General features: G+C 71.2%; 43 protein-coding genes and 3 pseudogenes (1 of these 46 cut by a window edge). 21 read left to right on the top strand and 25 right to left on the bottom strand.

Annotated features, from left to right (window positions below):
* The 10 genes from ACFWJX_RS08520 to ACFWJX_RS08565 all read right to left on the bottom strand — a co-directional run.
* A protein-coding gene (locus ACFWJX_RS08520; RefSeq protein ID WP_383238771.1) for a polysaccharide lyase family 1 protein crosses the window boundary here: on the bottom strand, positions 1-425 show its start. Its footprint begins 856 nt before the window's first position; only the first 425 of its 1,281 coding nucleotides appear in the window; it begins with the start codon at positions 423-425; the stop codon falls past the left edge of the window.
* Positions 422-1,324 carry a carbohydrate ABC transporter permease gene (locus ACFWJX_RS08525; protein ID WP_252553565.1) on the bottom strand — a complete coding sequence of 301 codons (903 nt, stop codon included), beginning with the start codon at positions 1,322-1,324 and terminating at the stop codon, positions 422-424. Before ACFWJX_RS08525 ends, ACFWJX_RS08520 begins: the two co-directional genes overlap by 4 nt.
* Entirely contained in the window at positions 1,321-2,256 is a 936-nt protein-coding gene (locus ACFWJX_RS08530; protein WP_383238775.1) for a carbohydrate ABC transporter permease, read from the bottom strand. Before ACFWJX_RS08530 ends, ACFWJX_RS08525 begins: the two co-directional genes overlap by 4 nt.
* A 181-nt stretch (positions 2,257-2,437) precedes the next feature.
* A complete protein-coding gene (gene araD, locus ACFWJX_RS08535) occupies positions 2,438-4,174 on the bottom strand; it encodes an L-arabinonate dehydratase (RefSeq protein WP_383238778.1) in 1,737 nt (578 codons plus the stop codon).
* On the bottom strand, positions 4,171-5,082 hold the full coding sequence (locus tag ACFWJX_RS08540) for a dihydrodipicolinate synthase family protein (RefSeq protein WP_383238780.1): 912 nt from the start codon (positions 5,080-5,082) through the stop codon (positions 4,171-4,173). Before ACFWJX_RS08540 ends, araD begins: the two co-directional genes overlap by 4 nt.
* Positions 5,079-5,735, bottom strand: a complete 657-nt coding sequence (locus tag ACFWJX_RS08545; RefSeq protein WP_383238783.1) for a GntR family transcriptional regulator — start codon at positions 5,733-5,735, stop codon at positions 5,079-5,081. The genes ACFWJX_RS08540 and ACFWJX_RS08545 overlap by 4 nt, the downstream gene beginning before the upstream one ends.
* 145 nt (positions 5,736-5,880) lie before the next feature.
* Entirely contained in the window at positions 5,881-6,630 is a 750-nt protein-coding gene (locus tag ACFWJX_RS08550; RefSeq protein ID WP_383238786.1) for an MBL fold metallo-hydrolase, read from the bottom strand.
* 602 nt (positions 6,631-7,232) lie between these two features.
* Positions 7,233-7,856 carry a TIGR03086 family metal-binding protein gene (locus ACFWJX_RS08555; protein WP_383238788.1) on the bottom strand — a complete coding sequence of 208 codons (624 nt, stop codon included), beginning with the start codon at positions 7,854-7,856 and terminating at the stop codon, positions 7,233-7,235.
* Positions 7,857-7,973: 117 nt separating this feature from the next.
* Positions 7,974-9,137 (bottom strand): hypothetical protein, encoded by a 1,164-nt coding sequence (locus ACFWJX_RS08560; protein WP_383238791.1) that lies wholly within the window; start codon positions 9,135-9,137, stop codon positions 7,974-7,976.
* The gene (locus ACFWJX_RS08565) at positions 9,134-10,075 is read right to left on the bottom strand and encodes a 5-dehydro-4-deoxyglucarate dehydratase (RefSeq protein WP_383238794.1); all 942 of its coding nucleotides are present in this window, start codon (positions 10,073-10,075) and stop codon (positions 9,134-9,136) included. Before ACFWJX_RS08565 ends, ACFWJX_RS08560 begins: the two co-directional genes overlap by 4 nt.
* A 252-nt stretch (positions 10,076-10,327) precedes the next feature.
* On the opposite strand from ACFWJX_RS08565, the gene ACFWJX_RS08570 reads away from it, so the two are divergent.
* On the top strand, positions 10,328-11,137 hold the full coding sequence (locus ACFWJX_RS08570; RefSeq protein WP_383238797.1) for an NAD-dependent epimerase/dehydratase family protein: 810 nt from the start codon (positions 10,328-10,330) through the stop codon (positions 11,135-11,137).
* 103 nt (positions 11,138-11,240) lie between these two features.
* On the opposite strand, the gene ACFWJX_RS08575 is transcribed toward ACFWJX_RS08570, so the two are convergent.
* From ACFWJX_RS08575 to ACFWJX_RS08595, 5 genes are all read right to left on the bottom strand, one after another.
* Positions 11,241-11,549: an SCO5918 family protein gene (locus ACFWJX_RS08575; RefSeq protein ID WP_383238800.1), complete on the bottom strand. Its 309-nt coding sequence runs from the start codon at positions 11,547-11,549 to the stop codon at positions 11,241-11,243.
* A 47-nt stretch (positions 11,550-11,596) separates the two neighbouring features.
* Positions 11,597-12,001, bottom strand: a complete 405-nt coding sequence (locus tag ACFWJX_RS08580; protein ID WP_383238803.1) for a CBS domain-containing protein — start codon at positions 11,999-12,001, stop codon at positions 11,597-11,599.
* A 45-nt stretch (positions 12,002-12,046) separates the two neighbouring features.
* The gene (locus tag ACFWJX_RS08585; RefSeq protein ID WP_383238806.1) at positions 12,047-13,522 is read right to left on the bottom strand and encodes a DEAD/DEAH box helicase; all 1,476 of its coding nucleotides are present in this window, start codon (positions 13,520-13,522) and stop codon (positions 12,047-12,049) included.
* 331 nt (positions 13,523-13,853) lie between these two features.
* Positions 13,854-14,057, bottom strand: coding sequence for a cold-shock protein (locus tag ACFWJX_RS08590; protein WP_045556499.1), 204 nt, complete (start codon positions 14,055-14,057; stop codon positions 13,854-13,856).
* A 384-nt stretch (positions 14,058-14,441) separates the two neighbouring features.
* A complete protein-coding gene (locus tag ACFWJX_RS08595; protein ID WP_383238809.1) occupies positions 14,442-15,707 on the bottom strand; it encodes an MFS transporter in 1,266 nt (421 codons plus the stop codon).
* A 323-nt stretch (positions 15,708-16,030) separates the two neighbouring features.
* Here ACFWJX_RS08595 and ACFWJX_RS08600 point away from each other — a divergent pair, with 323 nt between their 5' ends.
* Positions 16,031-17,143, top strand: a complete 1,113-nt coding sequence (locus tag ACFWJX_RS08600; protein ID WP_383238811.1) for a PP2C family protein-serine/threonine phosphatase — start codon at positions 16,031-16,033, stop codon at positions 17,141-17,143.
* A gap of 88 nt (positions 17,144-17,231) precedes the next feature.
* Positions 17,232-17,879, top strand: coding sequence for a dihydrofolate reductase family protein (locus ACFWJX_RS08605; RefSeq protein ID WP_383238814.1), 648 nt, complete (start codon positions 17,232-17,234; stop codon positions 17,877-17,879).
* Positions 17,880-17,942: 63 nt separating this feature from the next.
* Here ACFWJX_RS08605 and ACFWJX_RS08610 read toward each other — a convergent pair whose 3' ends face one another.
* The 3 genes from ACFWJX_RS08610 to ACFWJX_RS08620 all read right to left on the bottom strand — a co-directional run bounded on the left by ACFWJX_RS08610 (position 17,943) and on the right by ACFWJX_RS08620 (position 20,416).
* Positions 17,943-18,179, bottom strand: a complete 237-nt coding sequence (locus ACFWJX_RS08610) for a hypothetical protein (RefSeq protein ID WP_383238817.1) — start codon at positions 18,177-18,179, stop codon at positions 17,943-17,945.
* Between the two features lie 140 nt (positions 18,180-18,319).
* Positions 18,320-19,195: an endonuclease/exonuclease/phosphatase family protein gene (locus ACFWJX_RS08615; RefSeq protein ID WP_383238820.1), complete on the bottom strand. Its 876-nt coding sequence runs from the start codon at positions 19,193-19,195 to the stop codon at positions 18,320-18,322.
* A 249-nt stretch (positions 19,196-19,444) separates the two neighbouring features.
* Positions 19,445-20,416, bottom strand: a complete 972-nt coding sequence (locus tag ACFWJX_RS08620; protein ID WP_383238823.1) for a hypothetical protein — start codon at positions 20,414-20,416, stop codon at positions 19,445-19,447.
* A gap of 347 nt (positions 20,417-20,763) precedes the next feature.
* Between ACFWJX_RS08620 and ACFWJX_RS08625 the strand changes: the two genes are divergently transcribed.
* From ACFWJX_RS08625 to ACFWJX_RS08635, 3 genes are all read left to right on the top strand, one after another.
* Positions 20,764-21,531 (top strand): IclR family transcriptional regulator, encoded by a 768-nt coding sequence (locus ACFWJX_RS08625; protein ID WP_383238826.1) that lies wholly within the window; start codon positions 20,764-20,766, stop codon positions 21,529-21,531.
* A 104-nt stretch (positions 21,532-21,635) separates the two neighbouring features.
* Positions 21,636-22,571 carry a PDR/VanB family oxidoreductase gene (locus ACFWJX_RS08630; RefSeq protein WP_383238829.1) on the top strand — a complete coding sequence of 312 codons (936 nt, stop codon included), beginning with the start codon at positions 21,636-21,638 and terminating at the stop codon, positions 22,569-22,571.
* Positions 22,572-22,650: 79 nt separating this feature from the next.
* On the top strand, positions 22,651-23,865 hold the full coding sequence (locus ACFWJX_RS08635) for a cytochrome P450 (protein WP_383238832.1): 1,215 nt from the start codon (positions 22,651-22,653) through the stop codon (positions 23,863-23,865).
* A 206-nt stretch (positions 23,866-24,071) separates the two neighbouring features.
* Here ACFWJX_RS08635 and ACFWJX_RS08640 read toward each other — a convergent pair whose 3' ends face one another.
* The gene (locus tag ACFWJX_RS08640) at positions 24,072-26,243 is read right to left on the bottom strand and encodes a TerD family protein (RefSeq protein WP_383238835.1); all 2,172 of its coding nucleotides are present in this window, start codon (positions 26,241-26,243) and stop codon (positions 24,072-24,074) included.
* Between the two features lie 55 nt (positions 26,244-26,298).
* On the opposite strand from ACFWJX_RS08640, the pseudogene ACFWJX_RS08645 reads away from it, so the two are divergent.
* From ACFWJX_RS08645 to ACFWJX_RS08660, 4 genes and pseudogenes are all read left to right on the top strand, one after another.
* Positions 26,299-26,765, top strand: a pseudogene (locus tag ACFWJX_RS08645) (M1 family peptidase); the annotation flags it as partial.
* A gap of 275 nt (positions 26,766-27,040) precedes the next feature.
* On the top strand, positions 27,041-28,678 hold the full coding sequence (locus ACFWJX_RS08650) for a TlrC/CarA/OleB/SrmB family ABC-F type ribosomal protection protein (RefSeq protein WP_383238838.1): 1,638 nt from the start codon (positions 27,041-27,043) through the stop codon (positions 28,676-28,678).
* 32 nt (positions 28,679-28,710) lie between these two features.
* A pseudogene (locus ACFWJX_RS08655) lies at positions 28,711-29,249 on the top strand (MOSC domain-containing protein).
* 29 nt (positions 29,250-29,278) lie between these two features.
* A pseudogene (locus tag ACFWJX_RS08660) lies at positions 29,279-29,807 on the top strand (phospholipid carrier-dependent glycosyltransferase); the annotation flags it as partial.
* Positions 29,808-30,123: 316 nt separating this feature from the next.
* Here ACFWJX_RS08660 and ACFWJX_RS08665 read toward each other — a convergent pair.
* On the bottom strand, positions 30,124-30,462 hold the full coding sequence (locus ACFWJX_RS08665) for a trypco2 family protein (RefSeq protein ID WP_383238841.1): 339 nt from the start codon (positions 30,460-30,462) through the stop codon (positions 30,124-30,126).
* Positions 30,463-30,538: 76 nt separating this feature from the next.
* Between ACFWJX_RS08665 and ACFWJX_RS08670 the strand changes: the two genes are divergently transcribed.
* From ACFWJX_RS08670 to ACFWJX_RS08695, 6 genes are all read left to right on the top strand, one after another.
* Positions 30,539-32,248: a trypsin-like serine peptidase gene (locus ACFWJX_RS08670; protein ID WP_383238844.1), complete on the top strand. Its 1,710-nt coding sequence runs from the start codon at positions 30,539-30,541 to the stop codon at positions 32,246-32,248.
* On the top strand, positions 32,245-34,530 hold the full coding sequence (locus tag ACFWJX_RS08675) for a tetratricopeptide repeat protein (RefSeq protein ID WP_383238847.1): 2,286 nt from the start codon (positions 32,245-32,247) through the stop codon (positions 34,528-34,530). The genes ACFWJX_RS08670 and ACFWJX_RS08675 overlap by 4 nt, the downstream gene beginning before the upstream one ends.
* Positions 34,531-34,612: 82 nt before the next feature.
* Complete coding sequence (locus ACFWJX_RS08680) at positions 34,613-36,121, top strand: VWA domain-containing protein (RefSeq protein ID WP_383238850.1); 1,509 nt, start codon at positions 34,613-34,615, stop codon at positions 36,119-36,121.
* Positions 36,118-37,023 carry a hypothetical protein gene (locus tag ACFWJX_RS08685; RefSeq protein WP_383238852.1) on the top strand — a complete coding sequence of 302 codons (906 nt, stop codon included), beginning with the start codon at positions 36,118-36,120 and terminating at the stop codon, positions 37,021-37,023. Before ACFWJX_RS08680 ends, ACFWJX_RS08685 begins: the two co-directional genes overlap by 4 nt.
* A complete protein-coding gene (locus ACFWJX_RS08690) occupies positions 37,020-38,252 on the top strand; it encodes an ABC transporter substrate-binding protein (RefSeq protein WP_383238855.1) in 1,233 nt (410 codons plus the stop codon). The genes ACFWJX_RS08685 and ACFWJX_RS08690 overlap by 4 nt, the downstream gene beginning before the upstream one ends.
* Positions 38,253-38,343: 91 nt before the next feature.
* A complete protein-coding gene (locus ACFWJX_RS08695) occupies positions 38,344-38,790 on the top strand; it encodes a hypothetical protein (RefSeq protein WP_383238858.1) in 447 nt (148 codons plus the stop codon).
* Between the two features lie 57 nt (positions 38,791-38,847).
* On the opposite strand, the gene ACFWJX_RS08700 is transcribed toward ACFWJX_RS08695, so the two are convergent.
* The gene (locus tag ACFWJX_RS08700) at positions 38,848-39,624 is read right to left on the bottom strand and encodes a thioesterase II family protein (protein ID WP_383238861.1); all 777 of its coding nucleotides are present in this window, start codon (positions 39,622-39,624) and stop codon (positions 38,848-38,850) included.
* Between the two features lie 153 nt (positions 39,625-39,777).
* Here ACFWJX_RS08700 and ACFWJX_RS08705 point away from each other — a divergent pair, with 153 nt between their 5' ends.
* Positions 39,778-40,278 carry a GNAT family N-acetyltransferase gene (locus tag ACFWJX_RS08705; RefSeq protein WP_383238863.1) on the top strand — a complete coding sequence of 167 codons (501 nt, stop codon included), beginning with the start codon at positions 39,778-39,780 and terminating at the stop codon, positions 40,276-40,278.
* Between the two features lie 514 nt (positions 40,279-40,792).
* Here ACFWJX_RS08705 and ACFWJX_RS08710 read toward each other — a convergent pair.
* On the bottom strand, positions 40,793-41,830 hold the full coding sequence (locus ACFWJX_RS08710; protein WP_383238865.1) for an alpha/beta hydrolase family protein: 1,038 nt from the start codon (positions 41,828-41,830) through the stop codon (positions 40,793-40,795).
* A gap of 141 nt (positions 41,831-41,971) precedes the next feature.
* On the opposite strand from ACFWJX_RS08710, the gene ACFWJX_RS08715 reads away from it, so the two are divergent.
* The 3 genes from ACFWJX_RS08715 (at position 41,972) to ACFWJX_RS08725 (ending at position 44,232) form a co-directional block, all read left to right on the top strand.
* Complete coding sequence (locus ACFWJX_RS08715; RefSeq protein ID WP_383238867.1) at positions 41,972-42,613, top strand: GNAT family N-acetyltransferase; 642 nt, start codon at positions 41,972-41,974, stop codon at positions 42,611-42,613.
* A 35-nt stretch (positions 42,614-42,648) separates the two neighbouring features.
* Positions 42,649-43,497, top strand: coding sequence for a PaaX family transcriptional regulator C-terminal domain-containing protein (locus tag ACFWJX_RS08720; protein ID WP_383239683.1), 849 nt, complete (start codon positions 42,649-42,651; stop codon positions 43,495-43,497).
* A 213-nt stretch (positions 43,498-43,710) separates the two neighbouring features.
* Positions 43,711-44,232 (top strand): hypothetical protein, encoded by a 522-nt coding sequence (locus ACFWJX_RS08725; RefSeq protein ID WP_383238870.1) that lies wholly within the window; start codon positions 43,711-43,713, stop codon positions 44,230-44,232.
* Between the two features lie 83 nt (positions 44,233-44,315).
* On the opposite strand, the gene ACFWJX_RS08730 is transcribed toward ACFWJX_RS08725, so the two are convergent.
* From ACFWJX_RS08730 to ACFWJX_RS08740, 3 genes are all read right to left on the bottom strand, one after another.
* Entirely contained in the window at positions 44,316-45,020 is a 705-nt protein-coding gene (locus ACFWJX_RS08730) for a hypothetical protein (RefSeq protein WP_383238873.1), read from the bottom strand.
* Positions 45,017-45,556 carry a SigE family RNA polymerase sigma factor gene (locus ACFWJX_RS08735; RefSeq protein ID WP_383238876.1) on the bottom strand — a complete coding sequence of 180 codons (540 nt, stop codon included), beginning with the start codon at positions 45,554-45,556 and terminating at the stop codon, positions 45,017-45,019. Before ACFWJX_RS08735 ends, ACFWJX_RS08730 begins: the two co-directional genes overlap by 4 nt.
* Positions 45,557-45,662: 106 nt before the next feature.
* The gene (locus ACFWJX_RS08740) at positions 45,663-46,298 is read right to left on the bottom strand and encodes a hypothetical protein (RefSeq protein WP_383238879.1); all 636 of its coding nucleotides are present in this window, start codon (positions 46,296-46,298) and stop codon (positions 45,663-45,665) included.
* 326 nt (positions 46,299-46,624) lie between these two features.
* On the opposite strand from ACFWJX_RS08740, the gene ACFWJX_RS08745 reads away from it, so the two are divergent.
* Entirely contained in the window at positions 46,625-47,422 is a 798-nt protein-coding gene (locus ACFWJX_RS08745; protein ID WP_383238881.1) for a GNAT family N-acetyltransferase, read from the top strand.
* Positions 47,423-47,555: the final 133 nt, after the last annotated feature.

Here is a 47,555-nt window from a genome sequence, read left to right on the forward strand (position 1 = left end):
TCGGCCTGCCGGGCCGCCGACGCCTGGCGGGCCTCCTCCTGCGGGCCGCTCGGCTTGGCGGAACCCCAGGTGCGGGGGTCGTAGGCGGCCAGGTACTTCTTCAGGGAGTAGCCGCCGGTGGCGTAGTCGGCGCAGTCCAGGTGGTCGCCGTCGTCGTCGGTGTTGGCGTCGACGGTCCCGGCGATCCGGATGATCTTCGGGGTGTCGCTGCCGTTGTCCAGTGCCCTGACCAGGCCGGCCCGGTCGGTGACGGTGTGGACGTGGTCGTCGTCGGCGGCCGCGCCTCCGGTGGTGCCGGCGCCGTACGACGCCCAGCCGTCGCCCGCGGACAGGGTGTCCCGGCCGATGTCCCGGGCCTCCGCGTGCGCGGGGACACAGAGCAGACCCGACACCCCTGCCGCTACCGCGATGTGACGGAACCTCATCCCTTCACCGCCCCCGCGCTGAAGCCGGTGATCAGCCACTTCTGGATGAAGGCGAACACGAGCACCACCGGGACGGCGGCGATGATGCCGCCGGCGGCGAGCGCGCCGAGGTCGACGCTGTCCGCGCTCATCAGGGTGTTGAGGCCGACCGGGATCGTCTGCTTGCTCTGGTTGTTGAGGAACATCAGGGCGAACAGGAAGTGGTTCCAGGAGTGCACGAAGGCGAAGGAGCCGACGGCGATCAGGCCGGGCCGCAGCAGCGGCAGCACGACGATACGGAACGCCGTGAGGCGGTTGCAGCCGTCGACCCAGGCCGCCTCCTCCAGGGAGTACGGCACGTTCTTGATGAAGTTGCTGATCAGGATCATCGACAGCGGCAGCTGGAACACCGTCTCCGCGATGATCACACTGGTCAGCGAGTTGATCATCTGGAGTTCGGCGAAGATCTCGAACAGCGGGACCAGGAGCAGCGCGCCCGGCACGAACTGGGAGCAGAGCAGGGCCAGCATGAAGGCGCGCTTGACCTTGAAGTCGAAGCGGGCCAGGGCGTAACCGCCGGCCAGTGCGACGAGGGTCGTCATCAGCAGGGTGGCGACGCCGACGAGCAGGCTGTTCTCGAAGTAGGTGCCGAAGCTGCGGTCCGTCCAGACCTTCTCGAAGTGGTCGAAGGTCATCGGCCAGGGCACGAGCGAGGTGGAACCGGCCGGGCGCAGCGCGAACAGCAGGATCCAGTAGAAGGGGATCAGCGTGAAGACGAGGTAGATCGACAGCGGCAGATAGATCTGCCAGCGCGGGGCCTCGTCCCAGGCGCGGTTCTTCCCGCCGCGCGGGCGGTGCTCTGACGCGGTGGGGACGCTCACGGGGGTGGGCGCCACCTCGGTGGCCTCCTTGGTGATCACTTGGACTCACTTCCGAACTTGCTCAGCCGCAGGTAGACCACCGAGCAGAAGAGCAGGATCACGAACGCGACGGTGGTCAGGGCGGACGCGTAGCCGAAGTTGTGGGCGTCGACGGAGGTGTTGGCTATGTAGAGGGGCAACGTCGTGGTCTCGCCCGCGGGTCCACCGCCGGTCAGCGTGTAGAGCAGGTCGACGTTGTTGAACTCCCACACCGCGCGCAGCAGCGTGGACAGGACGATCGCGTCCTTCAGGTGGGGCAGCGTGATGTGCCAGAACTGCTTGAATTTGCTGGCCCCGTCGACCTCGGCCGCCTCGTAGAGGTCCTTCGAGACGGACTGGAGGTCGGCGAGGATGAGGATCGCGAAGAAGGGCACACCGCGCCACAGGTCGGCGACGATCGCGGCCGGGAACACCGTCGAGGTGTCCGACAGCCAGCTGGTGCCGTAGGTGCCGATGCCCATGTCCGCGAGGTAACGGGTGATGCCGGTCTGGGAGTTGTAGAGCAGCACCCAGATGGCGGAGGTCAGCACACCGGAGACGGCCCACGGCGAGAAGACCAGGGCGCGGCCGAGCGAGCGGCCCACGAAGGTCTGGTTGACGATGAGCGCCAGCGCCAGACCGAACATGAGCTGGAGGCCGACCTCGACGAACACCCACTTGGCGCTGAAGGTCAGCGTGTCCCAGAAGATCGGGTCGTCGGTGAAGGCGTGGACGAAGTTGTCGAAGCCCGCGTAGCCGTTACGCCACGGTTTGGTGGGGTTGTAGTTCTGAAGGCTGTAGTAGAAGACGCTGATGACCGGATAGGCGATGAAGCCCAGCATGAGCAGGGCGGCCGGCGCGATCAGCAGGTACGGCAGTCTGCGCGGGGTGGCGGAGGCACGGCGCCGCCGGGGTGGCGCGGGCGGTTTCGCCACGGCTACGGCTTGGGCCACGACTGTTCTCCGTTTCTGGGTACGTCGTCGTACGTCGTGCTGGCGTGGTGCGGTGCGCGGTGCGCGGTGGGGCTTGCGTGGTACTTGTCAGGTCCTGGGGTGGTACTCGGGTCGTACTCGGGTCGTGCAGGAAGCGCTTTCTCGGTGGGCAGGGGTCTGCGGGGTGGTTCCGCTGTGCGGGTCAGCCCGCGTACGGGTCCTGCACCGTGCCCGGACGGGCCAGGAACTCGAAGTCGCAGCCGGTGTCGGCCTGGGTGATCTGTTCGTTGTAGAGCGCGCCGTAGCCACGCTCGTACCGGGTGGGCGGCGGCGTCCACTCCGACCTGCGCCGCTCCAACTCCTCGTCGTCCACATTGAGCTGGAGGGAGCGGGCCTCGACGTCGAGGGTGATCGAGTCACCCGTCCGGACCAGGGCGAGGGGTCCGCCGACGTACGACTCGGGTGCCACGTGCAGCACGCACGTGCCGTAACTCGTCCCGCTCATCCGGGCGTCGGAGATCCGGACCATGTCCCGCACGCCCTGCCTGAGCAGATGGTCGGGGATGGGCAGCATGCCGTACTCGGGCATGCCCGGACCGCCCTTGGGGCCGGCGTTGCGCAGGACCAGCACGGTGTCGGCGGTGATGCCGAGGTCCGGGTCGTTGATGGTCCGCTGCATGGTCCGGTAGTCGTCGAAGACGACGGCGGGGCCGGTGTGCTTGAGCAGGTGCGGCTCGGCCGAGATGTGCTTGATGACCGCGCCGTCCGGGCACAGGTTGCCGCGCAGGACGGCGACCCCGCCCTCGTCGGCGACCGGGTTGTCGCGCGGCCGGATGACGTCGTCGTTGTGCACCTGCGCCCCGTCGAGCTGCTCGCGCATCGTGTCGTACGACACGGTCGGCCGCTCCAGGTGGAGCAGGTCGGGGATGCGGGAGAGGAACCCGGGCAGACCGCCGGCGAAGTGGAAGTCCTCCATCAGGTACGTCTGTCCGCCGGGCCGTACGTTGGCGAGCACCGGGACCGTACGGGCGATGCGGTCGAAGTCGTCCAGCGTGAGCTTGACTCCCGACCGGCCCGCCATGGCGATCAGGTGGATGACCGCGTTGGTGGAGCCGCCGAGGCCGAGGACGGTCGTCACCGCGTCCTCGAAGGCGTCCCGGGTGAGGATGCTCGAGAGTCTGCGGTCCCGGTGGACGAGGTCGACGATCGTCAGGCCGGCCTTCGCCGCCATCCGGTCGTGCCCCGAGTCCACGGCCGGGATGCTGGAGGCCCCCGGGACGGTGACGCCGAGCACCTCGGCGGCCGCCGTCAGCGTGGACGCCGTACCCATCGTCATGCAGTGGCCGGGCGAACGGGCGAGGCCGTTCTCCAGCTCTGCCATCTCGCAGTCGCCGATCAGGCCGGCCCGCTTGTCGTCCCAGTACTTCCACATGTCGGTGCCGGAGCCGAGGACCTCGTTGCGCCAGTGGCCCGGCAGCATCGGGCCGGCCGGCACGAAGACCGTCGGCAGGTCGACGCTGGCGGCGCCCATGAGGAGGGCGGGGGTCGTCTTGTCGCAGCCGCCCATCAGGACGGCGCCGTCCACCGGGTACGACCGCAGCAGCTCCTCGGTCTCCATCGCGAGCAGGTTGCGGTAGAGCATCGGGGTCGGCTTCTGGAAGGTCTCGCTCAGCGTGGAGACCGGGAACTCCAGCGGGAAACCGCCCGCCTGCCACACGCCCCGCTTGACCGCCTGGGCCCGGTCGCGCAGGTGCACATGACAGGGGTTGATGTCCGACCAGGTGTTGAGGATCGCGACGACCGGCTTGCCGAGGTGCTCCTCGGGCAGATAGCCGAGCTGGCGGGTGCGGGCGCGGTGGCTGAAGGAACGCAGCCCTTCCGTGCCGTACCACTGGTGGCTCCGCAGGTCCTCGGGGCGCTTGCGGACGGGCTCGGTCATATGGACCACCCCGCGGCGATCTCGGCGACCTCGGCCCGGTCCGCCTCGGGCAGCGGCCGGCTCGGCGGGCGGACCTCGCGGCGGCACAGCCCGAGGGAGGCGAGGGCCTCCTTGACGACGGTGACGTTGTTGGCGGAGCCGTTGGCCGCGCGCAGCTCCTCGAAGCGACGGATCTGCTCCCAGACCTTCATCGCCGCCGGGTAGTCGCCGGACCGCAGCGCCTCGATCATGTTCAGCGAGACGGCCGGGGCGACGTTCACCAGCCCCGAGGTGAAGCCGGTGGCGCCCGCGGAGAAGTAGGAGGGGGCGTACGGCTCGGCGAGGCCGGCCACCCAGACGAACCGCTCGAGCCCCGCGTCACGGGCGAACGCGGCGAAGCGGGCGGCGTCCGGGACGGCGTACTTCACGCCGATCACGTTCGGGCAGACGTCGGCGAGTTCGGCGAGGCGGGCACCGGCGAGCTGCGCGTTGCGGATGTACGGGACGACACCCAGCTCGGGCACCGACTCGGCGATGGCCCGGTGGTAGTCGACCCAGCCGCTCTGCGAGACGTAGGGGTGGACGGGCTGGTGGACCATCACCATCCCCGCGCCCAGTTCACGGGCGTGGCGGGCGGAGGCGACCGCGGTGGGCACGTCGTGTCCGACGCCGACCAGGATCACCGCCCGGTCCCCGGTCTCCTCGATGGTCAGTTCGGTGACCAGACGACGCTCCTCGGGGGTGAGGGCGTAGAACTCACCGGTGTTGCCGTTGGGGGTGAGGGTCCTGATCCCGCCGTCGAGCAGACGGCGCAGCAGGGCCCGGTGGGCGTCCCGGTCGACAGAGCCGTCCTCGGCGAACGGGGTCACCGGGATGGCCACGACGTCGGCCAGGGCCGCACGCTGGGTCTCGAACGCCACGCTGCTCATTCCTGACCTTCCTCTGCCTGGGCGTCGGGGAACGCTCTCCGTACGAACGACGCGATGTGGGCGTGCAGGGCGCGGGCCGCGCCGTCGGCGTCGCCGTCCAGGGCGAGCCGCAGGATCTCGCGGTGCTCCCCCGCCTCCCGTTCCCACGAGGGCGAGGCGGCCCAGGCGACGGCCGAGACCAGGGCTGCCTGGTCGCGGACCTCGTCGAGCATCCGGCCGAGCAGCGGATTGCCGCACGGCAGATACAGGGCGCGGTGGAACTCCCGGTTGGCCAGGGAGCGTTCGGCGGTGTCGGTCGCCACGTCGGCCATGGTGAGCGCCGCGCGGGCGGCGTCCAGGGACGCGCCGCGCTTCACGGCCCGCTTCAGCGCCTCGGGTTCGAGGAGCAGTCGCACGTCGTAGACCTCGCGCGCCATGTCCGCGTCCACCATGCGCACCGTGACGCCCTTGTACTGGCTCATGACGACCAGTCCGGTGCCGGCCAGGGTCTTGAGCGCCTCGCGCACCGGGGTCTTGGAAACCCCGAACTGCGCGGCCAACTCGGTCTCGACCAGCGCCTGACCTGGCGTCAGCCGCCCGGTGAGGATGCGGCGTTTGATCTCCTCCAGCACGTACTGCGTGCGGGAGGGGATCGGCGTGGGCACAGAGGTCATGCGCGCCTCTCGGTGTCGCGTATCTGATCTCGCGTATCGCGTCTCATATATGACGTACGAAGTACGACGGCTTGAAGGTAGGAGGGGGCCCGTGTTTCGTCAATGCTTCTGACAAAGGAAGTCGAGGTTGCTTTTTCCTTGCACGTCAGAGCGAGAAGGTGTCGCCCTCGTGCGCGGCGGTGGTCCGTCCGCCGAAGACCGGGGCGGCGCGGCCGGCCGCGGCCTCACGGGTGAGGGTGGGTCCCACGTGGGTGATGAGCAGTTCCCGGGCACCCTTGGCGCAGGCACCCGCGTCCTCCGGCGTGAGGTGCACCCGCTGTTCGCCTTCGCGATGCGTGTCGATGTCGGCCTCGCACAGGAACAGGTCGGCGCCCACCGCGAGTTCGGTGAGCGCGTCGCACGGTCCGCTGTCCCCCGAGTAGGCGAGGACACTGCCCTCGCACTCGGCGCGCAGCCCGTACGCCTCGGTGTCGTGGACCACCGCGCGGGAGGTGAGCCGGAGGTTCCCGTGCCGGACGGTGTGACCGTCGTACAGCGGCCTGAACTGGAGGACCCCGTCCAGGAACCGTATGTCCGGCCGCCCGAGGAAGCCCGCCAGGCGCCGGGCGCAGTCGCGGGGCGCGTAGACCGGGATCGGGACCGGCGGGGTCATGCCGCCGTAGGCGAACGCGTAGACGGCGGCCAGGAGATCGGCGCTGTGATCGGCGTGCAGATGGGAGATCCAGATCGCGGTGAGCCGACGCGGATCCGTGTGTCGCTGCAACTCCGCGAACGTCCCCGGTCCCGCGTCCACCCATACCTCGGCACCCCCGCCCCGCACCAGATAGCCGGAACAGGGCCGGTCGGGGCCGGGATGCGGGGAGGCGGTACCGAGGACGGTGAGACTGAGGGGCATGGAGGGGAGAGTACGAGCCACGCGGGCCGGACCGCGCCCGGATTACGTCCGTCCACGGTTTCCCGCGCGGGGGTCTACGGCGTGCGGGTGGGCGGGGTCAGAGGAGCCGCCTCCGCCGGGGCGGGGCTGTGGGACGGCGGGCTCAGGCGCGGGGAGCCCGCTCGGGGCACGCCGGGTGACGGGGCGGGCCCAGGGCCCGTCGGGTCACCGGTCACCGGGTCCGGCCCCCGACCCCACCGGGTGACGGCGTCCCGGCCTGTCAGCTCCCGCTCACGCCCGCCCGCTCGAATCACACGGCCGCCGTCGTCCAGCCCGGACGGCGCCCGCGCAGGCGGGCCGGTCCGGTCGCGCTCCTTCGCTCACGCGAGCCGGCGGGGGTGGCGGCCGCTCACGGCGGCTCACGCGAGCCGGCGGGGGCGGCGGCCGCTCACGGCGCCTGACGCCGGGCACCTGTGGCTTCGGACGTCCGGCACCCGGCTCCGGTCACGCCCGTCCCGCCTCCAGCCCCACCTGCGCCCGCCTGAGCGCCCGGCCAAGGTCACGCCCTGCCGACCCACCCAGCCCCGGCCGGTCCGAGCCGCCCGCCCGCCCGCCCGCCGAGGTCACGCCCCTCCGCGGGCCCAGCCCGGGTCGCGGCCGCTCAGGCCGATCACGCGGTCCAGGAGAGGGGCGTCCGGCGGGACCGGTACCGCGGGGCCGAAGATGCCTCCACCGCCGGTCGGGTCCTCGGCGACCGCCAGCACGAAGGCGTGGCACGCCTGGAGCGCGGCCGGGTCGGGGACGTACTCCTGGCCGGTGGCACGGGCGAGGTCCCAGCCGTGGACGACCAGTTCGTCGATGGCCACGGCGGCCGCGACCTCGCCAGGCAGGTCGACCCCGCCGGCCCGGGTCATGCCGGTCCAGGCGGCGGGGTCGCGCCAGGCCTCGGCGAGTTCGTCGAGCACGCGGGGCAGTTCCTCGCGCCAGCCGGGGCCGACGTCGGGGACGGCGGTGTCCGGCGGGGTGTCGGTGGTCGGGCCGAGATCCTTGCGGGCGGCATCGCGGAAGGCGACGGCCAGACCCGTGAGGTGGCCCAGCAGGTTGCGGACCGCGTAGTCGGGGCAGGGCGTCCCGTCCGCCAGCTGCTCCTCCCGCACGCCTGCCGCGAGCCGTGCCACGATCCGCGTCTGGGGACCGAGATCGAGGATCGCGGTGTCGGTGTCGGTGTGGGTGTGGGTGTCGGTCATCTGCCGCTCCTCCGGTGGGTGTCCGAAGGAGAGACCGGCGGGGCGGCACGAACTCATCGCGGGACGGACGGCGACTTCGCCGCGGCCCGGAGCCGCTCCGCGGCCGGCCGTGTCGGCTCAGACCGTGCCGAGTCCCTTGCGGACGGCCTCCAGGTCGCCGTCCGACGCCAGCCCGGCGTGATAGAGCCGGATCTCCGTGGCACCCAGCTCACGCGCGCGTGCCGCGTCCGCCGCGAGCGTGCCGGGGCTGCCGCCCATGCCGGAGACGACGGTGAGGTTGGCGGCGATCACGGCGGGCTCGCGGCGCTGTTCGGCGAAGGGTGTCACGAGGGCGGGGCCGCCCGCGCAGGGCACGACCACGCCGTCGGCGACGGACAGGATGTGCGCGGGGTCGACGCCCGGGTTGGCGCCGACGTGGAACGACACCGGGTCGGCGTGCAGCAGCACCTGGAAGCCCTCGGGTGCCGCCGCCCGGACGGCCGCGACGGCCTCCTCCTGGAGCGAGCGGGCGGTCGCGTCCCTCCACGCGCGCGTGGCCGCCGCCGGCTCCGCGCCGAGCAGCTTCTCCACTCCGGCCCAGCCCCCGTCGTCCGGCAGCCCCTGCCACACCGGTTCCAGCGCGGTCCGTACGGCCGCCGCAAGGCCGTCGGCGTCCAGGCCCCGCTCGCCGTACCCGGCCCGGCAGGAGGGGCAGAAGCAGAGCGACATCAGGTACTGCCCGGCCTCGCCGAGACCGACCCCGCCGGTCTTGTCGTGGGCGTGCAGATGCTGGAGGCCGTACCAGCCGAGGGACTCGAGTTCGGTGCCGGCCGCGCCGGGCCGTACGGCGGCCTCGGCGGCGAGATCGACGAGGTACGCGCGCGTGGCGGGCTGCGCGATGCACGGGGCCCAGGGGTAGCGGTCGCCGTAGGCGTTGACGACGGAGGTGTCCGGATGCTCTGCGCCCAGGCGGGAGTTGTGTGCGAGCACCACCCAGCTGTGCACCTCCAGACCGGCCTCCGCGAGCGCGGCGGCGGCCTCGCCGTAGGCGTCGCCGGGGGCCCAGTCGCCGGCCGGGTGGGGCCGCAGGACACGGCCTTCCCAGCGGCTGTCCACCGGGTACAGCACGGCCGCGTGTTCGGCGGTGACGATGCGGTGGCGGGGGTGGCGCGGGGTGAGGGCGCGGGTGGAGTGGTAGGCGGCCGCCAGGGTGACCTGCCCGACACCGAGGGCGGCGATACGCCCCGGGGCCCGCGGGTCGCCGTTGACGTCCCAGGGGTAGACGAACGCCGACGTCTTCACTCGACCTCCTCCAGCAGCGCGTACCCGCGCTCGATCAGCTGCGCGAGCTGCTTGACGTGCTCCTCGCCGGGCTCGTGCAGCGGGGGCCGCACCTCGCCCACGTCGAGACCGCGCAGCCGTACGCCCGCCTTGACGAGGGAGACAGCGTAGCCGCGGCCCTGGGCGCGCAGTTCGACGAAGGGGCGGTAGAAGCCGTCGAGCAGGCGGTGCGCGGTGGTCTCGTCGCCGGTGGCGAGCGCCCGGTGGAAGGCGAGGGCGATCTCGGGGGCGAAGCAGAACACGGCGGACGAGTAGAGGGTGACGCCGATGGCGGCGTAGGCGAGCTGGGTCTGCTCGGCGGTCGGCAGGCCGTTGAAGTAGAGGAAGTCGCCGGGGGTCTCGGTGCGGACGGCGCTGACGATGCGCTGCATGAGGTCGAGGTCGCCGAGCCCGTCCTTGAGCCCGATGATCGAGTCCGTGCGGGCCAGTCCGACGACCGTCTCGGGGGTGAAGACGGCGTTGTCGCGCTGGTAGACGATCACCGGGAGCGGGGTCGCGGCGGCCACCTCCCGGTAGTGCCGCAGCAGCCCCTCCTGGCCGGCGATCACCAGGTACGGCGGCATCGCGAGCAGCCCGTCCGCGCCGGCGGCGTGCGCGAGGCGCGCGTAACGCACGGCGAGCGCGGTCCCGTAACCGGCGCCCGCGACGACGGGCACGCGTCCGGCCGTCTCGTCCACCGCCGCGCGCACGCACGTCTCGAACTCCTCGGGGGTGAGCGCGTGGAACTCTCCGGTGCCGCAGCAGGCGAAGACCGCCGCCGCCCCGGCCTCGATCCCGCGGCGGACGTGCGCGCGGAAGGTGTCGAGGTCGAGGGAGCCGTCGGGGCCGTAGGAGGTGACGGGGAAGAACAGCGGTCCGGTGGGGACGCGCAGACGTTCGGCGAGCGGGGCTGGCGTCACGGGCTCTCCCTAGGACGACGCGTGCGTTCTTCTGACTAATGTCCACATCTATGAACAGGCTCACCCTATGAAGGCCCCCAAGCCCCGGTCAAGCACACAAACCACCAGACGGGGGCGGATTCTCCGGCTTCGCGAGAGACTTGACGCCACGGGCGGGAGATCCTTAGCGTGTCCACGCATGTGAATAACGTCCACGCATACGGCCGCCGGGCCACTCGCCTGCCGCACCCGCCGACCCAAGGAGACCCGAGGATGCCCGCTCCGCGCACCGTCCTGCTCACCGGCGCCGCCGGAGGCCTCGGCACCCTGATGCGGGAACTGCTCCCGGCATACGGCTACGAGCTGCGCCTGCTGGACCTGCGGCCCATCGAGGGCGAGCCGGACGCGATCGTCGCGGACCTCGCCGACCGGGACGCCGTGCGAGAGGCCGTACGGGGCGTCGACGCGATCATCCACCTGGCGGGCATCTCCCTGGAAGCCCCCTTCGAGAAGATCCTCGACGCCAACATCGTCGGCACCTACAACCTGTACGAGGCCGCCCGCGAGGAAGGCGTGCAGCGCATCGTCTTCGCCTCCTCCAACCACGCGGTGGGCTTCACCCCCCGCCCCCAGGGCGACGGCCCCCTCATCCCCGTCGAGACCCCGCACCGCCCGGACACCTTCTACGGCCTGTCCAAGGCCTTCGGTGAGGATCTCGCCCAGTTCTACTGGGACAAGCACGGCCTGGAGAGCGTGTCGGTGCGCATCGGCTCCTGCTTCCCGGAGCCCACCAGCGTGCGGATGCTGTCCGTGTGGATGAGCCCGGCCGACGGCGCCCGCCTCTTCCACGCTGCCCTGACCGCCGAGGACGTCGGCCACACCGTCGTCCACGGCTCCTCCGCCAACACCCGGCTGTGGTGGGACCTGACCAGCGCGCGGGCGCTCGGCTACGCACCGGAGGACGACTCCGAGCCGTGGGCCGAGAAGCTGATCGCCGAGCAGGGCGAGCTGGACCCCCAGAACATCGCGCACGCCCACCTCGGCGGCCACTTCGTCAGCGACCCGCCGATCTGGCCGTACTGACACCCCACAGGAGCACCACGGCGGCGGGGGGGGCGCCCCCCCGGCCCCCCCCGCGCCCCCCCCCCACCACGGTTCAGGTGTCAGCTCGTGTCTGTTCCCACGGTCAGACGGATACCGGGGTGCCCAGCATCGCGGAAGCCTGCTGGAGCGAGCTGGGGATGGATACGGGTGCGGCCGCGGGGACGGTCCGGCACGTGAAGCCGAGCCGAGCCATGGCTCGGAGGACTTCGGCGGCGCTGAAGTCACGGCGGTCCTGGCGGGTGATGACCTGCCCGACCTGCTTGACGGGGTAATGGCGGCGGCCGATGATCACGGATTCGCCGGTGCTCGCCTCGGGCTTGATGCCCTTCATCGATTCCAGCACACCGCTCTTGGTGAGTTCGAAGGGGAAGCGGGCGATGACGCAGCGCATGGGGCCTCACAGAGAAGAAGGGAGAACGGTCCGAGAGGTGAGGCGGTTCAGCGGGAGAGGGCGAGGACGCCCGGTGCGCTGCCTTGCTCCTCGACCACCGGCAGGGCACCGAGTCGACGGGCGCACATCGCATGCTCGGCCTCGGCCACCGTGGTCACGGCTGAGGTGAGGACACCGTGGTCGCCCAGGATGTCGCGCAGACGCACGCGGTCCGTGTAGGCGCAGCCGTCGCGGACGGCCGTGAGTTCGGCCTGGGTGACCAGGCCGGTGCGCTGGCCGTCCTGGTCGCAGACGACCAGCCGGCCCGTGCGTGCGGCGGCCATGACGGCAAGTGCCACCTCGACACTCATGTCGTCCCAGACCTGGGGTTCGGCCGCGTCCATGACCTCGACCACCGTCCCCCGCGAGGCGTTGGCACTCGCCGGGTGGGGCTGTGTCTGAACCAGCGTCAAAAGGTGCCTCCTGCAGAGATGGGTCAGCTTCCTGATCAGGGAGGTTCAGGCCGCCGCGCCGCGGACGGGCTGGCGTACGGGCGCGCGCCCGGTCGCCGAGGAGGGGCGGCGCCGGCCTCGGGAGGAGGCACCGCGCTTGGGGCGTTCGGCCACCGGTGCGGTGATGACGACCGGGATGCCGGAGGGGGCCTGGGCGCCGGTGATCCGGCTCAGGGCCTCGTCGCCCGAGCGGACCTGGGTGGTCTGCGGCTGGATTCCCGCGTCCGACATGAGGCGGACCATGCCGCGGCGCTGGCTGGGTGTGACGAGGGTGACGACGCTGCCGGACTCGCCGGCGCGGGCCGTACGGCCTCCGCGGTGGAGGTAGTCCTTGTGGTCGGTCGGCGGATCGACGTTGACGACGAGGTCGAGGTTGTCGACGTGGATGCCGCGCGCCGCGACATTGGTGGCCACCAGCACGCTGACGTGCCCCGTCTTGAACTGGGCCAGCGTGCGGGTGCGCTGCGGCTGCGACTTGCCGCCGTGCAGCGCGGCGGCGCGGACGCCACTGTTGAGCAGGTCCTGGGTGAGCCGGTCGACGGCGTGCTTGGTGTCCAGGAACATGATCACGCGGCCCTCGCGGGCGGCGATCTCGGTCGTGGCGGCGTGCTTGTCGGCGCCGTGGACGTGCAGGACGTGGTGCTCCATCGTCGTGACCGCACCGGCCGACGGGTCGACCGAGTGCACGACCGGGTCGGTCAGGTAGCGGCGCACGAGCAGGTCGACGTTTCGGTCCAAGGTGGCCGAGAACAGCATCCGCTGCCCTTCCGGACGCACCTGGTCGAGCAGCGCGGTGACCTGCGGCATGAACCCCATGTCGGCCATCTGGTCGGCCTCGTCCAGCACCGTGATGCCCACGTGGTTCAGCCGGCAGTCGCCCCGGTCGATGAGGTCCTTGAGCCGGCCCGGGGTCGCGACGACGATCTCGGCCCCGCCTCGCAGCGCGCCGGCCTGCTTGCCGATCGACATCCCGCCCACGACCGTGGCCAGCCGCAGCCTGACCGAGCGGGCGTACGGAGTGAGCGCGTCGGTCACCTGCTGCGCCAGTTCCCGCGTCGGTACGAGGATCAGCCCCAACGGCTGGCGGGGCTCGGCACGCTGTCCGGCGGTGCGGGCGAGCAGGGCGAGGCCGAAGGCGAGGGTCTTGCCGGAACCGGTGCGTCCGCGGCCCAGGACGTCACGGCCCGCCAGGGAGTTCGGCAGCGTCGCGCCCTGGATCGGGAACGGTGCGGTCACGCCCTGCTTGCCGAGTTCGGCCAGTAGCTGCTCGGGCATGGCGAGATCGGCGAACCCCTCGACGGCGGGCAGCGCGGGGGTGATCGTCTTGGGGAGCGCGAACTCGCCCTGCACCGCGGCGGGCCGGCGGCCGTAACCGCCGGAACGGCGCGGTGCCTGCGAGTCGAAGCGGCTGCCGCGGTTTCCGGCGCCGGAACTGCCGTGACGAGTGCGGGCCGAGCGGTCGTTCGTACCTGTGCGGTTCATGCGGAACCTTCCTCGATGCGGCGCATATCAAGGAATTCCCGCAGCGATGAGCGCATGGAGAATCACAGGTATGGACCGATGGTAAAAGAGAGCAAATCCGGCCGGCGGAAAATGCACGCGGGCTCAGATGCTGGAATGGGGGCGTTGAATCAGGGAGTCGACCGCGGTTCAGCGCCTCGGGATGCGTCCGCATCCGGGAGGGAGAAGTCCCGGAGGGTGGGACCCCTGATTCCGCCGAGTCGTCCCACGGGTGAACCGTCGCGGGAGACGCGTGCAGCTGGGGCCCGCACCCCGAAGGATGCGGGCCCCAGCTACAGAGTGTGCGTCAGCGTCAGGCCGGAACGATGTTCTCGGCCGTCGGGCCCTTCTGGCCCTGCGCGATGTCGAAGGTAACCTTCTGGCCCTCGAGCAGCTCACGGAAGCCCTGCGCGGCAATGTTCGAGTAGTGGGCGAACACGTCCGGGCCGCCACCGTCCTGCTCGATGAAGCCGAAGCCCTTTTCCGCGTTGAACCACTTCACGGTACCAGCAGCCATGTCATATCTCCTTTGGGGCAATACATCGGAATCCGCACTGCGCGGACGCCGTGTCGCCGCGATGATTACCCCGCACGGAAACAACCGGCATACAAAAGTGCTCCCACCCGTAGGAACCGAGTGAGGGCACTTGAAGTTTTGGGAACCACAACTGCAACTGAGATAGACAGTAGCACGCTGGAACGGCCTGTGCTCGTTGAGCAATTCCACTCCGCCCGTCGCGACAAAATCTCTCACTGCATGGTCGGCAAAACTCTCACCTCACGAGTACAGATATCCATTCACTCGAAGCGCAATGTCCGACGAGGGCACCCGGATGCACCCGCCGCCCGCCAGGGATCGGCGGCATCGCATGTCACGAGCGGCGTACCGGCTGGTCCGACCTCAGGACGGGCCGGCCACTGGAGCAGCCTGGACACCACCGGTGCCGCTCGCAGTGCCCGCGGCATGCGCCGTGAGGCCCCTTACGGCGGGGACGCACAGCAGCGCCAGGGCGGCGGGGACCGCGACGACCGTCATGGCGTACAGGGTGGGCCGTACGCCAAGGGACTCGGACACCGGGCCGACGACCGCCAGGCCGAGCGGCATGAGTCCCGCCGACAGCAGGTAGTCGTACGAACTCACGCGGGACAGGGCGGCCTGGGGTATGTGCGTCTGCAGCGCGGTCTCCCACAGGACGAAGAAGAGGGAGACGGCGACGCCGGTGACCGCTTCGAGGGCCGCGATCATGGCGAGCGAGCTGCCGGCTCCGATGATGACCGCCTGGCAGGAGGCCACGGTGAGCGCCGCGGCGGCCAGAGCCATGGGACGTGCGATCTTGAGCCGGTAGGCGCATACGTCTCCGACGATGGAGCCGATACCGAAGGCCGCGACCACCACCGACCAGCTCGCGGCACCGCCCCACTCCTCTTCGGCGAGGACAGGTCCCAGCACGTACACCGACGGCAGCACGACGACGTGGTAGACCGCCATGGCACCCATGGCCGACCACACCCATGTCCGGCTGCGCACCTGCACCCAGCCGTCGCGCAGGTCCCCGAGGAACGTCCCCGCGGCAGTGCCCTTCGCTGCCTCCGGTACCGTCTCGCGGGGTTTCAGCCGAGCCAGGAACGCGGCACTCACCGCGAAGGTCAGGGCGTCCAGGGCGAGGGCGCCGCCGGGGCCGGCCAGTGCGACCAGTCCACCGGCCAGGGCCGGACCGAGCACCAGCCCGGACGAGAGGACGAAGCCCCTCAGCGCATTCGCCTCGCGCAGCCGACCCGGCGCGACCACCAGCGGCACCAGCCCCGTGGCAGCGGGCATGAAGAACGCGTCCGCCGTGCCAAACACGATCATCAGCAGGACGAGATGCGAAACCTCGGCAACGCCGGTCAGCAGCAGCACGGCAATGAGCCCCTGGGCAGCGAACCGCACCACGTCGGAGACCAGCATGATGCGATGCCGCCGGAAGCGGTCCGCCCAGACCCCGCCCACCAGGGTGAACAGCAGCATGGGCAGCAACCCCGCGGCGGCCACGAGCCCGACATCGGAGGCGGACCCGCCCACCGAGAGCACCGCGAAGGGCACGGCCACGAACGACACCCGGTCCCCCAGCACGGACAGGGACTGCCCGGCGAACAGGCGGGCGAACTGCGGCTCATCACGCAGCACGCCAGGGATCAAGGATTTCATGCGGTGGCCGATCAGGGACGCGAGGACGGGATGCGCAACGACCGATGGTAGGAAGCGACGTCCTTGCCAGTCACCCGAATTTACCCAGCACAGAGCCTGTGCGCGGCGGGCGACGACTCAGGAGGCCTGCCGTCGTCGCCGTACGGCTCCTCTTCCCCGCCGCCACCAGCGACTCGGCCCGACCGGCCGCTGACGTTCACAGCGGCGATCAGCGGCCGTACCGACGACCGCCGGCCGGCGAGTGGCGGTCGTCGAGTGGCGGACCCCATCGTCACGCACTTCATCCCGATAAGATCCATTTTGTGATCAGATCAGGACAGCACCGGCGCCGCCACCGCCACCACGGTGGCCAGCGGCAGGCCGTGCTGCTGTCACCGGTGCTGGTCACCGTCCTCATCGCCGGCCTGGCGTTCTCCACTCCGAGGGAGATCGCCTTCAGCCGCCTCCTGCCCGCAGCACCCGCCCTCGCGGCCGCGATGTGGCCCGTACTCCCGACGGTCCTGCTGGGAGCGTTCTGCCTGCTGGTCATGGTCGGCGTCAGCTTCTTCCACTCCGATCTGGGGACGCCCTACACGGCTGCCGCGATCGCCGCGGTCACCCTCGCGGCCGCGTACGCGAGCCATCTCCGACTCCAGCGGGAGGAGATGCTCTTCCAGGTCCGGCTCGTCGCGGACGCAGCCCAGAAGGTGCTGCTGCGCCCGCTGCCACGCCGTATCCAGGACGTCGATATCGCATCGCTCTATCGGGCGGCCCAGGAGCAGGCCCGGATCGGAGGCGACTTCTACGAGGCGGCCGACACGCCGTACGGAGTCCGCCTGCTCATCGGCGACGTACGCGGCAAAGGCCTGTCAGCGGTGGGCGCGGCCGCGGCGGTGACCAACTGCTTCAGAGAGAACGCCTACGACCAGCCGGACCTGCAGGGTCTCATCCGCCGTCTGCAGATCACCATGACCCGTTACAGCGTCGCGATCCCCGCCGACGATCAACCAGAGCACTTCGCCACCGCCCTGATCGCCGAGATTCCGCACGGCAGCGGACACGTCAAGATCCTCAACTGCGGGCATCCACCACCGGTGTTCGTGCGGAGCGGGCAGATCCACGTGCTCGAGCCCAGCCACGCCTCCACGCCCCTCAACCTCGCGGCACTCCTCGGCGACCACTACCACGTCGACACGGTCGCCTTCGCCCCCGACGATCAGATGCTGCTCTACACCGACGGCGTCACGGAAACCCGCGACCGCACCGGCGAGTTCTTCCCCCTGCCCGGCTGGATGCAGCGACACAGCGCGGCCCCGCCCCGTGAGCTACTGGACCAGCTCCACCGGGACTTGCTCCGCTACGGCGGCGGAAGGCTGGACGACGACATCGCCGCCCTCGCCGTACGCTGCCGACACGCCTCGACTCAGGGGCCCTAGGGACGGAGTCCCCATGGCAGCGATCATTGGCGCACGACCGAGTGGATCCGACGAAGCTCGGCCAGCAGGAGGAAAGGAGTCGCCCGCCATGTCACTCGCCCGCGTCCACAACTTCTCCATCTCGCTCGACGGTTTCGCCACCGGTGAGGGTCAGAGCCATGACGCCCCGTTCGGCCACGCGGGGGAAAGGCTGCACGAGTGGATGTTCGCCACCCGGTGGTGGCACGAGATGACCGCCCGGCCCGGCGGGACCGGCGGCCTCGACGACGCCTACGTGCGGCAGTTCACGCCCGGGATCGGCGCGGAGATCATGGGTGCCGGCAAGTTCGGCCACCCCGGATGGCACGAGGACCCGGAGTGGAAGGGGTGGTGGGGTCCCAACCCGCCCTTCCACACACCGGCCTTCGTCCTCACCCATCACCCCCGCCCCTCGGTCGAGATGGAGGGCGGCACGACGTTCCACTTCCTCGACGCTTCGCCTGCCGAGGCGCTCCGGACGGCCCGCGAGGCCGCGGGCGGCAAGGACGTACGCATCGGCGGAGGGCCCACCACCATTCGCGACTTCCTCGCCGCCCGGCTCATCGACCACATGCACATCGTGGTGGTCCCGATCCTGCTCGGCAGAGGCGTACGCCTCTGGGACGGACTGGAGGGCCTCGAGAAGGACTACGACGTCGAGACCACCTCCTCGCCCAGCGGAGTCACGCACATGACGTTCACCCGCGCTGGTCTCTGAACCGCTTTCCGAGTCGGGCCGCAGTCGAAGGTCGCGCCATAGGCGCAGTGGCGTCTCAACCGATCATCGTCTCGAATTGCGCATCACTGCAGTAGGACCCGCGTGGCTCTCGGCGCCTGTGTCGTCGCCGACTGCTGCCACGGTGTCATCGAGGATGTGGCTGCCGTCGCGATCCAGACCCTCACGGTCCAGTACCTTCGCCGCGGCGACAGCCGCATGCCCTGGCACTTCGGCATCGTTGACAGTGAGCTGCCCGTTCTGACCGTCGTCCCTGTCGACGTCCTCGGCGCTCGCGGCCATCACCTTCTTGGCGTCCTGCCATCCCCGGAACGAGAAACCACAGAGTACGGATCACGCAGCCGACGCCGGGAGCCGATCTGCGGGTGGCTCCGGAGTTCGGGGTGGGTGACGATCTCCCACCTGGGCCGGGGACGTGGTGTTCAGTCCAGGTCGGCGTGCAGCGTGTCGTGGTCCGAGTACGGGGTGGCTTGCACGTGGTGGTTGAGCGGGGTGATGCCTCGCAGGAAGACGTAGTCGAACTTGCTCTGCCAATCGGTGGTCGTCTTGCAGGTTCCGGCGGGCGCCGGATGGCACTGGGGGTCTGCATCCGCGGCCAGTGCCCACATCGGAGCGAGTTCGGCGGCGTCCGGCACCGCGTTGAAGTCGCCGAGAACGATGGCGCGGTCGTGCCGGGCGACTTCTGCGGCGAGTACGCCGGTCTGCTCCGCCCGGACCGCTTCCTGACGTCGTTCGGCGAGGTGGGTGTTGAACACCCGGACGGACCGGCCGCCCACCATCGTGGTGACTGCCATGTACCCACGGTCCTCGGATCCGCCGTCGGGGTATTCCACGGTGACGCGGTCTGTCATCGGCGCTGCCGAGAGTACGGCCTGGCCGTAGGCACCCGGACTCCACGGCGCTCCCCCGCAACGGCCCCAGTTCCGAAGTACGCTCCCGTACTCGACGTGGTAAGCCAGCCCGTAGAGGCTCTCCAGATGATCCCGGATCCTCTCGACGTCGCGCACGCAGGCTTCCTGCAGGCCGACGACCTGGGGCGCGTACCTGGCGATCTCCGCTGCCCGGTCAACGTTGCTCGTCTCGCAGGGGTTGCAGATGTTCCACGTCATGACCCGGTTCGGTACGACCTCGCTCACGGCATCGGCGGGCAGCGACCTGACGAAGAGGGCATCGCCCGGTGCACTGGGGCCGACGAGCACCACGCAGGCAACGATCACGGCGCCCGCGAGCAACGGCGTACCCTTTCCGAACACCATCGCCTCCTGAGTGTGGATACCTACGGCAACTGACGTCTGCATGCACGAGGTTACGGGACACAACTGTCAGCGACACACGCGTGCGCCCCTTCACCTGGCCCTTTGCCGCGCCCCCCTCCGAAGCGACGATGACCCACCAGGTGCGGCGGCCGGTCGTAGGCGTACGGGCGACTGTCGTGGTGCACCGGGTCGAACGCGTCGTCGAGAGTCAGCGCCCGCGCGCACCCGCTTCGGACCATGGTGTGGCGCCCTCCGGCTACTGGCTACTGGCTACTGGCTACTGGCTACTGGCTACTGGATGTTCAGGCGGAGGGGGTGCGTCGCATCCACTGGGCAGGTGAAGACCCGGAGTTCGCCGAACCGGCCAACGTTCACGCCCGCGTCGCCACCGCTGTCCACCGTGAGGAACAGCCGTGCCGTCGCACCACAGGAACAGTCGACCGGCACCAGGTCCGTGGAATGCCAGCTCGGCCAGCCCCCGACCTTCCATCCTTCATGGCAGGCAGGGCTTCGATGCAACTCGATCCCCTGCCGATCCGCCCAGGCGTCCTGTGCGTCGACGAGATCCTCGGGCAGTTCGTCGCGGTCCGGAAGATCGGTCACCTCTACCGGGCCGAGTACACAGGGCCGGGGAACGTAGCGCGTGTCGGCGTCGTCGGACACGGGCGGAACCAGCACAGCCGTCACCGTCGCGGCCGAGCGGTGGCGCATCTCAACCGCGGGCCCCCCATAGTGCGGCTGCCCCGGAAGGCCGCTGTGGTCCTTCGGACACCACAGCACCTGCAGGACATCCATCCCCTCTGGCCACACGGCCGCCGGTACGTCCCGAGCGTGGAGTTGCAGCACGGCCACCATCGGCACCCCGTCGACGGAGGAGACCGGCACGCGACGGACCCGCTCCCACGTGATCATGTCCAGTGCGCCGGCGCCGTCCATGATCCGGGACTGGATGTCGGCCTCTTCCTCGGTGATCTCCCATGCCGCAGGCGACTTCCCGGCGCGGCGGGCGCGCATGTCGCGATCGATCCGCTGCATCGTCTCCCGGTCGGTGTCGGTGAGCCGGTCTCGCCCCTCGGCCAGGTGTGGCCCCCGGCACATCGGCCACGCCTCGGCAGCGGGCCACAACATCGGACCCGCCACCGAGCTGTCGTGCAGCCCGGGGGCGCCTGCGGTCGGGCGCAGCAGTGTGGCCTTACGGGCGAATGGAGCAAGGCCAGGAATGTCGGCGATGAGCACCTGGGCGTTCGGGCTGTGCGTCGTCACCCGGGCAACCGTAGTGTTCCTCGTTGCGGCCCACCTCGGGATTCACGCCGTGGGCGCTTCGCTCGACCGGAGTCCTCGGGCGAGCCCGGCTCGGCCACCGCGCAGGTCACCGAGCGCTACAGCACCGCGCCGTCGATGGCCCAGGACCGGATCACGGCAGCCGATCGAGACGACCGACGCCGTGCGGTCACGTTGGGAAAGGCCACGGCACCGTTCGACGACGTTCCGTCCTGGTGGGCGGTCCCGTCGAAGGCCGGCGGTCGACCGCCGCCGTCTGCACGGCCGGCTCGGTCGGTGCTCCGGTCCCGACGCTCGACCTGCGCTGTCAGTGGGCCGATCATGTCGTTGTGAGGACACGTACAGGTGAATCCGTCCTGTCACGGGCGGTGCGGATCTTCGAGGCGTTCACGCCGGAGGAGCCGGCTCTGACCGTCTCGCAGATCTCTCGGCGTACGGGGCTGCACCTGGCGACCGCTTCGCGGCTGGTGACCGAGTTGGTCTCGCACGGGTTCCTCGCGCGGGACGCGGACCGCCGGGTGCGGATCGGCGTACGACTGTGGGAGTTGGGGACGCGGGCCTCGCCCACCCTGTCGCTGCGGGATGCGGCGATGCCGTTCATGGAGGGCGTGCACGACGTGGTGGGGCACCACGTCCAGATCGGTGTGCCGGAGGGCGACGAGGTGCTGTTCCTGGAACGGCTCACGGAACCGGGAGCCATCATCAACTACACCCGCATCGCGGGCCGGCTACCGCTGCACGTGTCCTCCAGCGGCCTGGTGCTGCTCGCCCATGGACCCGCCGAGTTGCAGGAACGCATCCTCGCCGGGCCGCTTCCCGCCCACACGCGCCACACCATCACCACGGCCACCGTACTGCGGTCCACCCTTGCCGCCGTCCGGCAGCAGGGGTACGCCTACTGCCCCGGATACTTCCACGAGGACGCCCTCGGCATCGCGGCCCCGGTGCGCGATGTCCGGGGTGACGTGGTGGCCGCCCTGTCGGTGATCGTGCCCAACGACGCCGGGGCCGTTTCCGTCGTACCGGTGGTGCGGACCGCCGCCCGCGGCATCTCCCGGGCCCTCGCGGCTCGGGGGGCCCGCGGCCTGCCCGGCTGAAGGCTCGCCACTTTGTCTCTCACTGAATGAGAGTGCCGTGGCGCCTCGCGGATGCCCGCGCGCATCCTTCCTGCAACCCAGTGACGGGAGGCGACACAGTGGTCGTGACGTTGGAGGTCTCCGCCAAGGAGGACGTGGCCGAGGGAGTGGTCGCGTTGACCCTCGTCCATCCGACGGGTGCGCGGCTGGCGGACTGGACACCCGGCTCCCACGTCGAACTTGTACTGCCCGAGGGGACGGTCCGGCACTACTCGCTGTGCGGGAACCGATGGGACGCGTACACGTACCGGATCGCTGTGCTGCGTGAGCCGCAGGGGCACGGTGGCTCCGCCTACGTGCACGACGTCCTGCGCGCGGGCGACCGGGTCGGGGTCGGCGGGCCGCGCAACCACTTCCCGCTGGTGCCGTCGGAGAGGTACCTGTTCATCGCGGGCGGTATCGGCATCACACCGCTGCTGCCGATGATGCATCAGGCCGACCTCCTCGGCTTGGAATGGCAGTTGCTGTACGGCGGGCGGAGCCGGGCGGCCATGGCCTTCCACGAGGAACTGTCGGCCGCCTACGGCGAGCGGGTGCGCATCGTGCCGCAGGACGAGTACGGACCGCTCGACCTCGCCTCCTGGCTCGGAACGCCCCGGCCGGGCACCAGGGTCTACTGCTGCGGTCCCGCTCCGCTCCTCGCCGCTGTGGAGGCCGACTGCTCCGGCTGGCCGCGGTACTCGCTGCGCACCGAGCGGTTCACCGCGGCCGACCAGGCCGCACCGGTGCGTGACACCCCCTTCGAGGTCGACCTGCGGCGCACGGGTCGCACCGTCACGGTCACCCCGGACGTCTCGGTACTCGATGCGGTACGCCGAGCGGGGGCGCAGGTGCTCTCCTCCTGCGAGCAGGGCACCTGCGGCACCTGCCTCACCCCGGTCCTTCAGGGCCTGCCGGACCACCGCGACTCGATCCTCACCGGTCACCAAAGGGCGGCAAACGACTGCATGTTCCTGTGCGTGTCCCGCTCGTGCGGCGACCGCCTGGTCCTCGACCTCTGAGATCTCCGGACCCTCCGCGCCGTCCGTCCCTTGAGACGTCTGATCCACCCCCGTACTCGAGCCGTGCCCAGGAGCCGCCATGTCCGCAACCGCCGAGCAAGCCGCGGCAGTGCCCGTCTGCGACGCCGACCCCTTCTCACCCCCCGTCCTCGAGCAGCCGGAGGAACTCCACCACATGCTGCGGACCGCCGGGCCCGTGGTGTACCTCTCCCGCTACGACGTCCACGCCCTGGCCCGCTACGAGGAGGTGCACGCCGTGCTGGTGGACTGGCAGCGCTTCGAGTCCGGGGCCGGGGTGGGGTTGGCCGACTTCCGGCACGAAGAACCGTGGCGTCCGCCGAGCTTGTTGCTGGAGGCCGATCCGCCCCGGCACGACGCCCCGCGCCGGGTGCTGCGGGAGATCCTCGCCCCGCCCGCGCTGCGCCGCCTGCGCGAGACGTGGCACGCGGCGGCGGAGGAGACGGTCGACAGCGTCCTCAGCAGTGGAACGGAGTTCGACGCCTTCACCGCGCTGGCGAGTGCCTTCCCGTTGCGGGTCTTCCCCGACGCCGTGGGCCTCGGCCCAGACGGCCGGGAGAACCTCCTGCCGTACGGCAACATGGCCTTCAACGCCTTCGGACCTGTCAACGAGCTGGTGAAGGCCGATGCCCACCGGGTGGCAGGCCTGTCGGCGTGGGTGAACGCCCAGTGCGTCCGCGAGGCACTGGCCGAGGACGGATTCGGGGCGCGGATCTGGGCCGCCGCCGACCGCGGTGACCTCACACACGCGCAGGCACCGCTCGTGGTCCGCTCCCTCCTCACGGCCGGCGTCGACACCACGGTGCACGGACTGGCCGCCTGCCTGTACGCGTTCGCCACCCACCCCGAGCAGTGGCAACGGCTGCGGGAGCGGCCCGAGTCGGCGCGGGCCGCCTTCGACGAGGCGGTGCGCTGGCAGTCACCGGTGCAGACCTTCTTCCGGACCACCACCACCGATGTGACGATCGCCGGCACCGTCATCCCCGAAGGCACGAAAATTCTGATGCTCCTCGGGGCCGCCAATCGTGACCCCGCCCGCTGGAACGACCCGGACCGCTTCGACCTCACCCGCGACCCCTCCGGCCACGTCGGCTTCGGTATGGGCATCCACCAGTGCGTCGGCCAGCACGTCGCCCGTCTGGAGGCCGAGGCCCTGCTGACCGCCCTGGCCCACCGCGTCGACCGGATCGAACTCACCGGCACACCGCGCCGCCACCCCAACAACACCCTGCGCTCCTGGGCATCCCTGCCCGTGCGCGTCCACCCAGCCGTCTGAGCCACCAGCCACTGGGGCACGCCGGGCGCTTCGGCCGGGGCGGGCCACGCGGACAGGCCACCGAAAACGGCTCGGGCGGTGCTCGCGCGGTGAGCGCGGGCACCGCCCGGAGCGATGTCGTTGGCGAGGAAAGCGAAGGAACTTGTTTCAGGAAAGGAGTTGAGAAGGAAGCCCCTTCATGGCCTCGCCGCGGACCACGCTAGCACTCAGCCGGGGATCAAGTCGCGCAGATTTTCGAGGGTGATGACCCGGGAGTCCGGGTGCAGTCCCTCGGGTCGTTCGAGACCGATGTACGTCACGGGCTCGTCCGGGACCGGCCCGCCGTCCCACAGATCCACGGCCGTGGTGTCGCCGGACATCAGGTCGATCAGGTACCGCACCGTCAGATGCTCGCGCTCGACGAGGGCGCGCACCACCTTGGACACCGACACCTGGTTCTCCTCGACCCGGTTGGCCGACGAGATGCCCTTCAGATACAGGTGCAGCCACTTCGCGCGCCACCGGCCGTCGTCCTCGCGCCGGAACACCAGCGGCAGGGCCACTCGGCCCGCCCCGCGAAGCTCCGACTTCATCCGCACCGTGCGCGGCTCGAACGGCCGGCCCTTCTGCTCACCGTCGCGCAGCATGAAGCCGAAGAACGACTCCTCGACCTCCTCGAAGCCCTCGCCGGCGAAGATGTTGACCTGCGGAACGATGAAGGTGCTGCGTACGCGGTCCAGGGACAGGTTGATGAATTCCGAGGCTCCGTCGGGAGCCTCGGTGACATCGCCCGAGTGCGTGCCTCCGACAGCTTTGAGGGAGGTGTAGGAGAGCCAGGAGTCGGTGCTGTAGTCGGCGTGGAGAAGCAGCGCCGAGAGGTCGTAGTCGGTCCGGTCCTCCGTCTCCTTCCAGTACACGAAGAAGCGCAGTTGTTCGCCGTCGACGGCCGAGACCGAACCCCGCGGCAGCACGCCGAGCCCGGCCGCGGTCGCCCGGCCGCTGAGCGGGAGCGCCACGTCGAGGACGTCGGGGCCGAGCAGCAGCCGGTCCGGTACGGGGAGCCTGCGGCGCAGTTCGGTGTCGAGGGCGGCGATCAGACGATCGCGGTCGGCGGCGGGGACGGGCGGCCGGGCGTCCGGGGTGACCCAGCCGCGGCCCCGGCGGTTGACGAAGATCCGGGGTTCGGCGGTCGCCCGTTCCCGGTTCTGGAAATGCTCGCGGACCGACAGGACGACCCGGCCGGAGACCTCGGGAGCGACGCGTACCGCGGCGGCCACCACCGCGTCGCGTTCGTCCTGGTCGGCGGCGATACGCAGCAGGAGGTCCAGGGCTCGGAACAGCTTGCCGGGAGCGGACGCCAGCAGCCGCACCGCGCCGAGGACGTCGTACTCGTCGAGCAGCTTCTCCACCCGGCTGTCGAAGGACCGGGCCTCCTTCTCGCCCCGCGCTACGGCGAACACGTCGGCGGCGTGCGGCCAGCGCGGGTACTCGTGCGGATGCAGACGCTCACCGAGGCGCTTGAACGGTTCGCGGTGCGCGTGTACGTCGGCCAGCTTGGCGGGGTTCGCCGCGACCACGGTGTCGAGGCCCGCGAGCAGTGCGCGGCGGGCCGGCCGCGAGAGTGCCCGGAACCGGGTCGGTTCCTGCAGCGTCACGTCGCCGCCCGACAGCGCGCAGGCCAGCCGCAGCACATCGGTGACGGTGTCCAGCAGGAGGTCCGCGCCCGCCGCGAGGCGGGCTTCGTTGACGACCGCCCGGTTCTCCCGGACCGGGATCGACTCCGGCTGGGGGCCGGACGCGCACCGCTCGGCGAGGGTCTTGAGATCGCGCAGGTGCTCCTCGCCCAGCGGCGTCGTGCTGCCCGCCAAAGCCAGGTAGAGGTCGGTGAGTTCGTCGTCCAGGTCCCGTCCGAGGTGCAGGACGGTCACCCGGTCGCCCGCCGAGGCGATCAGCTCGTCCTGCGCCGCGAGCATCTCCTCGTAGGTGTGCTGGTAGCGGCCGTACGTGGGGAGGCTGAGCAGGTCCAGCACTCCGTGTGCCAGCTGCGTCAGCACGTTCTCACGCGACGCGTCGTCGCCGAGCGCCTTCGTCACACACCGCATCCAGAACTCTTCGGTGTCCGGCACGTTCGCCGGAAAGTCGATGAAGTACGCGTTGTGCCGGACGTGGTCGCCCACCATTTCGCTCACGGTGCGCAGCGTCCGCCTGGCGGTGTGCACGACCGCGGCCTCGGACAGCCCCGACAGCCGCTCCAGCAGTTCCGCCGAGAGTTTGAATCCCACGGAGGTCAGCGCCGCGTCGAACTGCCGCGCGGCGGTGGCCCCTTCCCCGGCGGAGCCCTTGGGGGTGGAGAGGCGGTGGGTGTGCCGGATGACCAGCGATTCGAGACTGTGCGCCATTCGGGGATGATCGCAGAGGTGTGCGAGTCGGCGCACAGGAGTTTCCTCGCCGACGCGGGACTCCGCCTGGGCCGCGGGACCTTTCCGCACGGCGACGGACACCACACCCGGGGGCGTGCGCGTGACGTCGTACTGGACGCCCGGCACCCCTGCCGCGGGCGTGCGCCTCACCGCACGGACGCCGTCACCGCGATCGACCGGTTCGGCCGGGGGTTCGGCCGCTATCCGTACGCGGGGTCGACCTCGTGATGACCAGCGGGTTCGGCGGCGGCACGGAGTACCCCGGTCTCGTTCTCCTCGGCACCACCGAGGAGGGCAGCGCCGTCGTCCACGAGGTGGCACAACCAGTGGTGGTACGCCATCGTCGGCGACGACGGGTACTCCTCACCGTGGCTGGACGAGAGCTTCGCCCCGTACGCCAACGCCCGCTTCCACGGCTGGGACACCCTCGACTGCTGGTCGGACGTTCACTGGCCCGACGACGACACCGCGCTGACCGGCTCGACGGCCTACTGGTCGCAGCGCCCCCGCCGAACCTCTTGGGACGGACCCCTTGCCGCCTCCCCGGGGAAATCGCTTGCCGGTGTGCGTCGATGCCCTCTACGGTGCTGCGCATGGGTTCCCTGTGACAGTCCCCGTGCGACTGCGTTGAGTTCGGCTCCGTAGTCGCGCGTTCTCATCCGTGCTTCCGCTCCTCTCGCGATGTCGGCCTTCCGACGTGCCGCGGAGTGTTTCCGGCGTGCGCGGATGCGTCCGTCCACCCGTGCCGATCGGCCCGGCCGAGAACAGGGGACCCCGTGCCTGCTGCACAGCTAACTCTTCAGAACGTCACCCGCCGCTACGACGACCACGTCGTGCTGGACGAGGTGTCCTTCAGCATCAAGCCCGGCGAGCGGGCCGGCATCATCGGTGACAACGGAGCCGGAAAGTCCACCCTGCTGCGGCTGATCGCCGGGCAGGACCGGCCCGACAACGGCGAGCTGACCGTGAGCGCGCCGGGCGGACTGGGCTATCTCGCCCAGTCGTTGGCCCTGCCGCCCGAGGCCACCGTCCAGGACGCGGTGGATGCGGCCCTTGCCGGTCTGCGTGATCTCGAAGCGCGGATGCGTCAGGCCGAAGCCGGACTCGTGGGCTCGTCGGGGGCGCGGCTCACAGCCGCGTTGGACTCGTACGCCCGACTGGTCGCCCGGTACGAGGCGCGCGCCGGCTATGAAGCCGACGCCCGAGTGGACATCGCCCTGCACGGACTCGGCCTGCCGGGCCTGGCGCGGGACAGGATCCTGGGCACGCTGTCGGGCGGTGAGCGGTCACGGCTGGCGCTGGCCGCGACCCTGGCGTCCCGGCCGGAGTTGCTCCTGCTGGACGAGCCGACCAACGATCTCGACGACCAGGCGGTGGGATGGCTGGAAGCACACCTGCGGGCGCATCGCGGCACGGTGCTCGCGGTCACCCACGACCGGGTGTTCCTGGAACGGGTCACCACCACGATCCTGGAGGTCGGCGAGGGCAAGGTCGCGCGTTACGGCGACGGCTACGACGGCTACCTCGCCGCCAAGGCCGCTGGGCGGCGGCGCCGTATGCAGGAGTACACGGACTGGTGCACCGAGCTGGCACGCAATCAGAGGCTGGCCGTCACGAACGTGGCCCGGCTGGAGGCGATCCCGCGCAAGCTGCCGATCGCCGTCTTCGGCCACGGCGGCTTCCGTACCCGCAGCCGTGGTCACGGGGCGGCAGGCCGTATCCGCAACGCGAAGGAGCGTGTCGAACGGCTGACGGACCATCCTGTCGCGCCGCCGCCCGATCCGCTGGTGTTCGCCCCTCGGCTGGCCACCGGCGACGGTGACACGTCGCAGGCCGCGGCGGAACTCACCGGCATACGTGTCGGTGACCGGCTGTACGTGCCGTCGCTGCGGATCGGCGGCGAGGAGCGGCTGTTGGTCACCGGGCCCAACGGGGCGGGCAAGACGACGCTGATGCGGGTGCTGGCGGGTGAACTGCCGCCCGACGGGGGGACAGTACGCACGCGAGGCCGAGTCGGGCACCTGAGGCAGGAGGAGACACCCTGGCCGCCCGGTCTGTCGGTCCCGCAAGCGTTCGCCCACGGCCGCGGGGGCGACCTGGACGAGCACACCGACCAACTCCTGTCCCTCGGCCTGTTCAGCCCCGCCGACCTGCGACTGAAAGTGAGCGAGCTGTCCTACGGGCAACGGCGCCGGATCGAGCTGGCCCGCCTGGTCGGCGAACCCGTCGACCTGCTGCTGCTGGACGAACCCACCAACCATCTCTCCCCCGCTCTGGTCGAGGAACTGGAAGGAGCCCTGGCCGCCTACCGAGGCGCGGTCGTCGTCGTCACCCACGACCGCCGCATGCGTCACCGCTTCACCGGCAGGCACGTGGACCTGAACGCCGGCCGTGTCGAACGGTTAGGGTCGTGACTGATCATCGTCAATCGAGGGGAGCTCCGAGGATGAGCGGGATGGTTACGGCGGTCAGCAGCAACGGCGCGTATGCGTTCACCAAGCCGAACCGGGAGAGCATCACGCTGCTCGCCGGGCTCGGTGTGGAGGGTGACGTCCATGCCGGAGTGACCGTCAAGCACCGCTCGCGGATCGCTCAGGACCCCACCCAGCCGAACCTGCGCCAGGTCCACCTCGTCCAGGAGGAACTCTTCGCCGAGGTCGGTGCGGCCGGATTCGCGGTGGCGCCCGGTGACCTCGGCGAGAACATCACCACCCGCGGCATCGATTTGCTCGGCCTGCCGGTCGGCACGCTGCTGCGCATCGGCGAGGCAGAGCTGGAGGTGACCGGGCTGCGCAATCCCTGCCTGCAGATCGACAACTTCCAGGAAGGCTGCTGAAGCAGGTCGTCGGCCGCGACGAGGCCGGGAACATCGTGCGCAAGGCCGGAATCATGAGCATCGTGAAGGAGGGCGGCGTGGTGCGTCCGGGCGACGCCGTCGAGGCGGAGCTTCCCAGCGGGCCGCACCGGCCCCTCGAGCGGGTCTGAGGTCTCTCCCCTGGGACAGGCCGCGCGGTGCGCCCCACACGTACGAGTCCAGTCCCTGGTGTTGGCCATTCCTCGGCCGCCCGGTGTTGTTCCGTTACGAGTCGCCGAAACCCGGCACGGACGGCTGCCATGCGACCGCCGACTGTTCGCAGGCGATCCTCGCCCTGGGGACACCGCTGCCGTGGTGGTCGGCATGCTGCGCACTCGTGTACCTGCTCCACCGATGGGCGCTGCGCCGCGACTGGCGCGCCGGCGCCATCCTGTGTGCGGTGGGTGCCGGTCATCCGCCTTGGTTCCTGTACCAGGACCGGGACGGTCTTCTCCTTCTACGCGGTCGTCTTCGTGCCGTACCTGAGCCCGGCCGTGACCATGATGCTCGGAGCGCTGCTGGGTCCGCCGGGGGCGGCTGACGAGCGCCGCATACGTGGTGCGGTGGCAGCGGGGGTGCTTGTCCTGCTCAACGCCTGGAACTTCACCCATTTCTTCCCGCTCTACACCGGGCAGACGATCCCGCAGGGCGACTGGCGCGCCAGGATGTGGCTCGACACGTGGATCTGAGCCCGCGGCGGGGCCAGGCGGCCGCCTGTGCGCGCCCTCGCCCCAGGCGGGGACCGACGCGGCGTCACACGCCGGGGCAGGCACAGACGCCGGTGACGCAAGTCGGAAACCCAGACGTCGTCACCCCGCCCGGGTGCCGCCTGCTCGTGCTGCCGCGGTGTCGGCGCCCTGGGCTCCCTCCACCAGGTGCCGGCAGTCGCTGGGCGGGATCGCGCAGGCAGGGCGGAACGGCTGACCGCAGGAACGCGCCGCCCTGAAGTCTCCGCGCCCCACCCACGCCCTCACCAGCAGCGGCGTCACCACACAGGACACGGTCCTAGCGGCTGCTCCCGTCGTCCGGCTCCGGGGACGCATGGTCCTCGTTCCGGCTGACCGAGACCCGTCCTCCCGTGCTCGTCTCCGGCTTCAGTTCGACCTGTACCTGATGGGTCGTCTGGCGGTCTACGGATCCGCCCAGTTCGGCCGTCACCACGCCGATGCGCACTCCGCCGCGGGCTGTTCCGGACTGGTGGACCTGCACCGTGAACGTCAGGCTCACCTTCTCCACGGTGAATCCCAGGGCTCGGCCCTGCGCCTCGTCACGGGCCCGCTCCAGTTCGCCCCGGATCTGACGGATCACCTCGGTCAGCCCCACGAACCCCGGTCCGTCCGTCAACTCGCATCCCCCGTAAGCTCGTTGATCTCCTGTCGCCACAGTATGCGGCAGGACCAAGCGCTCGTATAGTTCTGGTATGGCGGCCGACGGGGGTGTCGATGATGGTTCGTCACTGGGGACGCCTTGCTGGGCTGTGCGCATCCGGCGGGCGGACGGGAAGATCGCGGGCGCCGGCATTCTGCTGAGCCCGGACCGGGTTCTCACCTGTGCGCACGTGGTCGCGGACAGGGACGCGCGGTTCACCGCGGAGTTCGTCGGAGCAGCGCCCGGTCTCGCGGTGCCCTCGGTGACGGCGTGGGTCGACGGGGACGCCTACGTGCCGAACACCCGGGACGCCGACGGAGATCCGAGCGGTGATGTGGCACTGCTGCGGCTCGAGCGTCCGAGGCCCCCCGGTGAAACGACACTGCTGCACCGGCTCTCCGCGACCGACCGCGCGGTGCAGATGTACGGCTTCCCCTACGACCACAACGGCGGCATCTGGTTCCGGGCCGTCATCGTCGGTGGCTGCGGTCGCGACGGGCAGGTCCAGTTGAGCCCGACGAGCCCCGGCGAACTCGCCAGCGCGGGATGCAGCGGCTCGGGCGTGATGGACACGTTGACCGGGAAGGTCATCGGGATGGTCCTCAGCGGGATCGGGGACCGGCACGGGAACCTGTTCTCCTTCATGAGCCCGGCCGAGACCATCGTCCGGCACCTCCCCGAGGTCGACCGGTGGACGCGGGGAAGGACAGCCGTCGACGACCGGCTCCGGTCCACACGGAAGGACGCGGCCGAGGCCCTGCTCGACGAGCCGTTCGCCCAGCGCCTCACCGACTGGCTCCAGGACGACGGACAGCAGGTGAAGATCAGCCTCGTGCCCGTCGGCGACACGGTGCGGGCCGCCACCCTGCGGCGCGCCATCACCCTGGCCGACCGGGAGTTACGCACCGCGGCCTCCGTGAACCGGGCTTCCCTCGATCCGCCCGGCACCGTCCCCTCGGCCGGCGGTCACGACCTGGCCGTGGACGCGGCGGGGCTCACCTCCGCCCGGATCGGGGAGCGGATCGCCGAGCGCATGGGGCTGTGGCAGCATCCGGCCGACCCGGTGGCCGAACGGATCAGGGCCGCGGACGTCACCCTCACCGTGGTCGTCGTCGGGGTGGACGAGGCAGCCGACCCGCCGGCTCTCCTGGAACTCCTCAAGACCCTGCGGGCCAAGGGCAACCGCCTGCTGCTGGTCTTCCGCACCGCCGACGCCACCTACCACCGGGCCCGGCACGAACTGGTCGTCGAGCCCGAACGGGAACGTCGCGCACGCCTCGTCGAGCGGCTGGAACAGATCACCGGACCCCTCGCGCAGACCCTGCACCGGCGGCTGGCGGCCGTACGGGCCGAAGGCGTCCGGCCCGCCGACGCGGACCTGGTGAGAGCCCATGCCGCACTGGCGACGCTCAGACTCGCGCAGGACGGCGGCGGCCCGAGCCCGGACCTGGTCCGCTACGAGCGGCTCGCCGACCGGGTGGCCGCACGCATGACCACGGCCATCGGCACACTCGACCGGCTCCTCGAGCGGCGGGAGGAACTCGACGGCAGGCTGCGCGGCTACCACGTCCTGCACCTCGACGCCGTACACGGCAAGGAGGAGGACCTGGCTCTGGACGCTCTCCGGCTCCGCGCGCACGAACTGTTGCAGGCCAGGCCGTGCGACGTGAAGGCCGCCGAGGCCGCCGTGGAGGCCTACACCCGCCACGTGGACCGCGGGGCCCCTCCTCGGCAGGGACAGGGAGGTGCCTCCGCGTCATGACATCCCCGTCGGCGCCGTGCCCGAGACCCGACTGCACGGGCGGCGCCATCATGGTGACCGGCTTCTGCGACACCTGTCACCGCCGGCCACCCGAGAGGGCCCGCGTGGCCCCGGCGCGGCCCGCCGCCGTACCCGAGGCGCCCGCGCGCCGGCCCGCCGGGCCGGTCGCCGACGCACTCGACAACGACGGCCTGCTGATCCTGCCGTACATCCCCTCCCCCGACCCGAGCGAGGCCGCGCCCACCACCGCCAGCCCACCCACCGGGGGCCGACGCTGCGGCGTCGACAACTGCGCCGGCACCATCGGCGTCACCTACGCCGGCGGCCCCGCCCTCACCCACGGCTACTGCCCCCAGTGCGGCCGGGAGTACTCCTTCGAGCCTCGGCTGAACCCCGGCGACCGCGTCGGCGGGCACTACCGGGTACTCGGCTACCTCGCGGTGGGCGGCATCGGCTGGGTCTACCTGGCGGAGGACACCAGGGTGCCTGACCTGCACGTCGTCCTCAAAGGGCTGATCAACACCGGTGACGCCGTCGCCCGGCGGTCGGCCGTCGAGGAGCGCCGCTCGCTCACCACGCTCCACCACCGGGACATCGTGCGCATCGTGACGTACGTCCAGCACCAGGAGCCCGGCGAGGCGGAACCCACCGGGTACATCGTCATGGAGTACGTGGGCGGCCGCTCGCTCGACTGGATCCGGCGCGCCTCCGACGAGGAACTGGCCCACCTGTTCGGCGGCTCCTTCGGCATCGGCCATGTGATCACCTACGGCTGCAAGATCCTCGGTGCCCTGGAGTACCTGCACGCCCAGGGGCTGCTGTACTGCGACATGAAGCCCGACAACGTCATCCACTACGGGCGCGACATCAAGGTGATCGACCTCGGAGCCATCCGGCGGACCGACGACCGCACCTCCAGCCTCGTCTACACGTCGGGTTACGCGCCGGCGAAGTCGGAACGCGACGAACGCGGTTTCCACATCGACACCGACCTGTACACCGTCGGCAAGACCCTGGAGACCCTCGCCGCCCGCGCCGAGCCGCCCGCCGGGCTCGCCGCCCGCTCGTTCGACGCGCTGATCAGACGCGCCACCCACGCCGAATGGGCGGCCCGGTTCACCTCCGCGGCCGAGATGTCCCGCCAGCTGTGGGAGGTGCTGCGCGAGCACCAGGCGCTCAGCGGGCACGAGCCGTACCCGGAGCGCTCCACCCGGTTCGAGCCGACGGCGGCCCTCTTCGGCGCGACGCTCGGCACGGTGCCGTCGCTGGAGCACTGGACCGGGCGGTCGGGCCCCGGGGTGCCGGAGCTACCGGTCGGGGCGCCGGATCCCGGGGACACCGCGCGGGCCCTGCCCGTGCCGATCCCCGACCCGCACGACGCGGCCGCCGTACTGCTCGGCGGTCTCGTGTCCGGCAGCCCCGAGCGCATCGCGGAACGGGCCGAACGGGACCCGCAACTCGACACGGTCGAGACCTCGTTGTGGCTCTGCCGCGCCTACCTCGACACGGGGGACACGGACCGGGCCGGGCGGTGGCTCGACAGGGCCGGCCGGCAGAGCGGTGCCTACGACTGGCGGATCTACTGGCACCGGGGCCTGCGGTGGCTGACGGGCGGCCAGGTCCAGGAGGCCGAGGGCGAGTTCGCCGCCGTCTACGCCTCGCTGCCCGGGGAGTCGGCGCCGAAGCTCGCGCTCGGTTTCTGCGCGGAGCACCTCTCCGCCGCGGAACGCCAGACCGAGGCGTACTACGAGGCCGTGTGGCGGCGGGACCGGACCCAGGGCAGCGCGGCCTTCGGGCTCGCCCGGCTCCATCTGCGCCACGGGGACCGGGCACGGGCCGTCGCGGTCCTCGACGAAGTGCCGACGACCTCACGGCACTACGACGCCGCGCGCGTCGCGGCGATCCGCGTGCTCGCCGGCCGGCTGGACGCCACCGGGCCCACGGTGGACGAGCTGGCCGACGCGGACCGGCGGCTGACCCTGCTCGAGGAGCACCTGTCCGGCGGCGGGACATGGGACCGGCTGGTCGCCGAGGTCCGCGAGAACGCCTTCGCCTGCCGTCCGCCCGACGGGTGGGGGCCGCGCTTCCCGGCCGGTGAGCGCTTCGGGCGGGCGGACACACCGCGGGATGCGAGCGCGCTGCTGTCCCGCTCGCTGAAGCGACTCGCGGACCAGGCGGGTGACGCCGCCGAGCGCGGTGACCTGCTCGACCGGGCGTACGCGGTTCTCCCGCAGGCCGCCGGTCTGCGGGAGCTGCTGCACGGGTGGCGGCGGACGGCATGAAGGGACAGGGCCCGGGGGCGGCGTGCCGACGGGCCGGGAACGGGCCGACGGCCCGCCGACGACGGCGAGGAGCACGGACACCGTGAACACAGGCGCACCCGCGAACAGAGACGCGCAGGCCATGCCCGCGGCGGGCGACGGGGCGGCGAGGAGCGCCTCGGTCGGCCTCGACATCAGCCAGTGGAAGTACCTGTCCGGCGAGGCACGTGAACCGCAGATGCACGCCATCGTGACCGTCCGGGCGGACGGTACCGAGAGCGGCGGCGCCGCGGGCCCGGTGCTGGCACAGGTACTGGCGGTGGACTGCTCCAGTTCGATGGCCTATCCGCAGGAGAAGCTGCGTGCGGCACACCAGGCCGCCGTGGCAGCGCTGCGGTTGCTCCCCGACGGCACGCCCTTCGCCGTGGTCCGGGGCGCCCAGTCGGCGAGCGTGGTCTATCCGGCGACGGAGACCATGGTCCGGGCGGACGCCCGGCACCGCGCGGAGGCGGAGCGGGCCGTGCACCGCCTGATAGCGGGAGGCGGCACCTGCATCGGCAGCTGGCTCGACCTGTCGCGCCGGCTGCTGGCGGAGGCGGACGCGCCCATCGGACACGTCCTGCTGCTGACCGACGGCAAGAACGAGCACGACGAGCTGATGCCGCTGTCCGACGTCCTGGAGGCCTGCGCGGGGCGCTTCGTGTGCGACGCCTGGGGCATCGGCGACGGCTGGGACGGCCGGGAACTGCTGCGCGTCACCAGCCGTCTGCACGGTCGGGCCTCCTCCGTGCAGGAGGAGGCGGCGCTCGCGCGCGAGTACGAGCAGCTGATGCACCGCCTGCTCGCCAAGAGCATTCCCGAGCTGGTGATCTCGGTGACCCCCATGGCCGGGGCCGGGGTGCGCTACCTCAAGCAGGTCTTCCCGACCGAGGTGGAACTCGATCCCGTCGACACGGGCGGCGAAGCGACGCGACGGTTCGTCACGCGCGCGTGGGGCGACGAGACCCGCCGCTACCAGCTGTGTCTGTCCGCCGACCCCGCCGGGCGGCCCCGCGGGGAGGATCTCCAACTCGCGGTCGTCTCCCTCGACGTGCCCGGCGGCGACGCGGTGGAGCTGACACCGCCCCTGCCGTGCCTGGTGCACTGGACCGACGACGAGGCGCTGTCCGGGCACAGCGACATCCACGTCGAGCACTTCGAGCAGCATCAGCGGCTCGGCGAGGCCGTCGCGGCCGCCACCGACGCCCACCGCAACGGTCAGCGTGACCTGGCGCAGCGCCACCTGGGTACGGCCGTGCAGCTCGCCCACGCCATCGGCGCCGACCAGTCGCTCGGCCGGCTGGAACAGCTCGTGGAGATCGACGACCCCGCGTCGGGGCGGGTCCGGCTCCGTCCCGGTGTGGCGGCCGTCGACTTCGAGCATCTGATCACCGCCAGCAGCCACAGCACGTACGGCCCCGCGTCGGGTTCCGCCGACGCCGTGGACGTCGACGCCCTGGTCGCCGGCGGGCCGGGCGCGGCCACGGTGCGGTGCCCCGCCTGCGAGGGGAGGGTGCCGGCGACGGCACGCTTCTGCCCGCTGTGCGGTCACGGGCTCCCGGGGCGGCCGTGAGCACCACCGGGCGGGACCTGACCCGCAGGCTCCGGCTGCTCCTCGTCCTCGGGGCCGTCACCACCCTCGCTCTGTTCGCCGCCTACCGGGGCGTGCACGACGACACGGTGCCGCTGGCCTCGTCGAGCACCCCGGGGATCCTGGCCGTGGACACCGCGAAGAGCGCGCTGCTACGGGCTCACACGGCCGTCGACGGGAGCGGGGAGGCGGGTGACACGACCGGTGAGTTCCACACGCAGTTGTCGGTCGCCCACCAGAGCATCGCCGTCGCGGCGTCGGAGAACGTCACCGGCCCGGCGGACCGGCACACCCTGCAGACCGTCACCGGGTTGATCACCGTCTACTCGGCCTGGGTGGAGCGAGCCGGTCAGGAGACGGACACGTCTCTGCGCGGGGCCTATCTGCACTACGCGGAACAAGGCCGCAACGACATCGTCGACCGGCTCGACGACCTGCGCGCCGAACAGGTGCGGGTCGCCCGGGAGCAGGCGTCGTTCCCCTGGCCGCTGTGGCTGGGCTGGGCAGCGGTCCTGGTGTTGTGCCTGGTCCTGTGCGCGGGGCTGGTGGAGGCGCAGCGATTCGCACGGCACCGCTTCCGCAGTTCCGTGCACCCGCCTCTGCTCGCCGCCACCGTGCTGTGCGCGAGCGGGGTGGCGGCCCTCGGCTGGTTCACCGTACGGGCGCACACGGCGATGCGTGACTCGCTCGCCGAGCTGGGCGCGACGCGGTCCGCGGACGAGATCCCCGAAGCCGGTGCGGACGTGGAGCGGTACATGGCGGACGCCGGTCTCTGGGCGTCGCTGTCCGAATGGATCCTCGTGGGAGGGGCGTTGCTGATGGCTCTGACATGGGTGGGGCTGTGGCCGCGCATCGCCGAGTACCGGTTCAGGGTGCCGCGATGACCCGCCCGCGAGGGCGGACGCTCGGCATCGTCTGCGTCTGTCTGCTCCTGCTCGCGGCGGGGGTGACCGCGGGCGTGCGCTGGGCGCGGGGGTGGACGGGATCGGTGACCGTGCTCGCCAACTGGAGCGGCGGCGAGAGGGACCAGTTCGAGCGGGCCATGCAGCGGTTCGAGGACGAGTACCGCATCGACGTCGTCTACCAGGGCAGCTCCGCCCTGAGCCAGGTACTGGCCGCCGACCTGGCGGCCGGTACGCAACCCGACGTGGCCGTGCTGCCCGGCCCCGGCGAACTGATGGCCTACGCGGCCGAGGGCCGGCTGGAGCCGCTGGACGGCCTGTTCGAGGCCGGCTCCTACGACCGTGTGTGGATGCCGAAGGTGGCGGGCGAGGACGGCCGGGAACGCACCTACTGGCTGCCGGTCAAGACCGGCCTGAAAAGCATGGTCTGGCACGCGGGCGGCCTGTCGGGTGACGAGATCACCCGGGTCGCCGGTGGGCCCGACGGCTGGTGCCTGGCCATGGAGTCCGGCGCGACCTCCGGCTGGCCGGGCACCGACTGGGTGGAGGACGTACTGCTCCAGCAGGCCGGCCCAGGGGTGTACGAGCAGTGGGCGACCGGGGGCATCCCGTGGACGGACGCCCGGGTGCGGAAGGCCTGGCGGACGTGGGGCGACATGGTGGGCGCGGGCGACAGGACCCGCGTCGATCACCTGCTCAGGGACAACTTCGCCCAGGGCTGCCCCCGACAGCGTCTGGAGCACCAGGGGGCGTTCCGGGACGCCCACTGGAAGCCTGTCGCAGGCGACTTCGTCCACTCCGCCGAAGTGATCCCCGGGGCTCGGGCGGACTCCGGGCACTGGGAGGTCTCCGGCGACCTCGCGGCCATGCTGAACGCGACCGACGAGGCCCGGCAGCTGATCCGCTTCCTGGCCGATCCGGACACCGGGCTGCCGGACTTCTCGGCCAACAAGAAAGCCGAGGCACCGGACGTTCACCAGGACCCGCTGAAGCGGAAGATCGGCTCGATCCTGCGCGGGTCCGAGCGCCACCTGTGCTGGGACGCCTCGGACACCATGCCGCCGGCCCTGCGCAACGCCTTCCACCAGACGGTCCTGCACTTCCTCGTCGCACCCGACCGGCTGGACGACCAACTGCGAGCCCTCGACGCCCTCGACGACGAACCGCGCCCGACGCTGCCGGTGTGCGGCACCGGCCGAGCGACGACCTGAGGCCGGCCGGCGGCGGGCGTCCGCGACGGCCGGCTCCAGCCCCTGGGTCGTATGGCACGATTTCCCCTCAGCCACACCGTGGGGGGACATCATGCGCACTCGCACCTCGATCATCGTCGCCGCAGCGCTGCTCGCGCTCACCGCCTGCTCCTCCGGCGGGGACGGCGGCGCGTCCGCGAGCGACTCCGGTCCGGCCGACGCCGAGCAGACCATCGCCGTCCCGGAGGCGCACGAGGGCGACGACCTGGAGGCGGCCGCGGCCGTCTACACCTCGGCCTACTTCGCGGCCGACACCGACACCGCGTACGGCATGCTCTCCGCACGCTGCCGGGAGGAGATCGGCCACGACGCCTACGCCGCCGTCGTCGAGAAGGCGAAGGCCGACCACGGACCCGAGCACCCGGCCACCGACGTGCGGGCCGAGGTGTCCGGCAGGCTCGGCCGCGTCAGCTACAAGGTCCAGGGCCTGCCCGAGTTCGACCAGCGGGCGCAGCCGTGGGCGCTGGAGGACGGCGGTTGGAAGTACGACGCCTGCTGACGGCCTCCTGCGAAGCTTGCGACGTGCGAGTCCGCGGTCAGGAACGCCTGGCCGGCGTCACGTGCCGGCGACCGGGGGTGGGCCGCCGCGCAAGGATTCGGCCCAGTCCGCGACCACTCGTGCGACACCCTCTCGGTGATCCGCCAGGAAGAAGTGGCCGCCGGGGAAGGACTCCAGCCGGAACTCCGCCGAGGTGTGATTCTTCCAGGCGGCCGCCGCCTCCGGTGACACCCGCGGGTCCCGCTCGCCGGTGAGGCACAACAGGGGCGCGTCCAGCACCGCTTCGGCGGTCGGACGGTACCGGGCGACCGCGCCGTAGTCGTTGCGGAGCGCGGGCAGGAACATGTCCCGGAGTTCCGGGTCGCGCACGAACTCCACCTGGGTCCCACCGAGTTTCACCAGGTCGTCGAGGATCTCCTGGTCCGTCGCCGCGTACACGTGGGTGCGGGGCACCGATGGGGCGGGACGCCCGGAGACGACCAGACGGCATGCTGCCACGGGCTCCTCGGCGGCCAGTCGCAGCGCCGCCTCGAAGGCCACGCTCGCTCCCATGCTGTGGCCGAACAGCACAAGGGGTGCCGCAGTGGTCGTGAACTGCCGCAGAATCGGCACGAGGTGGTCGACGAGGCCCTCGACAGTGGGCACGAGGGGCTCGCCCAGGCGCTCTTGCCGTCCGGGGTACTGGACGGCGGAGACGTCGAATCCGGCAGGGAAATGCCGGGTGAACGGCGCGAAGAAGCTGGCGGCACCACCGGCGTGCGGACAGAACACCACATGAGCGGCGGGCTGTCCGACCCGCCGCAACTCCCGTATCCAACGGTCCCGACCCGTCATCGACGTTCCCCCTCGCTCATGGGCCTGCCCTCTGCCCCACACTTCCACTGCCGCCACGGCTACGCCACGTGCGATCAGATCAAGAACGGCTCACATTGGAACACGGACGAGAACTCGTTGGAGGCGGTCCCGACGCCGTGCCAGCATGCAGCCATGCGATCCGATGTCACACTCCGCCCTCTTGACCGGACCCTCCTCACGGATTTGCTGCTTGCTGCGGTCGAGGATGCCGACCCGCTCGAGGTGATGCCGCCCGTGGAGGGGCCGGGTGGATGGACGCCGGAGCGCCGGTCGGCATTCGTCAGGTTTCACGAGTCGCGGTCGTTGGCGGCGGACCGGATGGAGACCACCTTCGCCATCGCCGCTTCAGGGCGGGTCGTCGGAGCAGCACGGCTGTGCCCTGTGGAGAAGCAGGCCGGGACGGCGGAAGCCGGGGTCTGGATCGGACGGTCTCACCGAGGCGTCGGCGTGGGCGGTGCCGTACTGGAGTTGCTTGCGGACCGAGCTCGCGCGGAGGGGTTCACATCCGTGTATGTGAGCACGACGCCGCACAACCTCGCAGTGCAGGCGCTCATGGCCCGTATCGGTGTGCACCTCGTCCTTGACGGGGATGTGCTCACGGCGCGTGTGAATCTCGGGGGTGACGTTCGATAAGCGCTGCGCGGCACGCCCAGGAGACCGCGCACCGTGGCCGGATCAACGCGGGCGGCTGCGCGCCTCGCTGTCGTGGGCGGCGGAGGCAGCTTCTGCGGGCGGCTCGGCCTGACGACGTCGTCGGCGTCGGGGCCGTGGACGGCGTTGGCGCCAGGTGCTCGTGGCAGGAGTCCTGGCGCGCGAGTCGGGCGTCGTCCGACCTCGGCGACGGTCGCCCCCTCCGCACGGCGGCGGACCGAGCCTCGCCCCCCGTCGACCGTCGTATGGAACGAGGCCGCGCGGGCGGCGGGGAGGGGGGACGGCGGGAGGCCTCGCTTCGGGAGACGCGCCGGTACCTGGTCATCGAAGCCTCGTTTCCATGGACCGGAAAGGGAACGGGCCGCCGCCGGAGCCCTGTACGACGGCCCGCGGACCGTCTGTGCCGGAAGTTCCTGCCCGGCCCCCCGACTGTCACAGTTCGCGGCGGCCCCTCCGTCCTCGTGCGGGAGAGGGCGACGACGCGCCCTTCGGCCGGCTAGGGCTGGAGGAACCGCCGTTGGTCGTTCAGGAATCCGGCCGCGAAGAGCGAGCGGGGAGAGAAGACCGCGGTGAGCGTGATCCGGAGGTCGGACCGCTCGATGGAGTGCTTGACCAGCGAATGGGCGGCGTCCGGGTAGCGTCTGACCGTCAGTGCGCCGCCTGCGTCCAGCACCTCGCGGTAGACCCGCTCGGTGTCGGCGGTGTCCACGTTCATGTCATGGCCCGCGAGGGTCAGCAGCACCGGTACGCCGCGCAGGGAGCGGAGGTCCTGTGTGGCGTCCGCGGTGTAGTTCTTCGAGACGAAGCCCCAGCGGTCAGCGCTCATGCCGCCCGTGTCGCCGCCCACGGCCTTGACGTACTCCCCGAACGAGGCGTGGCGCCTCAGCAACCGTCGGACGGTGTCGCTCCTGGCGGTCTCGGCCTTGGTGCGGGCCGCCGATGCCCCCTCGGCCCGCAGCTGGGCGAGGAGGTTGTAGCGGCCCTGCCGGAGCCAGTTGACGGCGGGCGAGACAGCGATGACGAAGCTCACCGGTGTCCTGGCGGCGACCTTCGGCAGGACCCAGCCCGCCTGGCTCGCGCCCCAGAGCCCGATCCGGTCGCCGTCGATGCCCGGCCGGGCCCGCGCCCAGCCGATGGCGGCGGCCGCCTCGTCGGCGCGGTCGTCCATGGACTGGTCGAGCCAGTCACCGGGTGCGCCGGCGACGCCGGGCTTGTCCCAGGACAGGGAGGCGTAGCCGGCCTTGGCGTTCGCCTCCCACATGGGCCGGTAACCGCCGTCATGGGTGGCGTCGACGGGACCGTCGCCATGGAGGTACACGACCAGGCCGTGCTTCCTGCGGCCGTCCTTGGGCGTGGCCAGTACGCCGTGGAGAGTGCGGCCGCCGTGGCGGATCACGACCCGCTGCTCGTCCATGTCGTAGGTGTTCTGCCACAGCATCACGCCAACGGCGCCGGTGGCCACGACAAGGAGGCCTACGAGCGACCACACGGCGATGCGGAGCCCGCGCCGTCGGCTTCGGTTCTTGGCACACATGGGACCTGACCACCTCTGTTCCGGTTCTGTGCGGGGACTGAAACTATCATTTCAGATACGACCGTCGAGAGAGTGATAGTTTTGCGTCGAGTCGACGCGCGGGACGCGAGTCGACGTGGCATCGATGAAGGGGGCACAGACATGGCACTGGACGCGACCGGCACCGGCACCGGCACCGGACAGGTGACTGTCCGGCGGGGCATTCCCGCCGGAGCCGAGCGACGGGCGGCGGAGCTGTACTGGGACGCCTTCGCCCGCAAGCTCGGCCCCGCGCTGAACCCGCCGGAGAAGGCGGTGCCCTTCATCGCCGACCACCTGAACGCCGATCGAGCGGTGTGCGCGCTCCTCGACGGGCAGCTCGTCGGCCTCGCCGGCTACCAGCTCGGCGGCTCGGCCCTCACCGGCGGGTCGGCCGGCGCCGTGCTGCGAACGTACGGGCATCTGCGCGGACTGCACCGACTCCTGCTCCTCGCCCTGTTCGAACGCCGCCCGGCCCCCGGGCAGCTCGTCATGGACGGCATCGCCGTGGACCCCGGTGTCCGTGGCCGCGGCGTCGGGAGCCTGCTCATCGAGGAAGTGGCCGCCGTCGCGGCGGAGCAGGAGTGCCGGGAGGTCAGACTGGACGTGATCGACACCAACCCGCGCGCCAGGGCCCTGTACGAACGGCGCGGCTTCGAGGCCGTACGCACGGAGCAGACCCCCTACCTGCGCGCGCTGCTGGGCTTCGGAGCGGTGACCACCATGCACCGGCCCGTCGGAACGAGAGGATCCAAGGACCTGTGAGCGCCCATCCGGACCACGTCGAGGTGCCCACCCGCATGCTCGTCCACGCACTGATCCGTGAGGACGGCACCGTGCGCGCGGACGAGCTGTACACCGTCGCCAACACGCTCGGCATGAGCGACCAACAGGTACGCCTGTGCATCAAACGCCTCGTGGCCGAGGGCCGGTTCAGCCACGAGGGCCGAGGCCGCAAGGCAGAGCTGCACGCGAGCGCCGACACCACGCGCGCCCTCGCCCCCAACGCGGACTTCCTCCGGCACGCGTTCCGGCAGGACGCCGGGCTCGCGCCCTGGGACGGTGTCTGGCACCTGGCCGCGTTCGCGATGCCCGAATCGGCACGCACCGCCCGGGACTCGCTGCGCGAGACGCTCGTCCGCCTCGGCGGCGGTCCGCTCCAGAGCGGGCTGTACGTCTGCGCCAACCGGTGGGAACCGTACGTCGAAGAGGCCGCCCGCCATCTCGGCGTCCACGGCTCGCTCACCCTCCTCACCACGACGGACCTGAGCAGGGGCGACATCGACGAGCCCGCCGAACTCGCCCGCCGACTGTGGCCGTTGGACGAGATCGCCGACCGCTACCACCGCCTCGGTCGCCTCGCCCGGCCCCGCCTCGCCCGGCTCACCGATCGTGCCGGACTCTCCCCGTCCGCGCTCCTCACCATCGCGGTCGAGCTGGCCGCGGAACTCACCCGCGCCATGGAGCCCGACCCGCTGCTGCCACCGCAGCTCCTGCCCCAGCCCTGGCCCGGCACCCAGGCCCGGGAACTCATCGCCCGATGCTGGGCCGCCCTGCACGAACGGGACGACGGCGAAGCCCGCCCGGTCCTCTTCCGCCTCTACTCCGACATCACCCGAGAAGCGGCAGACCGGGCCACGCGCTCCTGAAGAAGCAGGCGGCACGGTGCCGGTCTGTGGGGCGAGGACACGGAGAGGCGGTGGAAGTCGTCGCCGGGTGGCGGCCGCCTGAACGTGGCCGGCAGAGCGTCATGTCACCGTGTCGGACGAAGCGTCAGCCCGTACCCGTGTCGGTCACCACCTGGCAGGGCTGACACATCAAGCTGAGAGGACCGGTTTCCCCCTCACTCGTCGGAGGTCTCCTTGCCACGCACCCATGCGCGCGCCCGGCTGCTCGGCGTCGGCGTGCTCACCGTCGCTTCCGCGACGCTCGCCGGCACCGTCCTGGCCTTCACCGCCCAAGCGGCTCCCCTGCCCGTCCCCGAGGACACACCGAAGAAGAGCGCGACGGTGCTCGACTGGCTGGCGGTCGAGCAGTCGGACCGCAGGCCGGAGTATGTGCGCGTCGGCGCCGACTGGACCGTCCACTCCCACCTGTACACCAACGACAAGGGCCGGCCCGGTAAGAAGATCGGCGACGCCTCGGCGCACTGCAGCGCCGTCGACGTGACACCCCACGGGTACGTCGCCCTGTGCCACCGCGTCCTGCGCACCGACGACGGCAGCATCAGCCTGAGCGACGCCATCGACCGCTTCGGCCCCCTTCCGCACGGCGGGCTCTCGGCCGTCACCGGCGGAACCGGCAAGTACGTCGAGGCCGAGGGTGAGGCCGAGATCGTCATGCGCGGCGACATCGCCCGCATCCGCGTCATGCTCGACGACTGACCGCCCGCCCCGATACCCGACTCCTCGCCACGGCATCGAGCCGTCCGCGGACGGCTCGCCAGGAGCGGCTCGTGCCCGGCCGGCTAGGGGGCGGCGACGTCGGTGAAGTGCTGTTCGAGCAGCACCTCACCGTCCTGCGTGTACGCGGTGATCGTGTAGTCGGTGTCCGCCGTGGAGGCGTCACAGAAGACGTAGTACGTACCCCATTGCGGATAGCCCGGCAGGGTCAGAACCGTGGCGCTCTCGCCGCGTCCGTCGTCGAAGCGGAGCTGGATCCTGGACGGGAGCGTTCTCGCGCGGAACGCTCCGAAGTACAGGATGTTCTCTCCGTCGGCGCTTCTGCCCGAACTGAAGCTGTCGGGGCGGATGTTGTCGCCGAGGGACTCCTTGGCCCGCTCGACCGCCGCACCGATGTCGCCCGTGCCCACGACGTAGTTCTGCCGGCCGTCCGGGAGCAGGGCCGTCCTGTGGCCGTGGCCGATACCCACGGCTTCGTAGGGCGACACGGTCCGGGGGCCTTGGTGTTCGCTGGACGGCACGGGGCCGGGCAGAGCCGTGGACGGTGGTGACGTGGCCGGTGGGGACGTGGCCGAGGTCCGGGCCAGGTCCGTCAGACCGAGGGTCGCCACCAGGCCGATCACCGCGGTGATCACGCCGGCGGCGAGGGCTGTGCGGCGGCGGCGCGCGACGCGGCCTCTGCGCAGCACTTCGTCCACGGGAGCCGGGCCGGTGGGGAAGCCGTCCGCCTCGTGGCGGAGAAGGTCACCGAGTCGCAGGTCGTCGGTCACGGCCGCTGTCCCCCTTGTGTGCCGCGGTCCGCCCCGAGCGTGGCCGCTTCGGACGTAACCGCTTGTTCGCGGAGTTTCTTCAGGGCGCGGGCCGTGTGACTGCGTACCGTACCGACGCCGGTGCCGAGCAGGCGTGCCACCTCGCTCTCGCTGCGGTCCTCCAGGTACCGCAGCACGACGACCGCTCGTTGTTTCGCCGGCAGCCGGGCGAGCGCGTCGAGCAGTGCGCTCCGCTCGGCGAACGCCTCGTTGCGGTCCGGAGCCGCAGGCTCCGGGAAACGGGTGGTCAGCCATTCGCGGACCTTCATCCGCCGCAGCCGGTCCGCGTTGGTGTTGATCATGATGCGCCATACGTAGGCGTCCGGGTCGTCCGTACGCCGTACGCGTTCCCACTTCACGTAGGCCTTGGCCAGGGCAGCCTGGACGAGGTCCTCAGCGTCCTGGTGATGCCCTGTCAGGAGGTGGGCGGTGCGGAGCATGCGGGGCCAGCGGCTGACCATGAACGCCCGGAAGTCCGCCTCCGTGCTCGTCTTCAATCGAGTCCTCGTGTTCTGCCGCCCCACGGTTCGTGTCCCGCTGCCGTGCCCCTCACCTGCGAGGGACACGACAACGGGACGTCGAACCGGGTGGGCGGAACGGTCGTCAGCGGCTTGCGGGCGAGGGCTCGTACGCCAGGTCGGCGAGCACCGAGCCGTCCGCGTCGTACGCGGTGACCTCGACCGTTTCCTGCGGACGGCCCGCTCCGGCGGCGTCGTGGTAGTACGTCCCCCAGCCCGGCGTACCGGGCAGCCTCAGCATGTCCGCCTCCACCTCGACGCCCGTGCCGATGCGCAGGGTGATGCGGGCCGGCACGGTGTCCGTGCGGAAGGCACCGGTGAACAGCACGTCATCACCGTCGACCCCCATCCCGCCACTGATGCTGTTGGGCCGGATGCTGTCGCCGGCGAGACTCTTGGCCTGCTCGACGGCCTCCTCGTAGTCGTCCCAGGCCACCACGTAGTTCTGCCTTCCCTCGGGCAGGAGCCCCATCTTCGCGCCCTGGCCTATCTCCACCGGCTCGTACGGCCGAACGACGCGCGGACCGACGGCATCGGCAGCGGCTCGCCCCGGCATGTGGACGCCTGCCGCCTCCTTGCCCGGCCTTTCCCGCCCGTTTCCGGTGTCCGTGGCGTCGGCCGCCGCCGGCGGCGTCAGGCCGCCCGCGGCGAGAGCCGTGCCGGCCCCGCCCGCCAGAGCCATCGCGGCAACTCCCGCCACGACAAGCCTCTTCGTCTTCATGGTTCCTCCGGTGATCCGTCCGATCGGTGATCGGCTACACGTCTCAGACGGCGGGCGGCCCAGGCATCTATGTCACAACGCCTCGAATTTCTGCCCGACTTCACGAAGCCACCGGCAACCCGGGGCCCGGCAGGCACGCGCCTGCCCCGCGCCTGGGACGGCCACGGCGGGAAATCCCGATCCTCCGAGGAAGGCCGCGGCCCCCTGCCGTCGGCGGACCGTGCACAGGCGTGAACCCGCCGGAATGCCCGAACCCTCCGGCGGACGGGCTGCGATCGTTGTCACTGTTACGGCGTGCGGAACGCCCGACGATCGAAGGAGTCAAGGTGACATCTCTTGCGGCCTCTGTCGAGTCGATGGAGCAACTCGCCACGGTCTGGCGGCACATGGTGCTCGACCGGAACGAGGATGCCGATGTGCGCGACCTGCCGGGAATCGCCGTTCGATGGGCCGACTGCCACTTCGCCTTCTGGAACTGCGTCACCTTGACCGATGTGGGAGCGGACGCGGCGCTCCTGGAACGGCGCCTGGCCGAGGCGGCGGACATCATGCGCGCGAAGAAGCACCCGGGGTTTCTGTGGGTCTTCGAGGACCTCGTCGACGCCGAGGCTCGCGCCGGCGTCACGGCGGCGGCCGAGCGAGCGGGTCTCACCTACGCCTTCTCCGGCACCGGCATGGCGGGGGACCTGCTGCCCCTCCCCGAGCCGACCCATCCGGACCTCACGTTCGTCCGTGTCGGCACCGACGAACAGCTCCGTGCCTACGCGGACCTCAACTCCCGCGCGTACGGCTTCCCCCTGGAACACGGTCGCGACGGACTCGCCGGTTCCGCGCTCTGGAAGCGGGAAGTACACGCTTACCTCGGTTTGCGGGACGGTGTCCCGGTGACGTGCGCCGGGGCGGTGGAGGCCGACGGCCGCCTCTTCGTCGTACTCGTCGCGACAGACCCCGCGTGGGAACGCAGGGGCTATGGCGAAGCCGTGACGCGCAAGGCCCTCCATGAGGGTGCCCGTGCCACCGGCCTGACGCGCGCCACCTTGCACGCGACCGTCGCGGGCGCTCCCGTGTACCCGCGTATCGGCTTCGAGCCGAACTCACCCCTGCACTTCTACGGCCTGAGCTAGCCGAGCGGCGGACGCGGGCCCGCGAGTGGTGGGGGGGGGGCGGGGGGGGGGGGGGGCCCCACGCGCGGTGCAGCGGCCCCCCCCCCCCCCCCCTAAGGCCCCCCCCCCGGGGGCCAAACCCCGGCACCAACCC

The organism is Streptomyces sp. NPDC058335 (assembly GCF_042723915.1).
Taxonomy (GTDB): domain Bacteria; phylum Actinomycetota; class Actinomycetes; order Streptomycetales; family Streptomycetaceae; genus Streptomyces.

Coding starts and splice junctions, on each gene's coding strand:
- ACFWJX_RS08570 (WP_383238797.1), top strand. CDS start 10,328: ATGCCCGCTCCGCGCACCGTCCTGCTCACCGGCGCCGCCGGAGGCCTC.
- ACFWJX_RS08740 (WP_383238879.1), bottom strand. CDS start 46,298: ATGAAGACGAAGAGGCTTGTCGTGGCGGGAGTTGCCGCGATGGCTCTG.
- ACFWJX_RS08705 (WP_383238863.1), top strand. CDS start 39,778: ATGCGATCCGATGTCACACTCCGCCCTCTTGACCGGACCCTCCTCACG.
- ACFWJX_RS08640 (WP_383238835.1), bottom strand. CDS start 26,243: ATGGCGCACAGTCTCGAATCGCTGGTCATCCGGCACACCCACCGCCTC.
- ACFWJX_RS08575 (WP_383238800.1), bottom strand. CDS start 11,549: ATGCGCTGCGTCATCGCCCGCTTCCCCTTCGAACTCACCAAGAGCGGT.
- ACFWJX_RS08610 (WP_383238817.1), bottom strand. CDS start 18,179: ATGGCCGCGAGCGCCGAGGACGTCGACAGGGACGACGGTCAGAACGGG.
- ACFWJX_RS08715 (WP_383238867.1), top strand. CDS start 41,972: ATGGCACTGGACGCGACCGGCACCGGCACCGGCACCGGACAGGTGACT.
- ACFWJX_RS08585 (WP_383238806.1), bottom strand. CDS start 13,522: ATGAACCGCACAGGTACGAACGACCGCTCGGCCCGCACTCGTCACGGC.
- ACFWJX_RS08670 (WP_383238844.1), top strand. CDS start 30,539: ATGGCGGCCGACGGGGGTGTCGATGATGGTTCGTCACTGGGGACGCCT.
- ACFWJX_RS08710 (WP_383238865.1), bottom strand. CDS start 41,830: ATGTGTGCCAAGAACCGAAGCCGACGGCGCGGGCTCCGCATCGCCGTG.
- ACFWJX_RS08590 (WP_045556499.1), bottom strand. CDS start 14,057: ATGGCTGCTGGTACCGTGAAGTGGTTCAACGCGGAAAAGGGCTTCGGC.
- ACFWJX_RS08700 (WP_383238861.1), bottom strand. CDS start 39,624: ATGACGGGTCGGGACCGTTGGATACGGGAGTTGCGGCGGGTCGGACAG.
- ACFWJX_RS08635 (WP_383238832.1), top strand. CDS start 22,651: ATGTCCGCAACCGCCGAGCAAGCCGCGGCAGTGCCCGTCTGCGACGCC.
- ACFWJX_RS08550 (WP_383238786.1), bottom strand. CDS start 6,630: ATGCCCCTCAGTCTCACCGTCCTCGGTACCGCCTCCCCGCATCCCGGC.
- ACFWJX_RS08720 (WP_383239683.1), top strand. CDS start 42,649: ATGCTCGTCCACGCACTGATCCGTGAGGACGGCACCGTGCGCGCGGAC.
- ACFWJX_RS08695 (WP_383238858.1), top strand. CDS start 38,344: ATGCGCACTCGCACCTCGATCATCGTCGCCGCAGCGCTGCTCGCGCTC.
- ACFWJX_RS08545 (WP_383238783.1), bottom strand. CDS start 5,735: ATGACCTCTGTGCCCACGCCGATCCCCTCCCGCACGCAGTACGTGCTG.
- ACFWJX_RS08605 (WP_383238814.1), top strand. CDS start 17,232: ATGTCACTCGCCCGCGTCCACAACTTCTCCATCTCGCTCGACGGTTTC.
- ACFWJX_RS08690 (WP_383238855.1), top strand. CDS start 37,020: ATGACCCGCCCGCGAGGGCGGACGCTCGGCATCGTCTGCGTCTGTCTG.
- ACFWJX_RS08540 (WP_383238780.1), bottom strand. CDS start 5,082: ATGAGCAGCGTGGCGTTCGAGACCCAGCGTGCGGCCCTGGCCGACGTC.
- ACFWJX_RS08615 (WP_383238820.1), bottom strand. CDS start 19,195: ATGCAGACGTCAGTTGCCGTAGGTATCCACACTCAGGAGGCGATGGTG.
- ACFWJX_RS08675 (WP_383238847.1), top strand. CDS start 32,245: ATGACATCCCCGTCGGCGCCGTGCCCGAGACCCGACTGCACGGGCGGC.
- araD (WP_383238778.1), bottom strand. CDS start 4,174: ATGACCGAGCCCGTCCGCAAGCGCCCCGAGGACCTGCGGAGCCACCAG.
- ACFWJX_RS08555 (WP_383238788.1), bottom strand. CDS start 7,856: ATGACCGACACCCACACCCACACCGACACCGACACCGCGATCCTCGAT.